Here is a 57,671-nt window from a genome sequence, read left to right as displayed (position 1 = left end):
GTTCCAGTCCCCGGCGGAAACGCCTTGACCAGCGACTCGGCGCAGGCTGGATCGGGTCCTACCAGGTCAACATGACCGTCAAGCTGACGGATGGCTTCGGCGGTGGCGGCACCTACGGCTGCGACCTGCACTTGGGCAAACAAATCTTCCAGGTCATAGTGAGCGTCCAGGAACGTGGCTGTTGCCACGCTGGAGAGTACAACCCAGTCGTATTCCCCGTCCTGCAGTCGCTGCATCGGCTCATACCAGTCCTCACTGGCAGTGGGTACTTTCTCGGTCACGGGCGCGCACACCACCGGCAGACCCGCCTTTTCCAGTCCCCGTGCCAACACGTCTCCCGGGACCCTGGGCACCAACAGTTTAGGTTTCATCAAATGTTATTCCCCCCACAATTCCTTTTCATTGTCTACCGTCTGATTGGCACCACTCTGGGTTGGTACAGATTTGGTGGCTTTGAGGTCGGCGATTGTTGCGGCTCCGGCCGCCAACAGTTCCCCAGCTAAATCCACCCCCAGCTGTTGGGCAGCGGCCAGCGCGAAATCACGCTGTGCGGTTTCGGCCCCCAGCAGTACGGTGGTTTCTCCGTTGACTTCCAGGACTTCGCCCTGATTTCCGATCACTCGGGCGGTCAGTTCTAGGCGTCCCGAGGGTGCTTCGACTCGTTTGTCCCAGGTCACCACTCCGCGCACGCCCAAGGGCGCGGCGCAGCCCGCTTCCAGGTAGCGTAGCAGGGCGCGTTCCGCACTAACCTCTAAATGGGTGGGTTCGTCGTCCACAAACTTGAGGATTTGGGCGAAGTTTCGACCCTCTTCACTGTCCAGCAGTTCGGGACGGGTTTCCAGGGCTAGCGCGCCCTGTCCACCGGCCGGTATTACCGTGCCTTCCAGGCTATCCGTGATAGCCTCGTCCATTCCCAAGCGGCGCAACCCGGCTCGTGCCAGCACCACCCCGTCCAAATCTTCCGCGGCTTTGCCCGGCTGCAGGCCGGCCCGTTCAGCCACGGCAGCTAAACCTTTCACCCGTCCGACTCGGGTCGGGACGTTGCCACGAATGTCTACCAAGGTAATATCCGGGCGTGCGAGGGCAATCTGGCGAGCCCGGCGCGGCGAACCGGTTCCAATACGCGAGCCAGCGGGCAAATCCGCTAAACCCAGACTGTCGCGTGCGACCAGCACGTCACGGGGATCTTCACGAGTTGGGGTGGCCGCCACCACCAGACCGTCTACCGGCACGGTGGGCAGGTCTTTCAATGAATGCACCACCAGGTCGCAGTGGCCCTCCAGCAGCGCTACCCGCAGAGCTGCCGCGAATACGCCGACTCCGCCGAGGCTGGCTAGGGAAGCCCGGTTGATGTCACCCTCCGTAGTGAAAGTCTGGACTTTCACGTGCAGCCCGCGCTGTTGTAGGTCGGATGCCACCGTGCGGGTTTGGGTCAAAGCCAGGGCAGAGGCCCGGGTGCCAATCACGAGCGGACGCTCAGCGCTGCCAATCGTTTGCATAAGTTCTAGCTTAAGCCAAAGCGGGGCTAAGTTGTAACCGAAGCGGCAAACCAACCTCCCGCTTTTCTAGCATTCATGGTAGAATTTTTCTATGCCGATGCTGACTATCAAAGATCCCCAAGTGTATGAAAACGTTCGCGAACTCGCGAAACGTAAAGGCATGACCATGACCGCCGTGGTGCGCGAACTGGCCCAACGGGAACTCGAGACTACGCGCCGACCGACTTATGAGGAAAAACTGCAGGCCATCAGGGAAATTCAAGCCCAAATGGAGGAGGAAGGGATAACTTTCTTGACTGATGACGACCTCTACGATGAGGACGGATTACCGAAGTGATTGTAGATACCTCAGTTTTAATCGCCATTATGGCTAAGGAACCTGGCTACCGGGAATATCTCGAAAAAATCCTCCGTAGCGACGACACGAAAATCAGTGCGGGAACCGCAGTTGAGTTTGAACTCGTGGCGCGCAAGTACGGTGATCCACCACAGGTCCTGCACGCCTTGGGCATTGAAATCACTCCCGTGGATCAAAACCACCTCTATTGGGCTCGCCACGCCATCCAAAATTTCGCCCGCGGCTCGGACTCGCCGGCCAAGCTAAACTTCGGGGACTGTTTTTCCTACGCTGCCTCCCGCGCCCTGAACGAACCGCTACTGTTCAAAGGCACGGACTTCAGCGCTACCGACGTCATCGCGGCGTGAGCGCCCGGCAACGGTCCGCCCCGCCCTTGTGAACCTGCCTATTGAAACTGCAATCCGCGAGCGACCACGGCAGTAATCCCGGTCCCGGCAAACAGGGCGCCTTCCAGGTCCAGGCCCTCCACGCGCTGAGCCGCGGCGGCAATCTGGTTGAGCACGGCGCGTTCCTCGGCGTTGGGGTGGGTCATGGCATCGCCCCAAAAGATGCGGCGCGAATCCAGGACCTGATCCATCGTCAGTTCCACTCCCAGCATCCGCGACGCGTCAGCCAAAGCCCGCTCCACCGTAATCTGGTAGACAAAACCGTCCGGGTCGCCCTCCCGACCGTAGGAAATCCGCAGGATATAGGTGTGAGGAGCGGCTCCCGCCATCGTGCCGGGCCATTTCGCGGAATAGTTCGTGATGGCTTTGGCCTGCAACACGTTCGGGTCCTCATCAGGTCCGCAGGGCGGAGGCCCGACCAACATGCCCGACCCGCGCGGCGGGTTGTCCAGCTGGGGTGCATTGACCGCCAGGGTCACGTTCATGACGTGGGTGCCTTTGTGCAGCTGGAATCCGGTGGTCAAATCACCGATTTCTTCCAGGGCCGCCGCGTCAAACCGCAGGGTAGCGTCCCGGTGGTCGCGTTCGGCGTGGAACTTTTGACGCAGCATCGAGGCCGCGGCCGAGTTCAGCACCTTCAGCGCGCTGTTGCCCGGCAGCGCCACCACAATCCGGTCGGTCGCCAGCCCGAAAGCATTACCGGTTTCTTCCGGAGGTCCGCCCTGGTACTTGGTGTTGGAAATCGTGTGTTTGCACCACACGACCCAACGCGGGTTTTCCGCTCCGATGCCGGCTTCGACGTGCATAACTCGCACGTGGTTGTCGATGCGTCCCCCCGCGTCGGTAATGCGTTTCACCAGCTCGTCTACCAGCTTGAACATGCCGCCCTCGGGCATCATCACCACTATCGAGTTGGGTTTGCGGGTGGCGGCCACCGCCTTGGTCAGTGACCCGGTGCGTGCCAGGGCAGCGCGCAATCCCGGTGCGACCCGGTCGGGATCCAGCCCGTTGGGGTGCGTGGAGTGAATGCCTCCCGCGAACGGGGTCACGAATGCGTCCAGCACGGCTTTCCCCAGCCGGGCTTCGACCAGTTCCCCAAAACTTTTCGCGTCCGCGCCGACTTCCGCGGGCAGTGTCAAATCCTGTCGGGCGCGCTCCAGGGCTTGTGGCCCGGCGATGTGGGTCAGTCCCTCCACGAACACCGGGTCGTCAAGGTCGGCGGGAATCCCCAGGGTTCCAAAGGGAATCCGCACGGCATCGTTGCGGCCGTGGTCCCACACCCAGGAATCGCTGTGGGGAGCGACCGGGTTCAAGCCCAGTTCCCGGCACAGCTCGGTGACTTCAGGAGTGCGGGTGGCGTAGGATTCGGCCCCGATGTCCACGGTGGCTCCCCCGAAAACTCCTGAACAGACCAGGCCACCGGGGCGTCCGCGCTCCTCCAAGATGAGAGGGCGCAGCCCGCGTTTTGTCGCCGCGTATCCGGCGGCCAGCGCGCCGAGCCCGCCGCCGAGGATAATCATGTCAAAGCCGTCGTCAGCCATATTGTTTCCCTTCAGAAGCGTTACTTGGTGGGTTTAGTGGGTTTTTGAGAGTTTTCGGTGGGGGACGTGGCCGGGGCTCGCCAAGTGTGGATTCGAGCGGTCAGTTCGGTCAGCACCCCCGGGTCGGTGTCGGGTCTCACCCCGTGTCCCAGGTTGAAAATGTGGGCAGGAGCGGCCAGCCCAGCCTGCAAGACCTGTTCGGCTTCGCGCCAGATTTGCTCCATGTGGTCAGTGGGTTTCGCATCTGTTGGGGTAGCGTCAGTTTGCGCCGGTTGCTCCGCGGTAACCAGCAGGTCCGGGTCGAGGTTGCCCTGCAGGACTTTCCCGGGCAGGCGCCGAGCGGCGGCGTCCAAGCCCAAGTCGGAGCCGATGGAAACGACCTCGGAGATTTCGCCCATCGCTTCAATGAGGTGAGCGGTGCCGACCCCGAAGTGAACGTGCGTGGCTCCCGGCGCGCCTTGGAAGGCAAGCGTCGAGTAGGGCAGGGCGAAGCGGCGGTATTCCTTTGCTGTCAGGGCTCCTGCCCAGGAATCGAACAGTTGCACCGCTTCGGCGCCGCCGTTAATTTGGGCTTTCATGAACTGACCGGACAGTTTCGCGCACCAGGTCGCCAGCTTGGTCCAAGCGGCGGGTTGCGCCTCAATAAAAGCACGGGTTTCCAGGCATTCTCGCCGCCGCGGCCCACCGGCTTCCAACAGGTAGGAGGCCAGCGTGAAGGGCGCTCCGGCGAATCCCAGCAGGACTTTTTCATAGGGCAGTTCGCGGCGGACATGGGCGGCGGCTTGCTCGATGACCGACCAGTCCGAAACTTCCAATTCGGTCAGTTTTTCTACCTCGGCGGCGCTGGTCAGAGGCTGTTTCAGCACCGGTCCGCGGCCGGGCACAATATCGATGTCTGCGCCGGCCAGGTACAGCGGCACCACGATATCGGAAAAGAACACTGCCGCGTCGACGTGGTGGCGGCGTACCGGCTGGAGGGTGATCTCGGCGGCGATCTCCGGGGTGGTGCAGGCGGCGAGCATGGATTTTCCCTCGCGCAGGGCACGATATTCCGGCAGGGACCGCCCGGCTTGGCGCATGAACCACACGGGTGTGGTAGCCGGTCTGATTCCGTTCAGCGCGGCACGCATACGTGAACCAGAGAATAGTGGGTCAAGACCCATAGAAACTGCAGCCAAAATACAATCCTAACTTAGGATACCCTTAGTAACTGTTTTGCGGGGGTAATTCTATTTAAGGTATAAAAAGGTTGATGCCTTTTCAACTCTACACCGTCAATCACCTGACCCACAGCTTGGCTGAAGTGGCTCAGGCGGCATCTCAAGCTGCGGAAAAGGAATCGGAATGGTTCGAGACCCCGGGAGTGCATTCCCTGGTGCTGGTTTCAACCTGTAACCGCGTGGAAATCTATGCTTCTGCCGATCCGAGAGTACGCCTGGTTCCCACCCAAGACCTGCCCTCCGAAACGCAACAGCTCGAGGCTCCCCACCCGCCTCATGTCCCGAACGGCACTCTGGCCTGGAATTTTATTGAGGGTCGTGCGGTCGCCGAGCACCTGTATCGGGTTGCCGCGGGATTGGATTCCATGGTGGTGGGTGAGGCCGAGGTCGCGGGTCAGGTGCGCCGTTCCTTTACGCGCGCCCAAGACTTGGGGGAAGTTCACGGGTTGATGGTGCGCATGTTTGAAGGAGCGCTATCCACCGCCCGGAAGGTCGCCAGCAAGACTGAACTGACCGGACTAGGGCGTTCCGTGGTTTCCGTGGCGCTGGACGTGGCGGAAGAAAGCGGTCGTTTACCCCAATGGCGACAGGCTCAAGTTCTCCTGGTTGGCACCGGTGCTTATGCCGGAAGTACGGTCGCCCAACTACGCGCCCGCGGGGTGCGCGACATCGCCAATATTTCGACTTCCGAGCGGGTCACGGCCTTTGCCAAGAATCACGGAACCCGCGTCGTTTCCGCCGCTGATTTAGTGCCGGCGCTGCAGCAGGCGGATTTGGTCGTCACCGCGCGGGGAATCGGCGCCCCGGTACTGCGCCGCGAACAGGTGCACGCCAGCCTGGCCGACCCCGACAGTTCCTTGACCATTTTGGACCTGGCACTGCATCGTGACGTGGAGGAAAGCGTGCGAGATCTGCCGGGAGTCGCGTTGTGGGATTTGGAGGATATTCGCCACCGGGTTCCGGCTTTGGCAGTGTCTCAAGTGCGTCGGGCGCATGAAATTATTGAAGACGGCTTGAGCGAGTACGATGCGGCAGTGGCCGCACGCCACATGGATCCGGCTATCGTGCAGTTGCGCGCTATTTTTCAACAAGCAGCTGCTGCTGAGATTGACCGACTTCCTGCCGGCGACATGATTCCTCGGGAAGTCGCGGAGGCCGCGATTCATCACGTCATTGCCAAGCTGGCGCATACTCCCACTGTTTCCGCCCACATGGCGGCCGAGGCGGGTTTGAGTACCGAGTGGGTTGATGCCCTAGCAACTGTATGGGGACTAACTCCCGATGTTCTCGAAGCCGCTCTGAACGCTGAAGTCAGGTAAATCACATGCACAGTTTGTCTCCCTACGATGCGTTACTGCTGGTCAGCTATGGCGGTCCGAACGGCCCGGAGGACGTGTTGCCGTTTTTGCGCAATGCTACCGGCGGGGCAGGTATTCCCGATTCTCGCCTGGAACAAGTCGGCGGACACTACCGCCTGTTTGGCGGTGTTTCCCCGATTAATGCCCGCAATGATGAGCTCTTGGCCGGCCTCCACCAACGCCTCGGCGACGACCTCATCTATACGGTAGGCAACCGCAACTGGCACCCGTACTTCAGCGAAAGTCTGATTGACTTGGTTGACCGGGGAGCACGCCGGATCTTGACGCTGTTCACTACCGCCTACACGTGTTATTCGGGATGCCGGCAATACCGGGAAAACCTGGCCCAGGCGCTGGCTGACCTGCGCGCTGCCCGCCCCGAGGTGGCCGGTGAAGTCACGCTGGACCGGGTGCGACCTTTTGCAAACACCCCTGGATTTGTCACCGCTAACGCTCGCGCTATCGCGGCGGCTGCCCGGGACCTAAACGTGGCTCCCGCTTCTGACCACTCCGCCGCAACGTCACCTTCACCGGTTCACCTGGTTTACGTAACGCATTCGATTCCCCTGGAGATGGCACGACATTCCGGGTCTTGCCGCTGTGCTCACAGCGCGACCGAGGCTTCCCCGGCAGTGCGGAAACCGGCGCTGTTTGACGACCGTTTTGATACTCCCGTCAGCCGGCCCAGCGTCGCCTTACGCAAGCGGTTGACTGACTTCTCCCCTGAAGCCCTCAATGCTTTGCCGACGGTGACCCGTGAGCAAGACGCTCTGGGGCAGGGGTGGACCTACCTGGCCCAGCACCTCGCGATTGCGCAAGCCATCAACCGCAGACTTGCTGCAAAAGGACTGGAAATGCCGTGGTCGCTGGCGTTTTGTTCCCGTTCTGGTTCCCCGCATCAGGCGTGGTTGGAACCCGATATTAATGACCACTTGCGCGATTTGGCGGCCTCCGGGGTGCGCCGGGTCATCGTGGCTCCCTTCGGTTTTATTTCGGACCATATGGAAGTCGTCTATGACCTCGACACCGAGGCTGCCACTACCGCCCAGGAACTGGGCTTGGAATATCGGCGGGCTGCCACCGCGGAATCTGACCCTGAGTTCCTGGATGAACTGGCTGACCTGGTTTACGAACGGGCCGCCTTCGCGCGCGGAGAACACCCCCAGCAGTCCGTGGAGCCCGACACCTACCCGCCCTTGGCGGAAACCTGCGGACCGAACTGCTGCCAGTATCCGCGCCCTATCCACTCTCATCCTCATCACACTGTTAACCCAACCCCAATCAAAGGAGAAACCATGGGACATCCCGAATCCGTTCAAACAGCTCCGGAAATTACCGGCGACCCGCGCGATTACGCGGTCGATTATCACGAAGTCAACGCCAGAGAGAATTACTCCCTGCACATGGTGTTCCGCCGGACCCGGCCTCTGCCCACTGACCCGCAGCGTCTGGAACGCATTACCCACCGTTTGGAAGAAGCGGTGAACGGCGTAGTGGTGCGCGGCTGGTATGACGTGTCGGGATTCCGCCCCGATGCTGACCTGATGATTTGGGCACTGGCCGATAATACTGAAGCACTGCAAGAAGCCTTCCGCAAGGTGGGAGCCATCGGGACGTGCCACGGCCGGCCCGCTCTGTTCGAGCCGGTCTGGTCGGCGATGAGCCGCCACCTGCCCGCTGAGTTCAACGAATCGCACCTGCCCGCCTGCTGGGGCGGTTTCGCCCCGCGCAAGTACGCCGCAGTTTATCCTTTCGTGCGCTCTTGGGACTGGTACTACCTGCCCAAGGCGCGGCGCAACGCCATCCTCAAGGAACACGGTATGAACGGCCACGATTACAATGACGTGGCGGTTTCAACCCTGGCAGCGTTTGCTCTGGGAGATTGGGAATGGACCATCACCCTAGAGGCTGACCGCCTGGATCGGGTCATGGGAGTGCTGCGCAAGCAGCGTGAGGTTGAAGCTCGCCTGTTCGTGCGCGTCGATACCCCGTTCTTTACCGGGGTGCGCGTGGAGCCTCGCGAATGGGTGGATTTGCAGCCGAAGCGTGACGATGCGAGCTGCCAGTGCGGCCAGTCTGAGGAACCGTCCTGCGGTTGTGGACAATAGTCCTCACTAGATTAAGCATCCTTAGATACGGACCCCTGCGGTACTGTTTAGCACAGTCCGCAGGGGTTTTTCTGTTGTATACTAACGTGCCCGAGCCGTCTCGGTGTGCAAATGAACACACAAATTCGCAGTAGTCGACAGGAATCATACGTTACCAATCTGTTCAATCAGCGAAATATGCATCTGCGCAGGGACGCTGTCCGCAGCACCCAAATTTACGTTCATGTTCTGTACGTTGAAGAATATAATCCTTCGTTTGTATTCAGAAGGTGGCTATATTGAATACAAAAATAGCGCATTTTTAGACTTTTTTACGGGTCTGTAAATAAAACTCTCTGAACTGCGGCTTTATCTCCATTTTTGAATAGAAAAAAACGTGCTTGAACGTTTTTTTGTTTTTTAAAGTTTTTCTCCCTAAATTACCAGTAACGGTTTTTGTTTCTGATAGAAACTGGGAGTCATGCAAACGGCCTTGATTCCGAGAACCTATTGTTTAGGAAAATCATGAAGAAACTATCTCAGATCAAAGTGGGGTTCGTTTCCCTACTCACCATCGCGGGATTATCTTTCAGTGCCTCAGTGCCCACCCTGGCAGCAGCTGATCCGAACACTGAACCAAATCCCAGTCTCAACGCGGACTTGACTGTTAGTGACGCTCCGCTGAACCCAAGTTTTACCCACGACCGCAGCCGCACCCGCAGCACTGACAGATCCTTCAGAGCTCCCAGCAGTCGTGAAAATGGTCAGCGCCAAGACCCGGTAAAAATCAACACCAACTACAACTTGCTAGGCAGTGCGCGCACTCCGCTGCGTTCCAGCGGCCCCGCCGAGCTGCCGGCTCGTTTTGATCTGCGCGAACTGAACCGCTCTACCCCGGTGCGCGACCAGGGACCCAACGGATCGTGCTGGTCCTTCGCGGCGAACTCCTCCGAAGAATCGATTGCACTATCCAAAGGGCTCGACTCAAACCCGGACTATTCGGAAGCCAATATGCGCAACACCCACGGCTTTGACTGGGGTCCCAATGATGGCGGTACCGAACAAGTCGCGGCGGCTTACCTGGCGCGCTGGAGCGGTCCGGTTGCCGAGCAGGACGACCCCTACAACCCTTACAACTTCCGTTCCCCGTCTAATCTGAGCCGGCAATTCGATATTGACGAGGTCTTTTACCTGCCGACAATGCGCTCGGGAGCGGACACGGAAACTTTGAAGCGTGCGGTGATGGAATACGGAGCGCTGTATACCACAGTCTATGGCGGCACGAACTACCTGAACTTCCGCACCATGGGTCATTATGACCGCGGCTACGGTACACCCAACCATGCGGTGAGCATCCTGGGCTGGGACGATAACTATTCCGCCTCTAACTTCTATTACCGTCCGCCGGGCAACGGGGCCTGGATTGTTAAGAACTCCTGGGGACAATACTGGGGCAACGACAACGGTTACTTCTATGTTTCCTACTATGACGGGATCATGGGCAAAACCAATAACGCTGCTTTCGTCCTGAAACCCAAGACCGACAACGGCACCATCTGGTACTACGATCCGCTGGGCATGACCGGTACCATCGGGCAAGGCCCGACCGGCTGGTTTGCCAACGTCTTTGGTCCAACCAAGGAAAACGTGGATGTCAAGGAAGCCGGTTTCTTCGTGCCTTCTAACGGTGCCAGTTACGAAGTCTACGTAGACCCGAACTTTACCCCCGCGAAAGGTTTTGACACCTCTCACCAGGTAGCTTCGGGCCGCTTAACCTTTGCGGGCTACCACACGGTAGACCTCGACCCGCTAACCGTCGCAAAAGGCCGCACTTTCGCCATTATGGTGAAGCTGACTACTCCGGGATACAACTACCCCATCCCGATTGAGCAGCCGCAGTGGGGCTATTCCTCGCGTGCCACCGCTCGCGCCGGTCAGTCCTACATTTCCTACGACGGTAGCTCTTGGGGAGATTTGACCCGGTTCCGCGCCAATTCAAACGTGAGCTTGAAAGCCATCACTGTTCCGGCCGGTAGCACGCCGAAGCCGGGCGATGAGACGCGTGTCGACGGTATCCTGCTCAGCCCCTCGCAGCTGTCGCTGCAGGTCGGTTCCAGCGATACGGTACAAGCCACCATCACCCCTGAAAACGCCACCAACAAGGTGTTGAAGTGGAACTCTAGTGATAGTGCGGTTGCTACGGTTGACGATTCCGGTAAGGTTAGCGCCGTAGCTGCGGGCAATGCCACCATTACCGCGCAGGCGACTGACGGTTCCGGAATTAGCGCCTCGGTACAGGTCACCGTCACGCAACCGGCCCCGGTACAGCGCACCTTGAAACTGGTCGCCACTTTGAGCGCCACCCAGGTGGCCCAGAACAACGGCTTGAACGTGAACCTTGCGGTTAAGGACCAAGCGAACATCCCGGTGGAAAACACCAACGTGAACGCCACAGTCATCAACCCGAAGGGCGTTTCTCGCGGCTTGAGCGGAATCACCGACCGCAATGGGAAGGCCACCCTCAAGGTGCCCGCCTCTCTCAACACGGTAGCCGGAAAATACACCCTCACCGTGGCAGTCGCGAAGGACGGCTACGAGTCGGCTCACCAGTCGTTCACCTACACGGTTTACGACAACAAGCCGAAACCTGACGATGGTGAGGTTGATCCCACCGCTCCCAGCTTAAAGGCGAAAGTTTCCACAGACCGTTCTGTGGTAGCTCGGGGACGGACCATCAACTTCTATGTCAGTACCTGGCAACCGCAACGTTACGCCGCGGGAGCACAGGTAAAGGTGGACATCGTTGACCCCTCTGGTCAGGTCATTCACTCGGATCAGGGTCAGGCGAACTACCAAGGAGCGACGACCTACAGCTACACCACGGCTCGCAACGCCGTTCCGGGTACCTACCTGGCACGTTTCACCACCACCCAGCCTGGTTTCAACCGGGGAGTGGCGACGATGTCATTCGATGTCGTCAACCAAATCAACCCCTACACCCCGATGGTGTACTTCCAGTCGGCTTCGACCCAATATGACTTTGGTCAGCGGGCTCAGATTTCGATTACGACCCGTAACGCCTACGGCTACGCCCTGCCCTACGCCACGGCCTACATCAATGTGACCGGTCCTAATGGTTTTGAGGCTAACCTGGTGAAAGGTACGAACTATTACGGTCAGACTGGGGTTTCTATCCAGCCGAATTCGGATATGAGTGAAGGACGCTACAACGTCGAAGTCACCATCGCCGCGAATGGATACTACCGGGGTGTGGGTCACTATTCGGTAGTCTTTGGTTCCGAATATCCCCAGCCGGATCCGGTTGACCCCAACGATGGAAAACAAAAGATCTACAAGATGATTGAAACTGATGAAGCCGCGACTTTGCTCGGGGAGCGCCTGGGCAAGGATGACTTCATGCTGTTGGATATGCGTACCAAGGCTGAATACCTCGAATCGCACATCGATGGGGCGGTGAACCGCGACTACTATGCCGATGGCCTGTCAGAATGGTTGGATACCCTCGATAAGGACAAAACCTACCTGTTGCTGTGCCGGACTCAGGTTCGCAGCGGGGCCACCGCCAAGCTCATGCAGGAAAAGGGCTTCAAATACATTTACTGGATGAACGGCGGTATGACCAAGTGGCTCAACGAGGGCCGCGATGCCGTGTTCCCCGAATATGTGAAGGCTCTCGATATCGTGGCCTCCACCGATGCTCCGGCTTACCGGGCGGGGGACACCGCCAAGATCAATGTGCTGGTCAATGACTTGGACGGCAACTACATCCGCAAGGCTAATGCCAAAGTCATCGTCACGAATGCTGCGGGTCAGGCTATTGCCTCCCAGGATTTGACAATGAGTAACCGCGGTGACGCTACCATGGACGTGAAACTGCCGGCTAACACCCCCAACGGGGTGTACCGCGTAGCGATAACGGCCACGAAAGCCAACTTTGTTGACGGCAACGGTCTGGCTCTGTTCCGGGTCACCCCAGACGGCAAGGTTCAGCCCAATTCCGGGTTGTCTTGGTTGACCTTTGACCAGCGTGAGAAACGCGGAGATTTCAAGGGCTTGCATCACACCGACGTGGCTTACGAATCCTTGACCCACCACTATGGCAAGAACTTCTTGCAATACCGGGTGAAGGACGCCTCCGGCCAGGTGAAGTCGCTAGAGTCATTGGTGGACCCGAACAAGACCACCGTGCTGATGTTCGGCTACCCGGGCTGCGGCGCTTGTGTAAACACCTGGAAGGAAATGGTGAAACTTGACCATACCCAGTACAACTTCATCGAAGTTGTGACTTCCGTGGCGGATAATATGCAAGAAACCGTGAACATGGTTGACAAGGTCATCACCGAAAACGGTCTGGAAGCCATGCGTCCCCATATCTACTATGACGCGGTGGACACCATTTGGGCCGCCCGGGCAGACTTCCTGACCACGCCGAACACACTGCTGTTGGACGCCAACGGCCGCCTGGTCAACATTGGCGGAGCCCAAACCGCGGAGACGCTTCCGGCCTTCGTGGAGCGTACGTTTAGCGATAAGGCCGACCCGGTTGACCCGGATGACAACAAGCCGACTCCGGATCCGACCGTGGATCCTGATGATCCCGGCGATGACCCGGTCGACCCCGGCGATAACGGTGAACTCACCACGCTCAGCTATGCTCAGCGGGCCGCCAACGGCGAGTTTGCGCACCTGTCGGGCAGCGACTTGGCTTCCAAGATTCGCCCCGCCTACGGCAAGAATCTGAGCGGTTACGCGCTCCAGTCTCTGGACGGCAAATCGCTCAAGGTGGGCGACTTGTTGGACGGGAAGCGTCCGACCGTGGTGGCTTTAGGACGTCCGGATTGCTCGGCCTGCCAGGCCAGTTGGCGCCAGCTGCACGACATCAACAAGTCAGGGTTCAACTTTGCCGAAGTTATGTTGTCCGGGAATTCTTCCACCGTGCGCTATACGTTGAGCCGTTTGGGCCTGTCCGACATGGAAAGCGATTTCCACCTCAACGGCTACCCGTTGTTCAACGTAGTGGGACCCAACTACGTGCCGGTGTTGTTCTTCCTTGACAAGGACGGCAACCTGTCCAACGTGGCCTACTTTGACTCCAACTCGCAGGTGTTAAAGATTGTCAAGAGTGTGAAGGGGACTTTGTCCAAGTAACCTCTGAGATTCTCAAATAGCGACAGCCCCCGGCGGTATTCCGTCGGGGGCTTTGCTTTCTCGCTTAGGGTTGCGGTTATGGGTGCGGTGATGGGTTTTGGTGGCGGCTCGCTGTGGCCCTGGACGTGTCGCCTGGGATTTCGGTTCCGGGGTGTGGTTTGGATTTCAAGTGGTGTTTCTGCGCCGGTTCAAAGCGCGGTGCAGCTGGCGTTCCTGGGGCAGCTTGGCAGATAGCAAAGCATGAAATTCGGGGCCGTGGTTGGGGTGAAAATAGTGCGTAAACTCGTGAGCCACCACGTAGTCGAGGTACTTCGGATCTTTCGCGCTCAGTTCCAGGTTGAACGTCAGCGCCCGCGTGCGCGGGTTGCATGATCCCCAACGTGACTTCATGCGGCGAATCCGCACCGGTCCGGGCTCGATCTCAAAAGCCGCCGCCCACTTGGCCAAAACCGGAGCCAACCGGATTTCCAGGGATGTTTTGCGCAATTTGTCCAAAGCTCTTTGGCGTTTTTCCAGGGGGGCTCCCACCGGCAGGTGCAGTACAATCGCTCCGGCGCTCACTTCCGCGGTGGCACGGGCGCTAGGGCGAGGGTCCTCCACGATCTTCAGGGGGACGTCTTGACCCCACCACGCGACCGTTTCGCCATCCACCAGTCGGGGTTGCGCTGCTTGTCGCCTAGCGAAGCGCTCCCGCTGCCGAGCAATCCAGGCAGCCTGTTCGTGCAGGAAGTCCCGAGCCATCGACATCGATGCCCGCCAGGGAATAGAGAGATGGAATTCGCCGCGTTCATTAATACGTAGCCGCAGGTTGCGCACATTTTTTCGCGTCAGGTACACCGGGGTGTCGTCCAACCAGTACACGCCCTCATCGCGTGTCCGGCGGGCTTTTTTGTTGCTTCCGGCCATAACAGACATCGCCCTATGCTACCCGACCTGTTTCAAATCTGCGATTAAATCGGCCTTCGTGGTCATATAGACCAGCAACCCCGATTTAATCGCAGATTTCATACACTACCCCCTGTGCCTGATGAACTCGCGAGCCAGCCGGGCAGTTCCTCGCGTCCCACCAAGCTCTGGTGAAATAAGTTTCGGTGCCAAGCATGCTTGACACCGAAACTCAGGGAGATGAAAGGGAGGTTTCCCTAAAAGACTCAGTACTGTCCGAAGTTCTGGACCGTGTACACCCACTGGCGGCCGGTGGCCGTACCAATACCGGTGCGGTTGAAACGCGCATCCATCAGGTTGCGGTAGTGACCGGGAGAGGCCACCCAAGCCTTCGTGGAGCCCGCGGCGTAAGCGGCCGGGTCAACATTGTAGTAGCCCACCATGTTCTCGCCAGCGAACTTCCAGCCCGCCGGGAACAAATCCGCGTACTTCAACGCGCCGTTGGAGTGCACAAACACATCGGTGCGAGCGACTTGCTGCGCCCAAGCGCGGGCCGCGTCATCCATCACCGGGTCGCGCGTCAAGGACGGGACACCCGCACTGTTACGTGTCGCGTTGATGGCGTTGAACACCGCTTCTTCACGGGCCTGGTCAGCCGGAGAGGGCTGCATCGAGTACTTGGTGTAAACCTGGGATACCCCGGCAACCGGAGCGGAAGAGGGAGCCTTAGCTTGAGTGGGCTGGGAGAAACCAGCGGCCACATTCAACACGCTGTCCGACACCACGCTGGCATCTCCGATAGCGGTTACCGTCGGGTTGCCGAAGGCCGTGACGAGGTTACGAGTGTTGCCCTGGGCATTGGCGGGAACCAACAGCACCGGGCCATCGCTCAGCGAGCCGGAAATCAGAGGGTAAACCAAGTCAGAGCCGGAAGCCAAGTAAACGTGGCTGGCGCTGGGGAACACCGTCTGGTTGATAGCCTGAGCGGTCAAGTAACGATCCGCTCCGGCAATGCGAGCGGTCGTCGCCCCGCCTGCCACCTGGCTGAGCCGGGAACTGGGAACCACACCTTCGCCGCCTAAAGCTACGACCTGGGAGGCGCCCAGAGCTTTCACGGTGCTGGCAGCGGTGGCAATGTCGGCGCCGTTACCGCTGACGGTGACAATCGGGCCGTCACGCAGCACGCCCGCGGCGGCCGCATCCGGGGAACCCAAACCGTTGGAACCAATCGCGTCAGCGACGTAAACCTTGGCGTTGCCGTTGGGGTAGGCATACTTGGCGATAGCAGCCGCGGTAGCCACACGGTTCGGTCCAGCCAGACGGGTCACATTGGCGACCCCGGTGTAGGTGCTGAGCTGGCCGGCCACATCGGCACTAATCGCACCTTCGCCGCCAAGGACTACAACCTTGGAGGGGTGCAAACGCTTAATTTCATTAAAGACATCAGCCGGGACATTACCCGAGGACGGAACCAGCAAAATCGGGCCGTTCGGGAGCACTGAGGCCGCCAGCGCGTCAACCGGATTATCGTTGCGCGCCACGTAAACTTCCGAGGCTCCGCCGGGGAAAGCCGTCCGAGAAATAGCAATCGCGGTCGCGGTGGGGCCGCCGCCACCGATACGATTCGGCTGCGCGGGAGCTGCTGCGGAGGGAGCCAAAGGTTCGGCTACAGAGGAGTTTCCGGCTTCGGCGTTCGTGGTCTGTTGGGGCTGGCCCAAGACGGGAGAACGGCTCAAATCTGGACTGCCGGCCAGCATGGCCACAGCCACCATAGCCACCAGCGCGGTGCCGCCAACCAGGAAGCGCCCAAAACGAACGCGCCCGTGTACCATCGGACGCATCGCCGTGCCGATTTGCGAACCTTCGTTCGTCTTTACATCCATGTTCGGGGTCTTCGGTTTCATAATCCTTATTCACCTGTCCCTGTTTGTTTTCAGCATCTCCAAGACGCCATTTCTTCCCTATAATAGTAACGTTTTAACCCCCTCAAACGGAAGGGTGTTTCCCCTGATTATTCATGGAAAATGCCTGAAAAACCGCAATTTGTTTCCTGTAGAATTTCCTTTCTCAACGAGTTAACCTGCAATTCTTCTATGAATTATTTACGGGTAATTTCAAACCTCTGAGAATCGGCAAACACGATTTTTTCATTAAGATTCATGTCATTGTTACGACATTTCAGGAAATAATCACCTTGCGAATAGTGTGCATTCAGGAAATCGTCTGCCATTTGGGCATAAACCGAGTCCCGATTGTGCGCCTCGGGAATGTTATACAGACTGCCTCGGTTGCCCCACACCGTGACGTGGTTCGCTGAGCCCGGGTTCAGCCCTGCTTCCAACTTGGGCACCAGGTCGTTGCTGTTTTCAAACGAAATCATGTGGATGTTTTCGGGTACCCGGCCCATCGCTCCCGCCACCGGCGAACCGGCCGTAATCACCGAACGCACGTTGTAGCGGCTGGTGAAGGACGGATCCGCCGCCAGGTTCGCCGCCACAATCCCGGCTTGGGAGTGTCCCACCAGTTCCACCGGTGTGGCGCTGTCCACATTCATGTGTTCCAGCGCCGCCGCGACCGCCCGCGCCGGACCCGTTTTCATTCCCGCCACCGCTTCCGTGTTCGTCAACATATCCTGAGGCATCCCCGAACCGGCATCCCAGCTCTCGGTGCCGCGCAGGATGACCCGTACTCCCTTCTGACCCGCGGCATTGCGCCAGCGTTGAATCTCAAATGCCCCATTGTCCCCGTATGGGTCAATCGTGTTGGAGTAACGGAACACGTCACCAGGGTTTTTCGGCAACGTTCGGGTAGCCCCAGCCTGACTGCCCTCCATCGTCCGCCCCCGACCCGCGCCTCCGCCCTGTTTACGAGGGTCGTAGTCCTGGGTCGCCAATACTTTGTGCTCCAAGCGTTGCGCCCGGTTTACCCCGATGAGCTCGCCGGTAGGAGTTTTGGAAAAATTCGCCCGGCGGGCATCACGAGTCTCCTGCTGGCTGGCGGCAAACTTGGCATATAGGGTCTGGTCGTAGGTTCGCAGCCACAGTGCGGGCAGCTGTTTGCCGAAAGGAACGGTTTTCCGCGGGACGGCACCGGTTTTTTCCAATAGGCCCCGGTAGGTAAAGAACTGTATCGGTCCAAAGAGCAATACCCCGGCCACGGTTAAGGGGTCATCCCACTCGTAGGCATGAATCAACTCTTGTGGAGTGACTTTGTCAAACCAGCCGTCAAAAGCGGCGTTTAGTTCCGGGGAATCTTCGAAGCCGGGGGTGTGCAGAATGGCGTTCCAACCGTTGCCGCTGACCTGCAGCGAGTTCGAGGCCCCGTAGTACTGGGCTCCGAGCTTTGCCTGCATCCATGATAGGAACAATGCGGCCAGCTCCGTATCGCTCATCTGTTTCGTGTGATACACCCGGCCATCGACGGTGAAACTAGCGGGGAAGTATTGTCGTAAAGCCAGATGTTGAGCCACCAGGCGCATCATAATAGTTTCAAAATCAAAGGCTGCGAATAGGTTCCTGAGGTCGTCCTCGGTCAGTTTATACAGACCCGTGGCCCGTTCGAGCTGATGGGATAACGCCCCGATTTTCTGGCTCAGTGCCACGGTACCGCAGCTGCCGTGGCATGCCACCGCCGCGGCATCCTCGAACCGGACCCAGGCCGACTCCAGGGCCGCCAGCTGCGGACCGTATTCGGCGGCGCCTTCCGGGGTTTCACACAAACTCACCAGGCGAGCGTGAACCACATAGTACCGGTGCGCCAGGCGGGACTGCTCAGCCGGTATCCAGTGACTCAACACGTCCAGGGCTTGGGCGCTGTGCTGCAGGCTCGCACCCATCCGCTCCATTTCTTCGGTGTCCACGCACAAGCCAGGTCCCCCGCCCACCAAAAAATCTTGGGGGTGTCCCACCACCGGGCTGCGGTCGTCCCCGAGAGACACATCATCGAGCCAACTCACAGCAGTGCCTCCAAGCTGGCTTTCGCGTCCTCCAACTCGTTTATATAGTCGCCCAAAATTTCTAAGTCCCGTAGCCGGTCTCGCCACTGATCGTTATAGGCTTGTGCCGCCAGTCCCAGCCACGTCCGGTTTTCACCCTTGCAAAAATACGCTAACGCCTGGGCGTGCTGTCGGCTGAACAATCCCCAGTAACACATCTGCGCCATAATGTTTCCCCTTTTCCCCGTCACCCGTGAGGCTCCGTCACACCCAACGTAACCGGAGAAACTGCCCCACCGTACTTGTGACCGTTTTAAAAGTGGATAACCCGGCCTGGCCGAGCTTGTGGAAAACCCACAACACCCGGACTTTTGCGTGAAAAACCGCCTAAAAACCCACCGGCTCGGCCAAGTTTTTACAAACCCTTGACCGAGCCGGCACCCTAACCGGGTCTAAATATTTTCGGGAACCATCGAAATCGCCCCGCACGGGCATTCTTCGGCGCAGATGCCGCAGCCCTTGCAGTAGTCGTATTTGAACACGTACTCGGTGGGTCGAATCTTGGTGATGGCGTTGTCCGGGCAGACCCCGAAGCAGTTGTCGCATCCGAAACAGTTTCCGCAGCTCATGCAGCGGCGAGCCTCGAAAACGGCCGATTCTTCGTCCAAGCCCTGCACGACTTCGTCAAAGGTCGAGGCGCGGCGCGGCCCCTCAATCTTGTCGCGAATCCGGCGAGGAGCATCCGCATAATACCAGGTGTTCATGCGTTTGATGGAAGCGTCGGGGGCTTTGTCCCCCGCCCGGTATTCCTCGCCATGAAGGTAGGCGTCGATACAGCGGGCGGCTTTCTTGCCGTGGCCAATGGCGATGGTGACAGTACGCTCGGAGGGCACCATGTCGCCCCCGGCGAACACGCCTTTCATCCCGGTCATCATGCGGGAATCGACCTTTACCACGCCTTTTTCAATCTCGATACCGGGGGCGTTCTCGACGATACCCAAATCGGTTTCCTGGCCCAGTGCCATAATGACGGAATCGGCACCCAACTCCTCATATTCGCCGGTGCCGACCGGGAAGCCGTCCTCGTTCAACACCATTTTCTCAATCCTGATGGCCCCACCGTCCACGTGCTTAATGGTGGACAGCCACTTCATCATGACGCCTTCTTCCTCGGCCTCCATGATTTCCGAATCGTGGGCGGGGGCGCGGTCGCGGGTCCGGCGATACACGATGATGGCTTCCTCGGCGCCCAAGCGTTTCGCGGTACGAGCCGCATCCACGGCCGTGTTCCCGCCACCGTAAATGACGACGCGGCGTCCCAGCATCGGTTTCTCGTCGCTTTCCATGTCGGCCAACATATCCACCGCGTCCATGACTTTCGCGGAATCCCCGGCGGGAATGTCGGCGTGACGCCCCATCTGGGCTCCGATAGCCAGGAACACGGCGTCAAAATCGCCGGCGACATCGGCCACGTTCTCTACCTTCGAGTTGAACTCGAAAGTGACCCCCATGTCGGCGATACGTTTCACTTCCTGATCCAGGATGCCGCGCGGCAGCCGGTAGGAGGGAATCCCGAACCGCATCATGCCTCCCGCCATCGGACCGGCGTCGCGTACCGTGACGGTGTGGCCCATCCGGCGCAGATGGTAGGCGGCGGAAAGCCCGGAAGGTCCTGCCCCCACGACCAGCACTTTCTTGCCACTTTCCGGGGCGAGCAGACCGACCGTCCACCCCTCCAGCAGGGCTTTGTCCCCCACGAAACGTTCAATCGCGTTGATACCCACCGCTTCGTCCACCATGCCGCGGTTACAGGCGGTCTGACAAGGGTGGTAGCACACGCGTCCCATCACCGCCGGCAGCGGGTTGTCGGCCATCATCTGTTCCCAGGCCTGGCGATACCTGCCTTCTTCGGCGTAAAACAGCCATCGTTGGCAGTTCTCCCCGGCCGGGCAGGCCTTGTTACACGGCGGCAGGTTGCTCACGTAGACGGGCCGTTCGGTGCGCCACGAGCCGGTTTCGTTCTCTAGGGAAGAACCGACTTCGAGGGTAATCGCAAAAGGAATGGTCTCCTCTTTCTTCAGTTCAGCTTTGGCTTGTGTCATCTTCGTTTTCCTCTAACTTCTTTATAGCTTTCCGGGCGTCCGTTAGTCCGCCTCGGGTTCGCTGCTCACGTCCATTACCTGCCGGCCGGGCAGTGCCGCGGCAAAACGGCCCGCCGGGTCATCGGGGGCGCTCAAGATACGTTCCCGCACGTCCTCGTCCAGCGAATCCATCTCAATCAAGCCGTAACGTTTAATATTGCGGTCCGCAATGGCTTGAATCCGCGCCAACACTTCGCTCGAATCCGGCCCTTTGAACACGTGAGCGAAACGACGCTGCGGCTTCAGATAAGCCTCGACCGGGGCGGGACGGCGAATCTTGGTAACGGACGTAATCTCCCCGTTTTCCGCTTCATACACCGGGAACAGCCCGGTCTGAATCGCCAAGCGAGCCAAGGTGACCGTCAGGTTCGAGTTCGAGCCCCATCCCAACGGGCAGGGCACCAAAACGTGCAGGTAGCGCGCCCCGCGGTAGGTCATGGCCTTTTGCACCTTGTACTCCAGGTCACGCAAATCCGCTACGGTCGCGGTGGCGACGTAAGGAATCTCGTGAGCCATCGCAATCCGCGGCATGTCTTTGCCCTGGGTGAATACGTTGCCGGGATGTTCGCCGACCGGCTGGGTCGTCGCGGTACGCGCCGCCGCTGGGGTCGCACCAGAACGCTGCACCCCAGTGTTCATATAGGCTTCGTTGTCGTAACAGACGAACAGGACATCGTCGTTGCGTTCAAACATCCCGGACAGGCAGGCCATACCAATATCGACGGTACCGCCATCCCCGCCTTGGGCGACGACGCGAATATCGTCCTTGCCCATCGCTTTCAAACCCGCGGCCGCTCCGGCCGCCACGGCGGCAGCGTTACCGAACAGGGAGTGCATCCAGGGAATCGTCCACGCCGTTTCCGGGTACGGGGTGGAAAACACCTCCAAGCACCCGGTCGCGTTGATAGCCACCATTTTGCCGTTGGCCGCGGCCGTGGCGGTATCGATAGCGTAACGGGCCCCCAGCGCTTCGCCGCAGCCCTGGCAGGCGCGATGTCCCGAGGTCAGGGAGTTTTTCCGGTTCGGGTCGGATTGCAGGGAGCGCCACTGCAGGTCCGCCAAACGGTTACCCACGGCGAACGAGCCGACTTGATAGAACTTGACCTGTTCGCGGGCCGGAATTTCGGTCTGTGCAGATTGAGTGATTTCAGTCATTTTTTCTCCTCTGTTCCGGCTTATTCAGCCTGGTCGGGCACTACCGACACGGCGTCTTGCTTGATGGAAGGGGAAGCCACGCGCGGGTTGCCGACCTTGTCCGCCTTGGGTTTCGGCCCGGATTCGGCAATCTTTGCGTTGGTGCGCAGCACCCGTTCGCGTTGCACGTTGGTGGCAAAAGCGCCGGAGCGCCGGGTGGCGGCCTCCCGCTCCAGTTCCCCTCGCACCAGTTCCATATCCAGGTCCATGAAGGTCAGGGGCTCGAGGGTGTCCGCCGCGGCCTGATCCAGCATGGCGTGCAGTGAATTCTTGGTGATGTTGCGTCCGCCCAGTCCGGCGATGACTTCGTAGCAGGTAAACGGCAGGCCGCGCATGGCCGCACGCAACTCGGAGGAAACAATCCCGCCAATCCCCAGCTGGAAGGCTTTTTCGAGGCAGACTACGCGCTTTGCGCCCTGCAGGACCTCGCGGATAGCGGCGAAGGGGAAGGGCCGGAAGGACACGAGGGACATGATGCCGATCTTTTCGCCGTTCTCGCGGCGTTGGTCCACCACGTCTTTTAGCGTGCCGACCACGGAGCCCAGCGCCACGATGATGGTTTCGGCGTCCTCGCAACGGTACGTGTGCAGCAGGCCGCCGGAATCGCGCCCGAAAATACTCTTAAACTCGGACTGGACCTGAGGGATGAGGTCGAGAGCTTGGAGCATCTTGTGGTGGGCGATGTAGCGCACCTCTGTGAAGGCTTCGGGGCCGACCATCGCGCCGATAGACAGCGGGTCATCGGGGTCCAGTACCTGGCGTGGTTCGTAGGGCGGCAGGAACTGTTTGACCTGCTCCGGTTCGGGCAGGTCGACCTGTTCGACCGCGTGGGTGAGGATAAAGCCGTCCATGCACACCATCACCGGTACGCTGAGTTCTTCCGCAATTCGGAACGCCTGTACGTGCAGATCTGCGGCCTCTTGGTTATTTTCGGCGAACAGTTGTAGCCACCCGGAGTCGCGCTGACTCATCGAGTCGCTGTGGTCGTTCCAAATGTTGATGGGCGCGCCGATGGCCCGGTTCGCGACGGTCATCACGATGGGAAAGCCCAGGCCGGCAGCGTTGTACACGGCCTCGACCATATAGAGCAAACCTTGCGAAGCGGTGGCGGTGTAGGAACGCGCCCCCACTGCCGAGGAGCCGATACAGGCACTCATGGCCGCGAATTCGCTCTCGACGTTGACGTATTCGCAATGTTCCAGCTGCCCGGATTTGACCAGGGCGGACAGGGCCTCGACGATGTGAGTTTGGGGACTGATGGGGTAGGCGGCGACCACGTTGGGCTGGCAAGCCGCGACAGCCCGGGCAATCGCCTGGGAGCCTTCGATTTGTTTAAGCATTGTTTCTTCTTCCTTTTAGTGTGAAGTCCGGGGCGCACCACACCGTCCCGGTACCGTTGGCGTCTCTCAGGCCATATTGTGTTTCACATATTCGTAGGCCGCGGCGGCGGCCTCCACGTTGGAGTCGCCGACTTTGCCTTTGAACTTGCCGCGGATGGCGTCCTCCACCGATTCCAGTTTGATAATCCCGGTCAGAGCCGCCAACCCGCCCAGCAAAACTGCGTTCGGCAGGGGACGTCCCAGCTTTTCCAGGGCGATTTCAGAGGCGGGCATCGCCATAAAGTGACCCCGCGGCAGCCTCGCCTCCAACTCGGATACGCCCAGTTCAGCGGCAGTCTTTTGGGAGTTAACCAGCGCATACCCGTTGTCTTTCAGTCCCGAAAACGGATCCATAATGGCCAGCAAGGTCGGGTCTTGGACGATGACAATATCGGGATCCAAGATGGGTTCCCGGGAGCGAATTTCTTTATCTTCAATCCGGCAATAGCTCACGACGGGAGCGCCGGTCCGTTCCGACCCGAAAGACGGGAAGGCTTGGGCGTGGTGGCCGTCAGCAAAAGCCGCGTAAGCCATTAAATCGGAAGCGGTGACCACACCCTGACCACCGCGCCCATGTACTCGAATTTCAACCATGTTTCGACCCTATGTTGTTCACCAGGTTTTGTCCTCCAAACTGGAGAATTCCAAGAATTCTCAATAAACATTTTTTGGCAACTATTGAACTGTGTTTGAATTTAAAGACAGTCCTGGCTTTCTTAAAACTTGAAGCACCCCCGATTCTCCCTTATTTCACACCAATTAACGCTAAGGTAATCAAAAGGACGAGCCAATGGGGGCAAGCAATGACACAGCAAGAAGACACTCGTATTCGCGTCGGTGTGGTCGGATTCGGCAACTACGGCAAGGCAGCTGCCAAAGCAGTCGGCAAGTGCCGCGACATGGAACTGGTGGCGATTTTTTCCAAGCGCGACCCGCAAAAACTCCAAAATTCCTATGCCAAGGTTTACCCCACTGACAAGGTGGCAGAGTTTGCCGACCGTATCGATGTCGTCATTATCTGTGACACCCTGGGGACGAAACTGCAGCAAGAAACCCCGCAACTGGCCCAATACTTCCACACGGTCGACTCCCACCCCTTGCGCGGCACACCGCCCACCGCCGAGGAAGTCGAAGCGAAACGCCAGCTCCGCCTGGAGGAACTGGAACGGATGGCGAAAGACATCGCCCAGCGCCAGGCGGCTCGTGACGCCGCGGCGGGCGTGGAGCAAACGGCTGATGCGTCTGCGGCGACGCCAGACACGTCGCCGGACACAAACGCGGCTCCCGGCACGTCAGAGGAGGAAAACCCCGATGAGGGCATTCATGAAGTCTCGGGCATGATGCTGCCCGCATTCATCAAAGAACCCGTTTTTCAACCCGTCTACCAGGCTTTCCCCGACTATTTCGCGGCGGTGGACCAGGTGGGGCAATCCACCAAACACGTGTCTTTGTGCGCGGTGGGGTGGGAACCCGGACTGATGTCAATGTTCCGGATTATCTCTGACTCCCTGTTCCCGAAAACGAAAACCTACACATTTTGGGGGCGCGGTATTTCTATGCAGTGGTCCAACGCAATCCGCACCTTCGAGGGTGTGTTGGACGCGGTGGCTTACCAGGTGCCCAAAGAGGATCCCCTCACGGCGGTATTGAACGGGGAACCTATCTATGATGATTCTCGCAAAGCCCTGCACTATATGGAGTGCTATGTGGTGGCTGACCCGGCCTACGACAAGGAACAGCTGCGTGAGGAAATCATGGAAATGCCGGGCTGGTTCGCTGACTACGACACCCAGGTCACGTTCCTGAGCCCCGACGAAATGCGCGAGTTCCACTCGCGACTGACCCACGCGGGGCTGGTTCTGTCGCGCGCCTCGACTTCCCAAGGAGTCAACGAACAGATTAAGTTGGAAATCGACATGGACGACAACCCCGAGTTCACGGCCTACGTCATGGTGGCAGCGGCCCGGGCGGCTTACCGTGCCGGGCAAGCTGGCTGGTCCGGGGCACACACGATGATGGAAATTCCCCCCATCTGGATGCACCCCGACCCGCCAGAAAAGCTCCGTTTCCAGACTTCCGGGTCGTAGCCTAGTCTGGGGGCTTTTCTGAAGTCTCCGGTCAGATAGACTGCCTTTGTGACGGATTTTGCGCAGCGGTTGCTGGGTCGACCGGCCCTGACCGGTCGGGTCGTCGGCTTGGATATGGCTCGCGGCCTGGCCATTTTGGGCATGTTCACGGCTCATATGTGGGTTTCGGTGCAAGGTCCCGTCTCTGGCGTGATGGCCTTGTCTCACGGACGTTCCGCTCCACTGTTTGCGCTGCTCGCGGGGGTTTCACTGGGCATTATGCAAGACCGTTTGGCGCGGCGTTTTGCTGGCTCCCCCGCACTGTCGCGTCGCTATTACAGTGAAAAGATTCTGGTGCGTGCCGCTGTCTTAATCCTCATCGCTGCCCTGCTCAGTCTCATCAACACCCGTATCCTGCTGATTCTCGATAACTACGGGGTGTGGATGGTTTGTGTGCTGCTTCTTTCGGGCCTGTCCGTTCCGGGTCTGCTGTGGGTCATCGGACTGTTGCTGGTGGTGGGTATTCCGCTGTGGCACTATCTCAATTTGCTGTTTTTACCGTCCGAAATCGGCGTCGTCCTGGGGCTCAATGATTACCAGATGCCCACGTTCCTCATCTATGTGCTCACCGGGCTGATTCTGTGGCGTTTGGGTTGGGCGGGGGTGAGCCCGCAGTCGCGTCGACTGCAGAAGTACGGTGCGGGCCTCGGGCTCGGTGTGGCTTTCGTGATTTTCGGAGTCGGGACCGCCGTTGACTCCCTGCGTCTGGGACGGATTTCCGGGGTCATTCTCAATCAAGACACCCTGTCTATCGCCAACCCCACCCCGGCCCAGTTTTGGTATCAAACCCTGGTCTATATCGCTCCGCATACTGATTCCGTAGCGGAGACGGTGGCAAATACGGCTTGGTGCGTGGGACTGACTTCCCTGACATTGCTGGCAGGACCGACTTTCAACCGGTTTTTATCTCCGGTGGCGGCATTGGGCTCGATGGCGCTGACCACCTATACCCTCCACGTCATCTGGCACGCGATTACGTTCCGTCTGTTCGGGTATCCCGGGCTCATCCCCTCCCTCATCATTATGATTGCGGTTTTCCTACTGGCCGCGAGCCTGTGGCGGTTACGGTTCGGCAAAGGTCCGCTGGAGGCTTTCCTGGCGCGCCTCAGCGATCCTCCCGCTGTTAACCACACTGCTGAGAATTCTGACGGGTCTGCCCCGACCAATCTGGCTTAGGCTCGAGTATGTTCAAGACATAGCGATGACCCATAATCCCTAAGCATTTTTCAATCAAATTTGAAACATAGCACAATTTCAGCGCTAAAGTGGATTTGGTTGATTCATTTACAAAGAAAGGGAGCTGCATATGAAATCCAAAAAAATCTCACTGGTTTCTAACCTTAGACTTTCTCAAAAAATTTGGAGTTTAGTCATCATTTCGACCGTCATCATGGCATTTTTGGCGGTTATCAGCTTGATTGTGGGGGTACGCATCGAATCTGACACCACCAGGGAAGCGAAACTGTCCGAGTTTCAGGTTCCACTGACCCAACTGAACACCGAGTTAATGCGCAACCGTATGAATATTTCTGATATCTGTTCAGTTCCCAATGAGGTGGCCCCGGAAATTATTCAAGTCATGCATGATACGGATGCGAAAGTGCTGGAACTTTACTCTGAGATTCTCAATATGGGAGGCGCAAAGGCACTACCCCCTATCGTAGGTTTTGACCAGAAATACCAAGACTGGATTTCGTTCCGTGACAAGGAAATCACACCCCTAGTCCAAAACAAAGAATTGGCGCAATACTTTACCTTGGCCACCGCTAAGGGGCCCGGTTCCAACCAGGAACAGATTGCCAACTATACTGCGATGGTAGACAATTCGCAGCAAATGATGCTTAAGGAAATGACCCAGGCACGCAGCGATGTCATTAAATCGCGTACCATTTTGCGCACCTCTATCCTGGGAGCCGGAATTCTGGGCATCATCATTATGTCGCTGCTGGGGTGGTCAACCGTACAGTCGATTTCACGTCCCCTGCGCGAGATCCAGAACTCACTAAACGCTATGAGCCAAGGAGATTTGACTCAAAGTCCACAGGTAACCTCCCATGATGAGATTGGCAAGATGGCACAGTCCCTTACTGCCGCACTAGCGTCGTTGCGAGGTCTGATTTCTCATACCGTCGAAACAGTGCACCAAGTGGAGGGCACTGTCAAGGTCGTGAAAGAGACCAGTGACCAGGCGGTAGCGGCTGCGGCCAGTTCGCAGGATGATTCTCAACGTGTTGCCGCCCAAGCTGACGAAGTATCCAGCAGTATTCAAACCGTGGCGGCCGGCTCGGAAGAAATGAACGCGTCTATCCGCGAAATTTCTTCCAACGCGAACGAAGCTGCCCGTTTTGCGGCCGATGCTGCTCAAGCCGCCCAGGAAACCAATGAGGTAGTGTCTCGGCTGGGCGATTCCTCCCAAGAAATTGGGGAGGTCATTAAGTCTATTACCTCCATCGCCGAGCAAACTAACTTGTTAGCTTTGAACGCGACCATTGAGGCCGCGCGTGCCGGGGATGCCGGAAAAGGATTCGCGGTAGTTGCAGGGGAAGTGAAGGACCTGGCTTCTGAGACTGCGAAAGCTACCGAGGACATCGGAACCAAGATTGAAAAAATCAAGTCTGACACTGATGATGCGGTCCAAGCCATCGGCAAGATTGGAGAAATTATTTCTTCCATCAACGACTTCCAGACGACTATCGCGGCGGCGGTAGAGGAACAAACCGCCACTACGAACGAGATGTCTCGTTCAGTGTCGGAGGCCGCGGAGGGCTCATCTACAATCGCAGCTTCCATTTCTTCGATAGCGCAAGCAGCATCCGGGGCGGCGCAAACCTTGGGCTCTATCAATCAAAGCACCCAAGAGTTGAGCGAGCACTCGGAATACTTAAAGACCCAGATTGGACACTTTAAGTTCTAAAACCGCAAATATGTTTTTGGGCTAGCCTTGCGGCTAGCCCAAAAACATATTTAGGTGTGACTGCTTATGGCAGAGCCAAACCGAAGATGGGGATAGCCAGGGCGAACACGGTGATGGTAATCAACACCAAGCCCACCAGGGCGATGATGAAACCACCCTTGATCATGTCCGCAATCTTGAGGTACCCAGAACCGTAAGCGATAGCGTTCGGCGGGGTCGCGACGGGGAGCATGAACGCACAGGTCGCAGCCAGAGCGGCCGGAATCGTCAGAATCATCACATTCGGGCCTTCCAGGCCGATACCCGTAGCCACGCCGCCGATAATCGGCAGGAACGCGGCCGCGGTAGCGGTGTTCGAGGTCAACTCGGTCAGCGCCAGCACCAGGGCGGCCACAGCCAGGACGATAATCACAATGGGCGCTCCCGCCAGTCCCTTCACCATCTCACCGATGTAGTTGGACAGGCCGGTGTGCTGGAACTGCTTGGACAACGACAGACCGCCGCCGAACAGCAACAGGATGTCCCACGGAATCGTCTTGGCTTCATTCCAGGTCACCAGACGTTCTCCGTTGGTCTTGCCAGGGATGATGAACAGCAGCACCGCTACACTCATCGCCACGATAGCGTCGAGCTTCTTCGGGCCTTCAATGCCGGTGGCCTTCAAAATCAGCGGCACGAAAATCCAGCAGAACACGGCCAAGAGGAACAGCAACATAACCAGCAGTTCGCCGCCGCGCAGTTTCCCGAGCTTGGCGTATTCCTCGTTGATGAGTTCCTTGCCGCCGGGGATTTCCTCGATTTCCGGCTTGAACATGACGAAGGTCAAAATCCACCAGGCGAACAGCGTAAAGACAATAACCATCGGCAGACCCATCAGGAACCACTTGCCGAAGTTGATGTCGTAGTGCAGGGTATCGCTCATGTACGCCTTCAAAAGGGTGTTCGGCGGAGTCCCGATGGGGGTCGCCAGCGAGCCGATAGAGGCCGAGTAGGCGATGGCCAACATCAAACCGACAGCGAAGTTGGACCGCTTGATACCGTGCTTTTCCGCCGTGGTCGAGGCCACGTCGTCGCCTTCGTTCAACAGACCGGACATGACACCACCGTGGATAGCTCCGCCGTAGGCGGCTTCCACATCCAGGCCTTTACTAACGGCGGCGTTTTTGTCCTGAGCGGATTCAAACAGCTGAATCACGGACAGGCCGATGGGCAGCATCATCACAGCGGTTGCGGTGTTGGACACCCACATCGAGATGAACCCGGTAGCAATCATGAAGCCCAGCACCAGGCGGCGGGGTTTGACCCCGACGATGCGGACGATACCCAGCGCCACGCGCCGGTCAAAGTGCCAACGCTGCATGGCGATAGCCAGGATGAACCCGCCCATGAACAGGTAAATCGTGTCCGAAGCATAGGATCCGGCGGTACCCGCGTAGTCATTGACTCCCAGCAGCGGGAATAACACCAGCGGAACCATTGCCGTAGCTGCCAGCGAGATAGCTTCGGTCATCCACCAGATAGCCATCATGACCGCGATACCGGCGACCAGGTACACCGCGCCCACATTCATTTCTTCTTCTTCGATGACGTCGGCGCCAACGGACTGCGTAATGATGTCCACCGCGTCACGAGGAATTAAAAAGTAAACGATGGCACCCAGGATGACGCCACCGAAAAGCCCAATCAAACGGACCTTTGAGATTTTCTTTTCGCCCTCAGATTGCTCCACATCGTGTTTGTCGACCGGAGGGACTTCCTTCACACTCATACTTTCGCGTGCCTTTCGTGTTTAATCGGCTCAGCCTTGAGCTGACTTTGCACATTCTACATGAGTTTTAGAGGGGCAAATACCAGGTCGAGGGCTTTTCTTGGGATTTTTTTGGTAAACGTCCAGGTTATCCTCTAGTCAATCCGTGAGATTTTCTCTTTTCATTCCATAGTTGTTCACGAGTTCGTCCTCCCGGGTTTCCCGGTTTTTCCCTACATTCTACGGGGTGTGGATAACCTGTGGATAAAATTGCGGCTGAGTGAGGCAATTGTTCCTTTTGTTTACTTGCCAAAGCGATACTAAGTGTGCTAAGAGAAGCCATTAATGTGCTAAATACCCAGTTCAAACCCTATTTGAATGATGTGACCTTATTTTTGTGGTGAAAGGTTTGGAAAATTCTCGACAGGGATTATTAATCCACAGCGACTGTGGATAAGCTGTGGGTTTCGAAACCGCAACATCACACAAAACTGTGCCAGGCACGCTGAGGTAGTACAAAACTTAAAAAACCAATTCACCGCCTTACCCACCATCTATCCACAGGTTTGTGCCGAGTTATCCACCTATTTTCCACCAAAATGGTTTGCTAAGTTAGAGCCGAAAGCGTAGGTTTGAGCCCGGATGTTTATACTTTTCACCCCTGCTTCTGGGGGTGAAGTGTCAGCCAGAGGAGGCCGCATGGAAGAACCAGACAACTCTGCACTCGACCGGATTCCCCCTCACAACATCCTGGCTGAACAGTGTGTGCTCGGCGCCATGATTCTGTCCAAGAACGCCATCGCCGACACCTATAAGCTGCTATTGCCCAGCGATTTCTATGACTCGCGTCACGAGATTATTTTTAACACTATCCTGGACCTCTACGCGGCGGGAGCGGCCTCCGATCCGGTAACGGTGCCGGCCGAACTAGAGAAACGGGGTCAACTCTCCCGTGTCGGCGGATTGGATTACATTCACACTGTAGTTCACTCGGTGCCCACCGCCGCTAACGCCGCCTACTATGCTCAAATTGTGCGCGACCAGGCGACTTTGCGCGGCCTGGTCGAAGCGGGCACCCGTATCACCCAACTTGGTTACGCCATCGACACCACGGACGCGGACGAACTTATTAATACCGCCCACGCCGAACTGGACCGAGTCAGCGAGAAACGTACTTCTGAGGACTATCGTTCACTATCCGAGTTGCTGACCCCGGTCTTGGACGAAATCCAACAGACTGACGACGACCCGCACACGGTGCACACCGGGTTCCTCGATTTTGACCGGGTAACCAACGGCCTGCACGCCGGTCAGCTCATCATTGTGGCGGCACGTCCGGCGATGGGGAAGTCGACTTTTGCCCTGGACATTTTGCGTCACGTGACTCTGAAAGAGAAACGTACCGCGGCGATTTTTTCTCTAGAGATGTCAGCCGCGGACATCATTAAGAGGATGCTGTCGGCAGAGGCCAGCGTGCCCCTGTCCCTCCTGTTCGCGGGGATGCCCAACGACGGCCCACAGAACCAAGCTAACTGGGACAATATCGCTTCGGCGTATAACCGGATGAAGTCCGCGCCTTTCTTTATTGATGACTCCCCGAACTTGACCATGCCCGATATCCGAGCCAAATGCCGGCGTCTGAAGCATTCCCATGACTTGTCCCTCATTGTCGTGGACTACATTCAGTTGATGAGTTCACACAAACGTATCGAGTCACGTCAACAGGAAGTTTCCGAGATTTCGCGGTCCTTGAAACTGTTGGCCAAAGAGCTGGAAGTGCCAGTTATCGGGGTCGCCCAGCTGAACCGTGGGCCGGAGTCCCGTACCGATAAGAAACCGATGATGAGCGATCTGCGGGAATCGGGTTCGTTGGAGCAGGACGCTGACCTGGTGCTGCTGTTGCACCGCCCCGAGTATTACAACACGGATGACCGTCCCGGCGAAGCTGACCTGAACATCGCCAAGCATCGTAATGGACGCACCGAAATTATCAACCTGCAGTTCCAAGGCAAGTTTTCGCGTTTTGTTTCGGGGATTCAGCATAATCAAGAAGAACCCCCGCCTCCGGATTATTAAAAACGTCCGGTGCCGGAAACCCGCAGGTTCCCGGCACCGTTTGTTTAGGTTCTACTTTTCGGCCCGCACCGTGACTTCCAGCGGTGAGGTGAGTTCTTCGAACAGGCGCACCGTCAGCTGGTAGGTACCGACTGACTTGATGGGCTTCTCGATGACAATCTTGCGCTTGTCGATTTCGGCACCCTTTTGCTCCTTGACCGCCTCGGCAATCTGCGCGGTGGTGATAGCTCCGAACAGACGCCCGTTCGCACCGGCCTTGGCATCAATCAACACCGGGTCTCCCTCGGCGAGTTTGGCTTGCACCGCCTGAGCGATTTCCATAGAGGCAATCTGCTTCTTGGCCAGGGCAGCCTTCATCCGGTCGATTTCTACCTGGGATCCCTTGGTCCACGGCATTGCCAGACGGCGGGGCAACAGGTAGTTGCGTGCGTAACCGGGGCGTACTTCCACCACGTCGCCGGCGTTACCGAGCTTGGCGACTTCGTGGGTCAAAACAACTTTCGTATTCTGAGTCATTGCTTACTTCCTCCCTCAAATTTAGCGGCCGGAACCGGAGTAGGGCAGCAAAGCCATTTCGCGGGCGTTCTTAACCGCTTTCGCAATCTGACGCTGTTCTTGCACGGTCACACCGGTGACGCGCCGGGCGCGAATCTTGCCGCGGTCCGAAATGAACTTGCGCAGCAAAGCGGTGTCTTTGTAGTCAATGTTGCCAACCTTTTGAGCCTTTAGAGGGTTGGTCTTTTTCTTAATGGGTTTGGTGTTATTGCGCATCTGCTTACCCATATTGATCTCCTTATATATAACGTGTTGAAAAACTTATCTGTGTTGTGCCGGAATGCCACGGAAAAAAGGCGGCAAACCGGTTTAGAACGGTGGATTATCGCCGAAAGTGGAATCGGCTGGAGCCCCCGGGGCGCCGAAGCCGGGCGCGGGCGAACCCCACGCGTCTCCATCGGATCCTCCGGCGGGAGCCCCGTAAGTGGGCTGCGGCCGAGCTGGGCCGGGAGAGTTGTAGCCGCCGCCATTCGCGTCGGCGCCAAAGCCGCCATCACCGCGCTGAGTCCGGTTCACCGAGGCGGTGGCAAACCGCAAAGACGGACCAATCTCATCTACGGTCATCTCTACTGAGGTGCGCCGAGAGCCGTCTTGGGCTTCCCAAGAACGCTGCTGCAAGCGGCCTTGCGCGATGACGCGCGACCCCTTGTGCAGGGATTCCGCAACGTTTTCCGCTAGTTCCCGCCATGCGGTACACCGCAAGAACAGGGCTTCGCCGTCTTTCCAGCTGTTGGAGGCCCGGTCAAACGAACGCGGAGTTGACGCAATCGTGAAAGAAGCCAACGCCGTGCCGGACTGACCCCAGCGAAGTTCCGGGTCCGCCGTCAAGTTGCCTATTACCGTGATAATCGTGTCGCCTGCCATTGTTTCTCCTTCGTCTTAATCAATTCGGGGCTTGGTGCCAAAATCCGTTCGCTGTGCGCCACCGTCACCGGCTTTACTCAACATATCAGGGACCCTGGAGACCAAAATTTGCCTCCGTTTGATTGGAAAAATTAGGCATCCTTGCGCATCAGTTTGGTGCGCAAAATCGACTCGTTTAGGCCCAGCTGACGGTCCAATTCCTTGGCGATTTCCGGGGTGGTTTCCATGTCGACAACCACGTAAATCCCGTCCGTCTTTTTCAGGATGGGGTAGGCGAGCTTGCGCTTGCCCCACACATCAAGTTTCTCAACTTTGCCCCCCAGGTCTTCTACCTGGCCAAACAGGGCGCTCATCGAGGGTTCGACAGTGCGTTCATCGACCTCGGGGTCGACAATCACCATCATTTCGTATTTCCGCATGTAACTCTCCTTTGGTCTTAACGGCCCCGGTCCCTCCGGAGCAGGAGTCGCCGTCCTGGCGCGGCGCCAAAACAGCCTTACGATTCTAACGTTTTCCGCTGACTTTAGCCAATTCACCGGTTGGTGATGCTGTAGCCCGGGAACTTACGCCCGGGGAATCGAGAAACACGTCCCCACACGCCCCGCTATATGCTACTGTAAAACCTACTCTAACATTTTAGAGTTACCCTTTCGCTGCCCTTTAAACCGCACGCTACCAGCACATATACCAATCCCCAACCCGCCTGCGCGCCAGCTACTGTAACGTACTGTAACAATGTTAGAGTAGCTACCCCGTCGGGGACCCGCCAGGTGTCCGCATCAGGTGACCGGCCCCACCGGGCTTGTGAAATCAATACCGGTTAGGTAACGGGCGCGCCCGATTCGGTCGTGCCGCCTTCCCCACCCGGTACCGGATAAGGGGCAACGGGTGAGTTACCGGGGTTCGGAACGTATCCGGAAGTACCCGGAATGGTGGGACTGGGTTCGGTTCCGTCCGGACTATTTTCACTGCCTCCCGGTGGATAACTCGGCTCATTCGAGGGTAGGTTCCCCGGACTGCGCGGCATCGCGGGAGCAGGAGACGGGGACTGACTGGGGGACAAGGACTCATCGGGACTGGGACGCAGGGAAGGTTCAGTCTCGGTGGGGCTAGGTTCCTCCGACCGCGTAACTTCCACTTTCTTAAGTTTCTGAGCCTTCGCGAACTGCTCGACTTCCAGGCCCTTCACGGCTCCCGACATATATTGCCTCCACAGCCACGCCGGCCATGTGGAACCGGTAACTTCCCGGATACCCCCAAACGGTGAGATAGATTCTTCCTCCCCATTGGGTCCCGACTGGTACAGACCGACGATGGTCACGACCTGGGGTATAAATCCGGCGAAAACCGCGGATTTGTTGTCGGTAGACGAACCGGTCTTGCCGGCGGATGGCCTGCCGATTTGGGCTTTAGTCGCGGTGCCTCCCGCCTGGAAAGATCCCGTCAAGGCTTGGGTGGCGGTCAGCGCGATATTGCGATCAATGACCTGATCCGCTGAGAAAGACGGCATATAGACAATGTCCCCGGAAGTGTCCATGACCTGGCGAATCATGTGGACAGTCTCGCGTTTGCCCTGGTTGGCAATAGTTCCGTAAGCCTCGGCGATATTTGCCGCTGTCGGAGAAGCCGAACCCAGCACGTTCGTAAGGGAATTATCCAAGCCCGGTGTGTCCTCGGGATAGCCCAAACGAATCGCCACTTCCTTGGTCAAGGACGGTCCGACTTTCGCGTTCAAAGCGACATAAGCCGTGTTGATAGATTTCGCCGTAGCTTGCGCCAGACTGACGGTTCCGTATGAGCCTCCACCGAAGTTCCTGATGGGCACGCCTTGAATGGTCTGCGGGGAGTTCCCCGGGTAAGTGTCACTCAAGGACCCGCCCTGTTCTAGGGAAGCAATCATGCCGAAAGGCTTAAACGTAGACCCGGCCTGGAAGTGTTCCTGGGTGGCGGCGTTAATCTGGACTTTCAGATAGTCCTGCCCCGGATATTCCGCGATAATTTCCCCGGTTGTTGGATCGGTGGAAATCATCGCGACGTGCAGGTTCGGAGCATGACCCGCTGGCAGCTTCGCCACCGTATCCATCATCAGACGTACTTTGTCTTTGTCCAGAGTCGTGATAATCTTCAGACCCATCGTGTCGATTTGTTCCTCGGTCAAGCCAGCCAAATCTTTCAGCTCTTGACGCGCCTGGAACATGAAATAACCGTTTACTCCCCCGAAATCCTGCACGCTTTGGGTGGGGGGAATCGTGGCCGGGAACTGCGCCGCTGCCTGCTGTTCCGGGGTGATATAGCCATCGGCAGCCATATTCTTAATGACGCGTTTCCACCGTTTTTCCGCAATTTCCTGGTTCACGGCCGGATCGTAAGCGGAGGGCGCCGGGATAATGCCGGACAGTAGAGCCGCCTCGGAATAATCGATGTCCTTAGCGTTCTTGCCGAAATAAGCCTTCGCGGCAGCCTGAATCCCATAGGAACCGCGGCCGAAATAAATCGTGTTCAAATAGTTGCCCAGGATTTCGTCTTTTTCCTGCTGGCGGTTGATTTTCAGCGCCATAATGGCTTCTTTGGCCTTCGCCCAGTACCGTTGCACCATGTTTCCCTGGTTCGTGTTTTCCGCCATGTAGTAGCGTTCCACGTACTGTTGACTCAAGGTGGAGGCGCCCTGTGTCGCCCCGCCGCGCGCGTTGTTGAGGAAAGCCCGGGCGATGCCGCGCAAATCGACCCCGGAGTTGGTCCAGAAGGTGCGGTCCTCCGAAGCCACGACCGCGTTGCCAATCTGTTTGGGCAGGTCTTTCGTTTCGATAATTTCTCGGTTTACCTCAGCAAACTTGCCGATTTCGGTGGCTCCATCGGAATAGTACACGGAGGTGACTTGGGCGCGAGCAAACTCGGCCGGTTTAGGTATTTCGGTGGTGGCGTAAACGACTAGGAAAGTTGCCAATGCTGCGACCACCATCAGGATAATGAGGAACAGCAGGGTCAGGAAAAAGTTACGCACATAGTGGCGTTTGCGCCGTTTGGGGCGCACCTGTCGCACGGATTGCCCGGTTACGGTGCGTGGTCGTGCTGCCTTCGCCATGTTACCTGTCCTCGCCACAGTTTTCCCGACTCACCTCTAGCGGTGAAGCGGTGTTACCGCGCTTTGTCCTGTTCGTTCGTACCATTGTGCCATTTTTCCCACCAGTCACGCAGAACGGTAGTGGCGTTATCGTGTCCGACCGGCCCGTGTTCCATCCGATAGGCCAGCATATACCGATAGGCTTTGCCGACTTCCGGGCCGGCAGGAATCCCCAGGATTTCCATGATTTCGTCCCCGTTGAGTTCGGGGCGCACCGCGTCGAGTTCCTCCTGGGCTTTCAATTCCTTAATCCGGGCTTCCAGGTCGTCGTAGGCGGCCGCGAGGCGGTGGGCTTTTTTCACGTTGCGGGTCGTGCAGTCGGCACGAGTCAGGCGATGCAGGCGTTCCAGCAAGGGACCGGCATCGGTGACGTAGCGGCGCACGGCGGAATCGGTCCATACTTGTTCCCCGTAGCCGTGAAACCGCTGGTGCAGAGCGACCAGGCGGGACACGTCACGAATCGTCGCCTTGTCATATTTCAAGGCTTTCAGGCGGGTGCGGGTGATTCGGGCGCCGACCACGTCGTGCTGGTGGAAGGTAACGACCCCGCCGGCTTCGAAACGCCGGGTCGCGGGCTTGCCAATATCGTGCAAAATCGCTGCCAAGCGCAGCACCAAGTCCGGGGCGGGAACCGGTCCGTCCGGCCCGGTTTCCTGGGCAATCGCCTGATCGAGCACCGTCAAGGAATGCTCCCACACGTCCTTGTGACGTTTATGTTCATCCTGCATGTCGAGCAAATCCATCAGTTCAGGCAGGACCTGGTCGGCCAGCTGAGTATAAACCATCATCTCCAGCCCGCGGCGCGGCGCTTTGGCGGTCATCAGGCGGGACAGTTCGGCCTGGACGCGTTCGGGCGAAACAATGGACAGCCGTTCACGCATCGTTTCCATCGCCTGCATCGTTTCGTAATCCACGTCAAACTCGAGCTGGGCGGCGAACCGGGCCGCACGCATAATCCGCAGGGGGTCATCAGAAAATGATTCTTCCGGGTCGATGGGGGTGCGCAAAACTCCGGCGGCCAAATCGTTGAGTCCCCCGGTAGGGTCCACCAGCTCCAGGGTAGGCAGGCGCAGCGCGATGGAATTAACCGTAAAATCGCGGCGGAACAGGTCTCCCTCCAGGGTGTCGCCGAACTTGACGGTGGGTTTGCGCGAATCACGCTGGTAGTCGTCGCTGCGATAGGTCGTGATTTCGAATACATCGTCGCCTTTGCGGGCTCCCAAGGTGCCGTAGTTGCGTCCCACGTCCCACACCGCGTCCGCCCACGAGCGCAGTACCGCCTCGGTTTCGTCGGGACGCGCTGAAGTGGTCAGGTCTAGGTCGTGGGGGGTAATCCCCAGTAGGGCATCGCGGACCGGCCCTCCGACCAGCGCAATCTCAAAACCGGCGGCGGCGAACACCTCCCCGAGGGGTACCACTTTCGCTTTCAGCGCCTGGCGCACCGCGTCCTGCCGGCTCGCTTTCGTGCCGGGTTTTTCCCCTGCCGCGGCCGTTGCCGAGGGAGTTTGTGCCGGGGACGTGATGTTCGCGGTTGTCTCAGTCATGGCCCTCCTCTCTGGGTACGTTTCCTTCACATTGTTCCGCTCATTACCGGGACTTTTTACCGTATTTTCAACCGGTTAGAAAAACCTCTGCACTATTTTATATAAAATCGACGTATGTCAGCCGCACCGGAATCGAACCAGCCCGTCCCCGAGGGCTTTTACCGGTCCCGCTCAGGGCGGCTGCTACCGATTGTGGAGGAGGTCAGCGCGGGGGGGCTGGCGGTGAAACTTGTCGAGGGAAAGGTGTGCGCCGCGTTGATTTTGCGTCAGGGTCGCGCCGGCCGTATGGAATGGCTGCTGCCCAAGGGGCACGTGGAACCGGACGAGACGATTCCCCAAGCCGCCGCTCGTGAAGTCCAGGAAGAGACGGGTATCGAATGCCATCCGGTGCGTTACCTTTCTTCGATGGATTACTGGTTTTCCGGTACTGACCGGCGGGTTCACAAGGTCGTGCACCACTTTTTGCTGGAGGCCACCGGCGGGCAGCTTACGGTGGAGAATGATCCTGACCGCGAGGCTTGCACCGCGCAGTGGGTGCCGCTGTCCCTGCTGGACAAACGCCTGGCTTTTCCGGCCGAACGGCGCATCGGGGCCTTGGCTCGAAAAATGTTGGAGGTGCGCAGTTGAAGATGCGCCCGTCGGTTTCGTTCATTTCCCGCGTCTTTATCGGTTTAGCGGCGTTGTCTGTCGTGTCGTTGGCTGGAGGCACGCCCGACCTTGCGCAAGCCCAAACGGAAAAACCGTCCCCCACCCCTTCTGCCAGCCCCTGTACGTCTGCGACCAGCTCACACTCCGCTCCCGCCTTTTGCGGATCGGGCTTTAACCACCAGGGCGTTCACCTGGAAATCACCGCGATGACCCCCATCGTGACCCCGGACACCACCGAATTAACTCTGAGCGCCGTTCTGGAGGTTAACGCGGATTATCACCACGCGTCCCAGGGCACGCTCAGTCTCGCAGTCTCGACCCAAACTCCTATCACGCGCGATGAACTGAACGAGTGGATGGATGCTCGGGATAATGACACGCGTTTGCGGCGAAAACTCCAAACCGTTGCGACCCAGACAATCACCCGCCTCACCGCGGGTAAACCCCAGCAGGTGACGTTGCGCGTGCCGGTCAGCGACCTGCCGCTGGCAGGTTCGGATCGGTGGGGGCCGCGGCCTTTAAACTTGACTTTTACCCCGGACCAGGACGCGCCTCGGACAGACGAAGCGCAGTCCGCAGCCGAAATGGAGCCACTGGATGCCCAGGATCATTCGTTTTTGCTGTGGGATTCCGGGGCGGCATTTGAACCCAGCGAACTGCTGGCTTTCGTGCCTCTCACCACCACGCGCGCCGATGTTTTGGCCGCGGACCGCGCGCTGCCAAACTTGGGCAGTCGCCCGAACCAGCGACTCGTGGACGTGTGCGCCCTGGCAGACGCCACCCCGCTGACTCTCGTCTATGACCCGTTTTTGATTGCGACTGAGTTGAACGGTTTGGATGCAGCCTCCCGCCTGTTGAATTTGACCGACACGACACCCTCACCCGGTACTGAGCCGCGTCCCGCCGTGGCACCGCTACGAGAACTGCTCGCGGCGGGCAACTGCGGGCAGCAGCCTCCCGCGTATCTACCGCCGGGAGATTTTGGGGCGGCGAACACCAGCTGGCTGGCGCCGGCCGCCCAGGATTTACTGCGCACCACCGCGGTTGACCTGGGTACCAAAGTCACCCAAAGAATCCCAGATTATCAAGGAAATCTGGTGTTGTGGCCGGACTTTTCAGTGTCGTACTCACCCACCGGCGATGTCGCGCAAGAGGTGGCGACTTGGGGGAATCGCCCGCTGCTGCTGTCCCCGGACTCACAATTTAAGGAGTCGGCAAAGCCGCCCGCATATGACGCGGATAGCCGTAAAACCATCAAGTTTTCCGAGCCCGGAGACGTCACCGCGGCCGGTTGGACCCTGGACGCGGATTTGTCCCGGCTGTTGAACGGTAAACCAGCACTGGATGCGGCACAGATTCCCTCAGACTATCGGCTTTCTACCGTGGGGGCTCGGCAGTGGGCGCTAGCGTCCACGGCGGTGCTGACCCGGCAGCGGCCCTTTGCCCCGCGCCTATTTGCGGCCGGTGCCGACCGCGATTACAGTGCTACGCCGGCGCAAAAGGCCGTGATGCAAGGGCTCGGTCAGGCTCGCTGGCTGAGTTTCCCGGCCTGGAACACGGTACTGCCCCAGCCTGACGACAACGCCGCTCCTCACCCCAGAACTGTCACGGTGCCGGCGCCGCCACTGGCTGGACAAAACGATTCTCATGCGTTTTCTACCGGTTCTAAAACGCTAGTTCCCGGACAAAAGCCATTGACATGGTTTACCAATCCTACGTTTGCGGCGGCGGATTATCTCCGCGCGGGCAGCGCCCTGAGTGCTGCCGTGTCCGACCCGGGCCGGTTTAACTCCATGTTTTCGGCTCTCCAGGTCGCCAGTGCCTGTGCGACCTGCAGCACCAGCTCTCCCGATGGCGCCATCTGGGCCGGTAAATCCTCGGCGCGCCATGAGTCCTCGGCCACTTCCAAACCAGCCCAATCCGACGACGTGGTGCCCAATACTATTGACCCGGACATTTCCGCGACCATTTTCGGCCTGATCAATTCGCAACCCGCCTCGGTCATCAACCTCATAGATAAGACCGCCCAACTGCCGATTTCCGTCTCCAACGGCTGGGACCAAGCCGTGAGCGTACGCCTGAAACTGACCCCAACGGATACCCGCCTGCAGTTCGATCCGGTCGAAACCCTCACGATTGCGCCCCATTCCATCGGCCAGTTCCGCATTCCCGTAAAAGCGGTCGGTTCCGGTGACGTGCAGGTCACTGTGCAGCTGACCAACCCGGAGGGGCAAAGCATCGGCACCCCGGAAACTATCCGGGTCCGGGTCAGAGCCGAATGGGAGTCCACCGGAACCTATATTGTGGCTGGCTTGCTGGCTGCCGTGTTGGTTTTCGGGATAGTCCGGCGTATTGTGAAAGGCCCAAAGAACCGTAAGCTCAAAACGGGAGACCAGGCGTGAGTGAAAACCCGATGAATGAACCGGTGTCGGATTCCAACCCGAACCCGAAAGACCCCCCGCAGCTACGCAAAGTAGCTGATGGGGTGGCGAACACGAAAACGGGGAAATCCAGCGCAATTATGGCGGCGGGAACCTTGGTGTCCCGGGTGCTGGGCTTTGTGCGGCAATGGCTGCTGGTGGTGGCTATCGGCGGGTTTGGTATCGCCGACTCATTCAACACTGCGAATATCCTGCCCAACACACTGTATAACCTGCTGGCAGGCGGGATTTTGAACGCGATTCTGGTGCCGACCATCGTGCGTGCGCTGGCGAATAACGACGGTAAAGAGGGGGTTGATCGGGTAAATGCCCTGCTCACCCTGGCTTCTATCGCTCTGTTGGGTTTGACTGTGCTGTCGGTTGCCCTGGCCTGGCCGCTGGTGATGCTGTTCGCGGGGGGAATGCAGCCGAAGCTGTTTAACCTGACCGTCATTTTTGCCCTGTGGTGTCTGCCGCAAATTTTCTTTTATGGAACCTACGCGCTACTGGGACAAGTGTTGAACTCCCTGTCCAGCTTCGGTCCTTACATGTGGTCTCCGGTGGTCAATAACCTGGTGGGGATTGCCGGATTGGGAGTATTCATCAACTTTTACGGCACCGCCCCGTCCCACGACTTTGATGTCTCCAGGTGGGATGCGCCTCGGATTGCCCTTTTGGCCGGTTCCATGACATTGGGTATCGCCCTGCAAGCAATTATTCTGGTGTTTCCCCTGATGCATCTCGGTTTTCGATTGCGCGCCAACTTTCACTGGCATGGTTTGGGTTTTCGTCACACCGGACGGGTCGCGGCCTGGGCTTTCGCGGGCCTGTTAGCCAATACGTGCATGAACCTAATCGTGGCGCGTATCGCCTCGGCGGCTAACGGTGCCGGTCAGCTGGACGGTAATTTCTATCCCGGTTTCGCTATCTACCAGTACGCCAACACGTTGTATATGCTGCCCCAATCCTTGGTAACGATTTCCGTAACCACCGCGGTCTTTACATCCATGGCCCTGCACGCCACCAGGGATGACATCCCGGCTTTGGCCGGGGACTATTTGCATGCCGCCCGGTTATCGAGCCTGTTTAACTTCCTCTTGGCAGGCATGTTGATTGTGGGAGCCCTGCCCCTGGCCAATGTCACCGCCACCGCCCTGCCGCCCCAGCAAGCCCAGGCTTTGGCGGTCATTCTCACAATTTTGAGCTTGGGCATTCCGGCACAAGTCATTTTTTCCACCACCTCGCGGGCTCTGTATTCCCTGGAAGACACCCGCGCCCAGTTTTTCCTGATGTTGTTCTTTCCGTTCGTGACCGCCATCCTCGGGTTGATCGCGTATTTCCTGCTCAGCCCATTTTTCTGGGTTCCGGTCACGACCGCGGCCGAGCCGGTGTCTCTCACCGCTTCGGCTGTGTTGGGTTTGGTGTTGCTGCATCGCCGCGGTTTTTCTCAATCCGTTTTTCAAGAGATTTTTGGGCACTATCTGCGATTGCTGGTGGCTACGGTAGTGGCGGGGATTCCGGCCTGGGTGCTGCTGACTTTTGTAATCCCGACTCCCGGTGCGGACTGGACTTACGGTGCCACTTTTGTCTCCGGGGCGTGGCGTTGCCTGGTGGTAGCGCTGGTCATGGCTCCCCTGTACTTCGGTATGCTGTGGATTTTCCGGGTACGCGAAGTGCGAGGCTTCCTCGCGAAGTTGCGCCGCTAGTTACGCAAAGTCCCCGATGTTTTGCCGCGAATTTCAAACACGGGCTAAAATACATAAATCAGCTGAGATTAAGGGGGCGGCGTGGATAACACCAAGTCAAACGGCACACCGGTGTTTCGTTCTGTCTCTACTGGTGTTCCTCCTCAGCCCACTCCACTATTCAACGATCCGTCCCAATCGGCTGATTCCGAGGAAAATGTCATTGACGTGCCCGATGAAGACACCTTGACCGGTGAGGATGTCATTGACGAAACCACCGGCAAGGCTTGGGGAGCTGACCGCAAACGCCTGCGCAAAGATTGGGTCAGCTTGAAAGCCGAAACCACCGAAGTTTTGAACACCAGCATCAGCGACGCCCGCCAAGCTGCCACCGACTACACTCCCAAACATGAGGAAGTTCCCGCGGCCGAATCGGCTCTGACGCTAAAGATTACAGTGCTGGCGGTTGCGGTGGTCACGATTTTGGCGCTGCTGGTCTGGTTCTGGCCGCATTCCGCGTCAGTACCGACCGATAATTCCCTGGACTTATCTCCCGTTCCCGATTTGCAGGTGCTTCCTGAAGCCGAGCCGACCCCGCTACCCATCGCCGGTGTCGCTTCCGTTTCGGGTTTGCCCGATGGCTATGACCATCCGGAACTGGCTGGCTTAGCTGTTGACGGTAAGCCCGAGACGTCTTGGCGTAGTGCCGCTCTGCGTTCGGCCGTGTTGGCTGGGGGACGCGGTTACGGACTGGTGATAAACCTCGGAGAGTCTCCGGTGCGGGTTAAGAAAGTCGTGGTGAGCTCTGCCTCTACCGGAGGCAATCTGGAGCTGCGTCAGGGCAATGCCGAGAATTTCCGCGAGGCTACCGTTTTGGGGTCTCAACCCTTGTCCTCCACAGTCACCTATCATCTGGCTCAGCCGGTGGAAACGAACAGCTTGGTTTTGTGGTGTACCGAGATGCCTACCGCTGCCGGCGGCGAGTTTCGTTTGAATATTTCCGAGATACAGGTCCTCGGTTAGAGTCAGACATTTGGCTTTGCCCAAGTCAGCCGCTTTTCGGCACATTTTTCGCTAGGCTCTCAGCGAATTCTATCTCCTTGGTAAGGATTCACAGCTACAATAAATTTAAAATACAGTTTTCTACCAAAGGGAGTCTTTTTGTACGACGTCATTATTATCGGTTCGGGTCCGGCCGGCTACACCGCCGGTATTTACGCCGGACGTTCAGCCTTGAAAACGCTGCTGGTGGCAGGGTCGATGAATATCGGCGGGATGCTGATGAACACGACCCTGGTGGAAAACTATCCCGGGTTTAAAGACGGGATTCAAGGCCCGGACTTGATGCAGGAAATGCTGGATCAAACCGAACGTTTTGGGGTTGAAGTCATCTATGAGGATGCCCTGAAGCTGGACTTGCGCGGCGACATTAAGACTGTCGTGACGGATGAGGGTACTCACCAGGGCCGCACGGTCATTATCGCGACCGGGTCGGGTTACCGCACTTTGGATGTTCCGGGTGAGGAAAAGCACGCCGGTCATGGGGTGTCTTACTGCGCCACCTGTGACGGGTTCTTTTTCCGTGACCAACCCATTATGGTCGTTGGCGGCGGGGACTCCGCGATGGAGGAGGCCGTGTTCCTGACCCACTACGGCTCCTCGGTCACGGTGGTGCACCGTCGGGATGAGTTGCGGGCCAGCGCAGCTATGCAGGCCAAGGCGTTTAAGGAAGATAAGATTTCCTTCGAGTTCAACACGGTTGTTGAGTCCATTAACGGCACGGACAAGGTCGAATCTGTCACTCTTAAAAATGTGCAAACCGGGGAAACTAAGACTGTACCGGTAGGCGGCATCTTTATTGCTGTTGGTCACCTGCCGCGCACCGAGTTGGTGAGCGATCAGTTACAGTTGGATGCCCAAGGCAATATTTGGGTCGATTCTCCCTCCACACGAACTTCCATGCCGGGCGTGTTTGCCGCCGGTGACGTCACGGACGCGATTTATCGCCAAGCGGTGACTTCTGCGGCTTCCGGTTGCCGCGCCGCCATTGACGCGGACCGCTACATTAACGACCAAGACGCTCAGATTAACCTTTGAGCCCAACACAGATTTTCCGGCCGGTTGCTCTACCGGGTGGGAAATGAAACACAACAGAAAGGAAATGACTATGTCCGAAGCAATTGAAGTCAACGAAAGCAACTTTACTGCCGAGGTTTTGGAATCTGACGTGCCGGTGCTGGTGGATTTCTGGGCCGTCTGGTGCGGTCCGTGCCGTCAGATGGCGCCGATTGTGGACCAGATTGCCGCTGAGTTTGGCGATCGTCTGAAAGTCGCCAAGTGTGACGTTGATAACAACCCGTCTATCCAGGCTCAGTACGGCGTTTCCGCCATTCCGACCTTCAACATTTTCAAGGGCGGCAAGGTCGTTCATCAGATTATCGGGGGCCGGCCCCGCTCTCAGTTCAAATCAGAGATTGAAGCCGCCCTCGCCTGAGGTTTTTCAGACGAACCGTCTGATAAGCCTCTGTTGTGACGTTTTTTCGTCACTGTAACTTGAATTCGCCTCCGCGTTTGCGTTTCAGCCATTACAATAGAGGGACACACACTACTCCGCGGTCCTTCGCTGGGATCTCCGGCTTTACTCCTTTCTCCCGGGCCCAGCGCGGGACCGCTTTCGTGTCCCGGTGTGTCGTCCCGAAATTTTGGCTCAGTTTCACCCCAGCGTAAACTTGCAGGAAATATCTCAAAGGAACGTGTTTATGACTTCTGCTTCTGTAATGAGCCAAACCGACTGGTCGGATCGATTCTCGGTGCGCGCCAGCAACCTGAAAATCAGCGAGACCCGAGCCCTGTTTGCCGTAGCTTCCCGCCCGGAGGTGGTCTCTCTGGCCGGTGGTATGCCAAACCTGAAAGACTTGCCCCTGCACCAGATTGCGCGTTCCTTCCAGCAGATGTTTGAAAAGGACGGGGCCACCGCTATGCAGTACGGTGGCGGTCAAGGTTTGGAAGTGTTGCGCGAGCAAATCACCGACATTATGAGTTTGGAAGGCATCCACGCCTCTGCCGCCAACGTCACTATCACCGCCGGTTCTCAACACGCATTAGACCTGGTCACCCAGCTTTTTGTGGATCCCGGCGACCCGATTTTGGTGGAAGCCCCCTCCTATGTCGGCGCCTTGTCAGTGTTCCACTCCTACCAGTGTGACGTCCATCACGTTTTAATGGATCAGGATGGGCTCATTCCCGAGGCTTTGGAAGAAGCCGCGACTGAGCTGGAAAAGTCCGGTCGCCCGGCTAAGTTCCTCTATACCGTCCCGAATTTCCACAACCCCGGCGGCATGACTCTGACTGAACAGCGCCGTCCGCAAATCGTGGAAATTTGCCAACGCCACCACCTGCTGATTTTGGAGGACAACCCCTACGGCTTGCTCGGTTTTGACGGTCATCTCTATCCAGCCCTGCAGCCCCTTAACCCCGATGGCATCATCTACCTGGGTTCTTTCTCCAAGATGTTCGCCCCCGGTTTTCGTATCGGCTGGGCGCTAGCTCCCGACCAAATTACGCAAAAGCTGGTGGTCGCTAACGAAACCGCGATTCTGACTCCTTCGATGGCTGCCGAAATGTCTATCTCGAAATACCTGCACGACTTTGACTGGTACGGTCAAGTCGACAAGTTCCGCGTCATGTACCGCGGTCGGGCGCGCGCCACCCTGGAAGCCCTTAAGAAATACCTCCCTGACTGCACGTGGACGCATCCGGTTGGTGGTTTCTACACCTGGGTGCATTTCCCCGCGGGCCTCAACACGAACGCCATGCTGCCCCGCGCCGTGCAAAACCTGGTCGCCTACGTTTCGGGCACGGCTTTCTACGCGGACGGACGTGGCTCCGATTACCTGCGCATTGCCTACTGCTACCCTCCAGAGGAACAAATCCGCGAAGGTATCCGGCGTCTGGCCCTGACCGTGGAACAGGAAAAAGCCCTGATTGCTAACGGTGAAGCCGTGTCTGCGGTTTCTACCGCCAAATCCGCCTAGCTGTTCTTCACGAGTTCTCTCGGGGAGCCGTAATTCTCGCGCCTCGATTAGTTTTCACAAGACCGGTCGCCTGATTACTCGATTAGTTTCCCCTACTTTGTTTCACCAGGACACTCGGGGACTGCCTTCGTTTCCGCGGCCCGGAGCAGAGTAATGTTTCACGTGAAACAATTGCGTCCCTGCCGCCGTGGCCGGTGTCAACCCTGCGGCTGGCGCACAGCCTGCCTGAACTCTGTGCCGCTCGGTGTGGCATCCACTGCCTTAGCGGCTGCCAATAATTTTGGCAATCCGCGCCAAATCATCGCCATCGGCAAACTCAATGGTGACCTTGCCTTTGGTTTTCCCGATTTGCAGGTTTACCCGCGTTTGCAAGATGTCTTCCAAATGAGCTTTCATTTCCATCATGTCTGGGCTGAGCGGGGTGGTCTGGCGCTTTTTCGGCTCGGTGGTCTTGGCCGAGTCATTATCGCCCACCGCTACGATTTCCTCGGTGGCGCGTACCGACAAGCCCTCGGCCACAATGCGCTGTGCCAGTTGCGTCATCGCGGCGGCATCATCCAACGCCAGCAGGGCGCGGGCGTGGCCTGCGGACAGCACCCCGGCTGCCACCTGCACCTGTACCTCCGCGGGCAGCTTCAGCAGTCGCAGTGTATTGGCAATCTGGGGACGGGAACGCGACAGTCGCTTCGCCAGGGTTTCTTGGGTGACCCCGAGTTCCTCAATCATCTGTTGGTAAGCGGCGGCTTCTTCCAGCGGGTTGAGGTTCACGCGTTGGATATTTTCCAGCAGGGCGTTGACCCGCATCTCATCATCAGCAGTCTCCCGAATGATGGCCGGAATCGTGGTACGCCCCGCTAGCTTGGCCGCACGCAGACGCCGCTCCCCCATGACCAGCTCGTATTGAGGTTTCTTGCCGGTGCCAATCTGCCGCACGGTGACGGGCTGCAAGATACCGACGCTGCGAATTGAATTCGCCAGTTCCTCCAAAGCGTCCTCATCGAACACCTCGCGGGGCTGGGCTCGGTTGGCGCTAATCGCCGCGATAGGAAGTTCCTGCACGGTCATGCCGGGAACCGGCACCAGGGAGGTGTCCGGCGCGTTTGCCGATTTGCGCTGCATCGCATCGGGACTCAACAACTCGTGGACCTTGTCGTTGCTCTTGGTCGGGTTCGTCCCTGGCTTGGGCGGAACCAGCACGTCCACACCCCGCGGCTGCGACTGCGCACCGGGAATCAAAGCGCCCAGACCACTACCTAAAGCCCGTTTTTTCGCCATGTGTCAGTTTTCCTTCGCCGCTAATTTCCCCAACAGTTCTAACGCCGCCATCTGATAAGCCAGCGAACCTGGCGAATTCTTTTCGTAAGTGATGACGGTCTGACCCCAGGAGGGAGCTTCGGAGATAGCAACTTGACGCGGAATGTTGGTAGGTAAAGTCTGTTCGGGATAGTGGGAGCGCACATCTGCTTCGACTTGGGCAGCCAGATTCGTGCGCTTATCGAACATAGTGATGAGGAAGGCCAACACTTCCAAGTGAGGATTCAAGGCATCGCGAATCTTGCCCACGGTATCAGTCAGCAGGGAAATTCCCTCCAGGGCGTAGTACTCCGCCTGCACCGGAATTAAGACCCAATGCGCGGCACAAAATGCGTTGACGGTCAACAGCCCCAGCGAAGGGGGACAGTCAATGAAAACCAAACAACCGGACTTATCCGCCAAGTAAGACTTGACGGCTTCGCGCAGATAAAAACTGCGGTCCACCTGATCAGCCAGTTCCATTTCCACTCCTGCCAAATCCACGGTGGCGGGTACGACCAAGAGGGATTCCTGTTGCGGGCAAGGCTGAGCGACTTCCGCCAGGGTAGAGTGCCCGGTGTAAACGTCATAGAGTGAGGGGTTGCCAACGTGGTGGTCGATGCCCAGGGCAGTCGAAGCGTTGCCTTGCGGGTCAGTGTCAATGACCAGCACCTGCACGCCGCGCTGCGCCAAGCTCATCGCCATATTGACCAGGGTGGTCGTCTTGCCGACTCCACCCTTTTGGTTAGCAACCGCCACAATGTGATTGTGGTGCAACTGGGGAGTATCCTCGGAGGCGATTGCCTGGCGCATCTCCATTGATTTGCGCAGTTCACGAGCGATGGGGGTCTCGTTCTCGGAGGTCGGCACCCGCGGACGCAAGGTCCGGTGAATGGAATCCGGACGCTCGATTTGATGGGGGACTACGACCTTAGGCCGTTCGTTTTCTGCCACCATAAAACTCCCTTCTTTCCTTCCAGTCTACTTCATGGGTGACCACGAAAAAATTCAAGATTGCCGAAAACTTATCCACATCTTGTCCACAAGGTATTCCGCGTGGTTGCGCCGGTTGACAATTGTTTTCACAGGTCAACCACGCGGTCCAGCCGGCTGTGTTCGGAGAAAATTGAACAAACCGATGACACGAAAATGCCTCACATTCGTCCTCCCATTGGCCCCAAAACAGAGCAGGCTAACGCCGGAGCAAAATGTTTCACGTGAAACAATTGCTTATTTCTTAGTCAGCCGCACCACGCGGGTTGGTTCTCCGGTCAAAGGTGTGGAAACGGTGAGCACCTCGGGCAGAGATACCTTTTGTTTGGCAAACACGTAGTTGGCTTTCGCTTTATCTATCTCCGCTTCGACCGAAGCGCCTTTTAAGAACAGCATCGTGCCGTGCTTTTTCACCAGCGGCGCCGTCCAGCCCAGCAGGGTCGAAAGGTTGCCGACCGCCCGCGCCGTCAGATAGGAAAACGCCTGTTTCCCCCGAAGGTCCTCAGCACGAGCGTTACGAATCCGCACGTTGTCCAGACCGAGTTCCTCCACGCAAAACTGTAGCCACTCACAGCGGCGAGCCATGGACTCAATCAAAGTCATACTCAAATCCGGCCTACCGATAGCCAACACCAAACCGGGCAGCCCAGCTCCCGAACCGACATCGGCGACCTGCACGCCCTCAGGCAAAAACTCGCTGAGTACCCAGCAGTTCAAAAGGTGGCGACTCCAAATGCGACCGGCCTCATGTGGTCCCAGCAAACCCTGCTCCAAGCCTTCGTGGCTGAGAAGGTCCGCAAAGTAGCGCATCTGGTCGGCGCTGGTATCAAAGACATCGGCCAGGCCCTCCGGCTCCGGTTCAAGCTGAATCTCACCCGGAGTTTCGTCGGCCAGCTCATCATCAGCTGAATCTGTCACGGTCAGTCTCTCTGCGAGCCTCTAACTGTTAGGCTTCGTCAGACGAGACGGCCGAGTCGTCATCAAGAGCGTCATCGTCCGGGGTCTGCGCGTCATCGGCCAAATCGTCGCCAGCGTCGTCCGCGTTGTCATCAAATTCGTCAAAAGGCTCGTCCTCGTAGTCCTCATCATCGCCTTCGTCAAGCGACAGGACTACATAGCGGTTGGGGGCCATGCCCTCGGATTCGGAATACAAACCCATTTCCGCTGCCTTGTCGTGGCACACCTTGCGTTCAAACGGATTCATGGGATTGAGCTGGACCGGCTCGCCGGTTTCCTGGACCTGCGCACCCAAGCGCTCCACGAGTTCGCGCAACTCGAGGCGGCGATTGGAACGGTAACCGGCAATATCGAGCATCAACCGGGAACGTTCCCCGGTTTGAGACTGTACTGCCAAGCGAGTCAGTTCCTGAAGGGCTTCTAACACTTCGCCGTGCCGGCCAATGAGCCGCTTCAAACGACGATCCGGTTCGGCGTCCCCGGTAACGATTGCTACCAAGGCTCGTCCGTTCTCGACATCAATCTCAATGTCGCCATCCAAATCGACAATGTCCAGCAGTTCCTCTAAATAATCAGCTGCCAAATCACCTTCGTTTTCCAGTCGCTCCATTTTGGAGGCGCGATTGGCAACGACTTCGGTGCCTTCCTCAATAATGTCCAACTCGTCCATTGATTCACTCATGTTTATGCTCCTCGATTCCCAGGCGACGCCGTGCGTCGTGCTGCCCTGAAAATATCGTGTCTACCTGTTCCCTTGCTTCTTTTTTGACTTCTTTTGCTTCGCTTTACGTTCGGCTGCACGTCTTTCAGCTTGTTTGGTGGCTCGTTGGCTGGCAGTCAGGCCATCTTTGCCGACTTCGTCCGGATCAGGTTCCGCCTCGGCTTCGGCCTCTGCCTTGTCTTGATCAAACTGGGCCCGGTATTCCTCCCAACCCTTCTGACCCGGCTGCATCCGCTGCTGCCGGCCACCTTTACCTTGAGCATCAACCGAACCGAAGTTCATTTCGTCCAACCCCAGTTCCATCCGACGCTTCTCTAACTTACGAATATGGGCCAACCGGGCTTCCCGCATCGCAACCTGAACGCCCTTCTGATTGAGTCCCACCTCGTTCAACTCAATCTTTTTCAATTCGGCATCGAGTTGTTTTTCCTGCTCGGCACGGTATTTGTCGAACTTCTGTTCATGAGCGTCTGCGCGCCACCGAGCGGCTGCCGAACCGCGAGTTGGGTAGGCCCGAATCATGAAGTACTGCTGCACCAAACTCCACGTGTTGGAGGTCACCCAGTAAATGAGCAATCCCACCTGCACGACCGGGCCAGTGAACAGGTACACCAGAGGCATGAAGTACATCATGGACTTCGTGGACTTCACCATCGGGTTATCCGAGTGGAGCTGTTCGTCACTCATATTCTTCATCGACAGGAACGCCGTCTGCACAAACATGGTCACGACCAGGTAAGCCACCATAATGCCGATAACAACCTTGGTCTGCACGGTAGATGTCGGACCGAACATAGTCTGACCCAACGATTCGCCAAAGAACGTGGAATCCCACAGCGCTTTGGCTTGCTCCTGACCCATCCCCCCGATGGAATCGTGTTCAGGCATGGTCCCTTGCGCAATCGCCGACATGTAGTAAAGCAAGCGATACAGTGCGAACAGTACCGGCATCTGGACCAAAAGGGGCAGGCACGAGGCCGACATGGATGCGCCGTACTTCTTTTGCACGGCTTTCATTTCCTCCTGCTGACGCATCATGGACTGCTGGTCGCGTTTGCCCTTATATTTCTTGGTGATGGCGGTCAATTCGGGCTGCGCCAGGCTCATGGCGCGCGAGGCTTTAATCTGTTTGATGAACAGTGGCACGATAATGAGGCGCACCACGATAGTCATCCCGATGATGGCCAGTACCCAGCCAATGCCGGCACCGGGCTTGACCCCGAACAGTTCCAGCAACTCGTGGACACCGCGCAAAATCCAACCCACAACCCACATAAAGGGGTACAAAATCTGATCATAGAGGGACAATTTGGCTTCCCCAGCAGCCGGGACCAGGCTCAGCAGCATGACACCATTCCTTCTTTCATTTCCATAGTTTCCCCTCTCACCCCGGCGCTCCACAGTGAGTTTTGACCGGGCAGTAGGTCATAAGTTTGGGCGCTGACACTGCCAGGTTCAGTCCAGGGATTCGTCCAGGAACCTTTGACCGGAGGGTAGTCCACGCCACCGTCAGAGTAGGGGTTGCACCGTAGCAAGCGCCACAGGGTCAACGCTGAGCCTTTCCACAGTCCGTGTACTTGCAGTGCCAGGTCCGCATAGTGCGAACAGCTGGGATAGTACTTACAAACCGGTCCGAACGCTTTTGACAAAGTGTGTTGATAGATGTGAATCAGCAAGCGTGCCAAGTTTGCTGGCAGATTCCAACCCCACCGCAACAATGTCTTGCCTGTTAACACCGCATCTATCCTAACTTTTACCGGCCATTACCGCGCGGGAAACTTGACGAACCGGGCTGCGGCGAAACGTGCGTAACCTGGTGGCGTTTGCGGGCCATCTTTTGCAACACCGTCCCGACTTGCTTGTCCAGCTGCGAATAATCCGCCTCAGCGATGCCGGCTTTGGCATAAAACACATTTAGAGAACCCGCCGGAAACTCCACCAGGCGATCGCGCACCAGTTGACGCAAACGACGCTTAATGAGATTACGTCCGGTAGCGTGCTTTACAAACCGCTTGGCCACAACGAAACCGATGCGAGCCGGTTCATCTCCCGTTCCGACATATTGATGGAACACCAGGTTAGGGCCGTGAGCGTGGCACCCCTCGCGCATCGCTAGGCGAAAGTCCTGGGCGCGAGTCAGCCGGTTTGCTTTGGCCAGCATCAGCTTGGGCTTAGACCGCCAGACGCTTCCGGCCGCGACGACGACGAGCGCTGATAACCGCCCGTCCCCCACGGGTGGCCATACGATTACGGAAGCCGTGCTTGTGGGCGCGGCGACGATTATGGGGCTGATAAGTCCGCTTAGTCACTTTTTTCTCCTGAAAAATAATCCCGGGTAATCCCGAGCCGCAGTTAAGTCATAAGACGAAGTTCCAATTTAGCCCAGGTAACAGGTTCGTTGCAAATTAGCGAAAAAGTCCGACTAAGCGGATTGGCCCGGAAAAAATTGGAAAACATAGATGTAACTGCACTTCATTACGGAGTTACACTGTTGTAACTTTGTCCACAGGTTGTGGATAACTTTGTGGATTCCACCAAAAAGTGGCAAGATTTATTCAGTTTTATCTGGATAAAAGCAACTGCCGAGGAGATACTTACCGTGGACAATGCGGCCTGGGAAAGCGGAGTTAACGCTGACCTTGGACCAACCGATTTTTGGGCCCAAGCACTACAAAATCTCAGTGCTTCAGGCAAAATCGGGGACTTTGATTTAGCGCTCATTCGCCAATCCAAAGGTTTGGGAGAATCCGGGGATGCGGCAGTTTTGGCGGTATCTAGCAACGATGTCAAGACCATGATTGAGTCAAAGTACTACGAGTTGTTTAAAACAACTTTTGGTGAGGTCTTGAATCGCCCTATTAACAACCTGATTGTGACGGTGGACGAAAACCTGGGCAACGTGGCGCCCGCACCTCAAACTTATGAACCCGTCCAACCCCTGCCCGTCCAGCCGAGCGCCCCCGCCGCACCCGTGTGGGAACCTGGGGAAAGTCACCAAGTCCTGCACATCGACTCGAACACGGGACTAAACCCAACCTACACTTTTGACTCTTTCGTAATCGGCTCTTCGAACTCGTTTACCGCCGCGGCCGCGGAATCGGTCGTAGCTTCACCTGCAAAAGCCTACAATCCCCTGTTTATCTATGGCGGTCCCGGATTGGGCAAAACCCACCTGTTGCACGCCATCGGTAACTACGCCCTGGAGCTGTACCCCGAATCGAAGGTGAAATACATTTCCTCCGAGGAGTTCACCAACGAGTTCATCAACGCCATCGCCTCCCAGACTTTCGCCGATTTCCAGGCTCGCTACCGGGAAGTCGACTTCCTGCTCATCGACGACATTCAGTTCCTAGCCGGTAAAGAACAAACCCTCGAGGAGTTCTTCCACACTTTTAATACGCTGCACACCGCACAAAAACAGGTCGTCATCACGTCTGACGTGGCTCCCAAGGAGCTGAAAGGGTTTGAAGAACGGGTCCGTTCCCGCTTGGAGTGGGGTTTGATGGCGGATATTCAGCCCCCCAGCCTAGAGACGCGCATCGCGATTTTGCGTCGAAAAGCCCAAGCCGGAAACCTGCAGATGCCCGACGATGTGGCGGAGTTCATCGCGTCGAACGTCGATTCCGACATTCGCGCTTTGGAAGGTGCGTTGATTCGGGTTACGGCGTATTGGTCGCTAAACCACGTGCCTGCCACCATAGAAACCGCGAAACTGGCGATTCGCGACTTGATGACCGGCAAGGGCGCCAAAGAAATCACTCCCGAGATGATTATTAACTGCACCGCCCAATATTTTGCGTTGAAGTCCGAGGACTTGCTTTCCGCGAATCGGTCGCGCACCGTGGTGGGGCCGCGCCAAATCGCTATGTACCTGTGCCGTGAACTGACCGATTTGTCACTTCCCCAGGTCGGAGCTGCTTTCGGGGGTCGCGATCACACGACCGTCATGCACGCCAATAAAAAGGTCGCAGCCTCCATGAAGGAAGACACCCAAACGTTCAAGTCTGTTTCCGACATTTCCGACGCGGTGCGCCGCGCCACCCGCGAATCCTAGTTCCACTGCCTTTCCAACAGTTTCTCGCCTCACGTTTCTCTCACCCCGGCCGCATTTTTTTTGTTCACAAGGGCGGTGCGGACAGTATCTCTCGAGTTCACGAGGTGCTTGGGGACGTCTCGAAGAAATATGGAGTGTAGTTACGGTGTACCGGTTTAAGGTCGCGGGGAATCTGTCGAGCCTTGTGTCACTTTCACTAAACAAACGCCGGGAACCGGGAGGGGAGCGAGGGGAGGAACCCGTACGACGCTGGGGAGGGGGCCCTATCGCGGCGAGAGCGAAGCGGAGACGCGATGGGGGAGGGTGCTCCCTCGATGTCGCTAGGGTCCTCCCCCGCGACCCTGACCCAAAAACCGCAAAACCCCACTTCATACCTCTTCCGCACCTAAAATCCAGGCCAAACTCGCAAATGTGGACAAAGCTGGGGAAGAGAGCAGGATTTTTCGGGGATTGCCTGTGGAAGAAATTGTGGACAGCATTTCATCCACAGGCCCCCCAAGTTTGTCCCGAAAGTTATCAACTGAACTACAGATTTGTGATTCCGAACTCCCACCTAGCAAAATCGGGTTTTACACAGAATTCACACCGGTTATGAAGATAATTATTTTTAAATTATTTTGCGCCTCTCTGCCTTCATCAAAGAATCGTCGGGGCTCATGAACCTCGCGCCCGTGGTTGAAAATTCGGCAAACTACGGGAGTACTCAACTATGCGGTTTTGGGTTAGAGTTTGTATAACAACATTTAGCATTCGGGAGGAATTTCATGGAACTCGTGTTGAGACGCGATACTTTGGCAGAAGCTGTGGCATGGAGTTCCCGGTCCATTTCACCTCGTCCGGCGGTGGCGGTGCTCTCCGGAGTACGCATCGAAGCACGAGAGGACGGGGTCGAGTTTTCCTCCTATGATTACGAAGTTTCTTCCCGCGTGACGGTCGCAGCCGAAGATGTCACTGAGCCCGGTGTGGCGGTAGTGGACGGCAAACTGCTCAGCGAAACGGCACGAGCCTTGCCGACTCGAACTGACCTGGTGACCTTCGCTACAGAGGACAACTACCTGCACATCACCTGCGGTTCTTTCAAACAAAACCTCATCATGATGCATTCTGAGGAATACCCGCCACTGCCGCAGTTGCCCGAAAGTGTTGGGAAGGTCGATGCCGCTGCTTTTGCTCATTCCATTTCACAAGTCGCGGTGGCCGCCTCTCGTGATGAAACGTTGCCGCTGTTGACGGGCATTTCCTTGGAGGTGCGCCCGGACAAGCTCTATCTCTTGGCGACAGACCGTTACCGGATGGCGTTAAAGGAAATGCCGTGGGCCGGTGGTCAGGGCGGTAATCAAGACCTGGTGGTGAAAGCCAAGAACTTGAGCGATGCGGCAAAGAACATTGCTACCGCAGGCGATGTCGAAATCGCGGTGGGTTCAGCCAACAGTCCCGCTTCCCTCATTGGTTTGGCCGCGAACGGTCGGGTGTTTACATCCCAGATTAACGATGGAAACTATCCTGACGTGCGCCGTCTGTTCCCTGAACCGATTAATGTTACGGCCGTGGTCCAGGTCGATCAGTTCATTGAAACGGCCAAGCGCGTGGCTATCGTGTCCTCGAACCTTTCTAATCAACAGATTTCCCTGCGCTTTACCTCCGGTCAGCTAGAGTTCCTGGCGGGCAACGGCGGAGAGAACAGTGCTAGCGACACGATTCCCGCCCTGCTGAACGGCCCGGACATCGCGGTGTCTTTCAACTCGCGAATGCTGCTGGAAGGCCTGGGCGCCATCGATGAGCCCTATGCGCGCTTGTCGTTCAAGGATGAGGCAAAACCCGTGGTCATTACCGGTCAAAAGGAAGAAACGGGCGAGGATAACCTGACGTTCCGCTACCTGATTATGCCCATCCGCACCAGCATTTAAAAGTTTTCGATACGGTCAAGTGAGGTTTCTGGGGGTCGCGTGTTTGTTTCCGACCTGGCTCTGGACTGGTTTCGTTCCTACCGTCAGGTAATTGTGCACTTTCCGGCGGGAACCAACGTGTTTGTCGGCGCCAATGGGCAGGGCAAAACGAACCTGATAGAGGCCATAAACTACCTGGCCGTGCTGGCTTCGCACCGGATTGGCACGGATGCGGGTTTGATTTTTCGCGAAGCCGGGGACACGGCCAGCTCACCCGCGTTGCCGCGCGCGGGAGTAATCCGGGCCCGGATCCATCCTGGTAGCGACATTGCGGACCCGGAGGCTAACGGGGAACTGTTAGAGATGGAACTGTTGGCTGGCCGGGCCAATCGCGCCATGATAAACCGGCACAATGTGCGCCCGCGCGCCCTGCTGGGACACCTGTCTACCGTGCTGTTTGCTCCCGAAGATTTGCAACTGGTCCAAGGCGATCCCGCTACGCGCCGCACTTTCTTGGACCGCATCGCTATCCAGCTGCGTCCGACCTTGGCCGGGGCATTGAGCGAATACACGAAAGTCGCCCGTCAACGCGGAGCTTACTTAAAAGACTTAGCGAAACGTCGGGCGCCGATAGATGAAATCCAGCTGTCTATCTGGGACGATGCCCTGGTGCCGGCGGCGGTGGAAATCATGAGCGAACGGGCGCGGGTGGTAAACCAGTTGGGCGAGTATCTGCCCCAGGTGTACGCCCGGATTGCCGGACATAGCGCCCCGGTGGGCCTAACATATGCGGATAGTGTCACGAAAACCCTTGACCTGCCCCCAGATGAGCAACAAAACCTGTGGTCAGACCCGGATTCATTGACGGCCGCGTTTCGCCAA

The 57,671-nt window shown here is 57.6% G+C and carries 46 protein-coding genes and 1 pseudogene (2 of these 47 cut by a window edge); 20 read left to right on the top strand and 27 right to left on the bottom strand.

Annotation, left to right across the window (positions count from 1 at the left end; genetic code table 11):
* Window positions 1–371, bottom strand: partial view of a uroporphyrinogen-III synthase gene (locus AC5LBQ_RS00990; protein WP_307741993.1) — the 5' portion only. Its footprint begins 388 nt before the window's first position; 371 of the gene's 759 nt are visible here — the first part of the coding sequence; its start codon is at window positions 369–371; its stop codon lies off the left edge, out of view.
* Window positions 372–377: 6 nt separating this feature from the next.
* Window positions 378–1,499, bottom strand: a complete 1,122-nt coding sequence (hemC, locus tag AC5LBQ_RS00985; protein WP_491680607.1) for a hydroxymethylbilane synthase — start codon at window positions 1,497–1,499, stop codon at window positions 378–380.
* A 91-nt stretch (window positions 1,500–1,590) separates the two neighbouring features.
* Between hemC and AC5LBQ_RS00980 the strand changes: the two genes are divergently transcribed.
* Window positions 1,591–1,836: a type II toxin-antitoxin system VapB family antitoxin gene (locus AC5LBQ_RS00980; RefSeq protein ID WP_493264348.1), complete on the top strand. Its 246-nt coding sequence runs from the start codon at window positions 1,591–1,593 to the stop codon at window positions 1,834–1,836.
* Between the two features lie 29 nt (window positions 1,837–1,865).
* Window positions 1,866–2,204, top strand: a complete 339-nt coding sequence (locus tag AC5LBQ_RS00975) for a hypothetical protein (RefSeq protein ID WP_493264347.1) — start codon at window positions 1,866–1,868, stop codon at window positions 2,202–2,204.
* Between the two features lie 38 nt (window positions 2,205–2,242).
* Here AC5LBQ_RS00975 and AC5LBQ_RS00970 read toward each other — a convergent pair whose 3' ends face one another.
* Together AC5LBQ_RS00970 and AC5LBQ_RS00965 are read right to left on the bottom strand one after the other, a co-directional pair.
* Window positions 2,243–3,784, bottom strand: a complete 1,542-nt coding sequence (locus AC5LBQ_RS00970) for a protoporphyrinogen/coproporphyrinogen oxidase (protein WP_493264346.1) — start codon at window positions 3,782–3,784, stop codon at window positions 2,243–2,245.
* Window positions 3,785–3,804: 20 nt separating this feature from the next.
* Complete coding sequence (locus AC5LBQ_RS00965) at window positions 3,805–4,962, bottom strand: uroporphyrinogen decarboxylase family protein (protein ID WP_493264345.1); 1,158 nt, start codon at window positions 4,960–4,962, stop codon at window positions 3,805–3,807.
* A 74-nt stretch (window positions 4,963–5,036) separates the two neighbouring features.
* On the opposite strand from AC5LBQ_RS00965, the gene AC5LBQ_RS00960 reads away from it, so the two are divergent.
* From AC5LBQ_RS00960 to AC5LBQ_RS00945, 4 genes and pseudogenes are all read left to right on the top strand, one after another.
* Complete coding sequence (locus AC5LBQ_RS00960; RefSeq protein WP_491680611.1) at window positions 5,037–6,323, top strand: glutamyl-tRNA reductase; 1,287 nt, start codon at window positions 5,037–5,039, stop codon at window positions 6,321–6,323.
* 5 nt (window positions 6,324–6,328) lie between these two features.
* A pseudogene (locus AC5LBQ_RS00955) lies at window positions 6,329–7,624 on the top strand (ferrochelatase); the annotation flags it as partial.
* A gap of 33 nt (window positions 7,625–7,657) precedes the next feature.
* Window positions 7,658–8,470, top strand: coding sequence for a hydrogen peroxide-dependent heme synthase (gene hemQ, locus AC5LBQ_RS00950; protein WP_493264351.1), 813 nt, complete (start codon window positions 7,658–7,660; stop codon window positions 8,468–8,470).
* A gap of 504 nt (window positions 8,471–8,974) precedes the next feature.
* Complete coding sequence (locus AC5LBQ_RS00945; RefSeq protein WP_493264344.1) at window positions 8,975–13,618, top strand: lectin like domain-containing protein; 4,644 nt, start codon at window positions 8,975–8,977, stop codon at window positions 13,616–13,618.
* Between the two features lie 165 nt (window positions 13,619–13,783).
* Here the strand turns inward: AC5LBQ_RS00945 and AC5LBQ_RS00940 are convergent, their stop codons facing one another.
* The 8 genes from AC5LBQ_RS00940 to AC5LBQ_RS00905 form a co-directional block, all read right to left on the bottom strand.
* Window positions 13,784–14,533: a M48 family metallopeptidase gene (locus AC5LBQ_RS00940; RefSeq protein ID WP_493264343.1), complete on the bottom strand. Its 750-nt coding sequence runs from the start codon at window positions 14,531–14,533 to the stop codon at window positions 13,784–13,786.
* Window positions 14,534–14,769: 236 nt separating this feature from the next.
* Complete coding sequence (locus AC5LBQ_RS00935; RefSeq protein WP_493264342.1) at window positions 14,770–16,407, bottom strand: cell wall-binding repeat-containing protein; 1,638 nt, start codon at window positions 16,405–16,407, stop codon at window positions 14,770–14,772.
* A gap of 194 nt (window positions 16,408–16,601) precedes the next feature.
* Complete coding sequence (locus AC5LBQ_RS00930; protein ID WP_493264341.1) at window positions 16,602–18,458, bottom strand: lipase family protein; 1,857 nt, start codon at window positions 18,456–18,458, stop codon at window positions 16,602–16,604.
* A complete protein-coding gene (locus AC5LBQ_RS00925; RefSeq protein WP_295027305.1) occupies window positions 18,455–18,664 on the bottom strand; it encodes a hypothetical protein in 210 nt (69 codons plus the stop codon). Before AC5LBQ_RS00925 ends, AC5LBQ_RS00930 begins: the two co-directional genes overlap by 4 nt.
* Before the next feature lie 225 nt (window positions 18,665–18,889).
* Window positions 18,890–20,539 carry an NAD(P)-binding protein gene (locus tag AC5LBQ_RS00920; RefSeq protein WP_282922478.1) on the bottom strand — a complete coding sequence of 550 codons (1,650 nt, stop codon included), beginning with the start codon at window positions 20,537–20,539 and terminating at the stop codon, window positions 18,890–18,892.
* 42 nt (window positions 20,540–20,581) lie between these two features.
* Window positions 20,582–21,733: a thiamine pyrophosphate-dependent enzyme gene (locus AC5LBQ_RS00915; RefSeq protein ID WP_307742009.1), complete on the bottom strand. Its 1,152-nt coding sequence runs from the start codon at window positions 21,731–21,733 to the stop codon at window positions 20,582–20,584.
* A gap of 20 nt (window positions 21,734–21,753) precedes the next feature.
* A complete protein-coding gene (locus AC5LBQ_RS00910; RefSeq protein WP_297589764.1) occupies window positions 21,754–23,112 on the bottom strand; it encodes a transketolase C-terminal domain-containing protein in 1,359 nt (452 codons plus the stop codon).
* A 66-nt stretch (window positions 23,113–23,178) separates the two neighbouring features.
* Window positions 23,179–23,745 (bottom strand): 2-oxoacid:acceptor oxidoreductase family protein, encoded by a 567-nt coding sequence (locus tag AC5LBQ_RS00905; protein ID WP_307742010.1) that lies wholly within the window; start codon window positions 23,743–23,745, stop codon window positions 23,179–23,181.
* A 209-nt stretch (window positions 23,746–23,954) separates the two neighbouring features.
* On the opposite strand from AC5LBQ_RS00905, the gene AC5LBQ_RS00900 reads away from it, so the two are divergent.
* From AC5LBQ_RS00900 to AC5LBQ_RS00890, 3 genes are all read left to right on the top strand, one after another.
* Complete coding sequence (locus AC5LBQ_RS00900; RefSeq protein ID WP_493264340.1) at window positions 23,955–25,238, top strand: diaminopimelate dehydrogenase; 1,284 nt, start codon at window positions 23,955–23,957, stop codon at window positions 25,236–25,238.
* 48 nt (window positions 25,239–25,286) lie between these two features.
* Window positions 25,287–26,453 carry a DUF418 domain-containing protein gene (locus AC5LBQ_RS00895; protein ID WP_493264339.1) on the top strand — a complete coding sequence of 389 codons (1,167 nt, stop codon included), beginning with the start codon at window positions 25,287–25,289 and terminating at the stop codon, window positions 26,451–26,453.
* 130 nt (window positions 26,454–26,583) lie between these two features.
* Window positions 26,584–28,191, top strand: coding sequence for a methyl-accepting chemotaxis protein (locus AC5LBQ_RS00890; protein ID WP_493264338.1), 1,608 nt, complete (start codon window positions 26,584–26,586; stop codon window positions 28,189–28,191).
* 64 nt (window positions 28,192–28,255) lie between these two features.
* On the opposite strand, the gene AC5LBQ_RS00885 is transcribed toward AC5LBQ_RS00890, so the two are convergent.
* Window positions 28,256–29,959: an SLC13 family permease gene (locus AC5LBQ_RS00885; protein ID WP_493264337.1), complete on the bottom strand. Its 1,704-nt coding sequence runs from the start codon at window positions 29,957–29,959 to the stop codon at window positions 28,256–28,258.
* A 678-nt stretch (window positions 29,960–30,637) separates the two neighbouring features.
* On the opposite strand from AC5LBQ_RS00885, the gene dnaB reads away from it, so the two are divergent.
* Window positions 30,638–32,014 carry a replicative DNA helicase gene (gene dnaB, locus AC5LBQ_RS00880; RefSeq protein ID WP_307742017.1) on the top strand — a complete coding sequence of 459 codons (1,377 nt, stop codon included), beginning with the start codon at window positions 30,638–30,640 and terminating at the stop codon, window positions 32,012–32,014.
* 51 nt (window positions 32,015–32,065) lie between these two features.
* Here dnaB and rplI read toward each other — a convergent pair whose 3' ends face one another.
* The 6 genes from rplI to AC5LBQ_RS00850 all read right to left on the bottom strand — a co-directional run bounded on the left by rplI (window position 32,066) and on the right by AC5LBQ_RS00850 (window position 38,098).
* Window positions 32,066–32,530 carry a 50S ribosomal protein L9 gene (gene rplI / locus AC5LBQ_RS00875; RefSeq protein ID WP_493264336.1) on the bottom strand — a complete coding sequence of 155 codons (465 nt, stop codon included), beginning with the start codon at window positions 32,528–32,530 and terminating at the stop codon, window positions 32,066–32,068.
* Between the two features lie 21 nt (window positions 32,531–32,551).
* Window positions 32,552–32,797, bottom strand: a complete 246-nt coding sequence (rpsR, locus tag AC5LBQ_RS00870; protein WP_282922467.1) for a 30S ribosomal protein S18 — start codon at window positions 32,795–32,797, stop codon at window positions 32,552–32,554.
* Window positions 32,798–32,878: 81 nt separating this feature from the next.
* Window positions 32,879–33,433, bottom strand: coding sequence for a single-stranded DNA-binding protein (locus AC5LBQ_RS00865; RefSeq protein WP_298636272.1), 555 nt, complete (start codon window positions 33,431–33,433; stop codon window positions 32,879–32,881).
* A 131-nt stretch (window positions 33,434–33,564) separates the two neighbouring features.
* A complete protein-coding gene (rpsF, locus tag AC5LBQ_RS00860; protein WP_295027292.1) occupies window positions 33,565–33,852 on the bottom strand; it encodes a 30S ribosomal protein S6 in 288 nt (95 codons plus the stop codon).
* A gap of 401 nt (window positions 33,853–34,253) precedes the next feature.
* A complete protein-coding gene (locus AC5LBQ_RS00855; protein ID WP_493264335.1) occupies window positions 34,254–36,515 on the bottom strand; it encodes a transglycosylase domain-containing protein in 2,262 nt (753 codons plus the stop codon).
* 53 nt (window positions 36,516–36,568) lie between these two features.
* Window positions 36,569–38,098, bottom strand: a complete 1,530-nt coding sequence (locus tag AC5LBQ_RS00850) for a CCA tRNA nucleotidyltransferase (protein WP_493264334.1) — start codon at window positions 38,096–38,098, stop codon at window positions 36,569–36,571.
* Window positions 38,099–38,212: 114 nt separating this feature from the next.
* Between AC5LBQ_RS00850 and AC5LBQ_RS00845 the strand changes: the two genes are divergently transcribed.
* The 7 genes from AC5LBQ_RS00845 to AC5LBQ_RS00815 all read left to right on the top strand — a co-directional run bounded on the left by AC5LBQ_RS00845 (window position 38,213) and on the right by AC5LBQ_RS00815 (window position 46,885).
* Window positions 38,213–38,725, top strand: coding sequence for an NUDIX hydrolase (locus AC5LBQ_RS00845; RefSeq protein WP_493264333.1), 513 nt, complete (start codon window positions 38,213–38,215; stop codon window positions 38,723–38,725).
* Window positions 38,726–38,727: 2 nt separating this feature from the next.
* Window positions 38,728–41,148, top strand: coding sequence for a DUF6049 family protein (locus tag AC5LBQ_RS00840; protein ID WP_493264350.1), 2,421 nt, complete (start codon window positions 38,728–38,730; stop codon window positions 41,146–41,148).
* Window positions 41,145–42,872, top strand: a complete 1,728-nt coding sequence (gene murJ / locus AC5LBQ_RS00835) for a murein biosynthesis integral membrane protein MurJ (protein ID WP_297346160.1) — start codon at window positions 41,145–41,147, stop codon at window positions 42,870–42,872. The genes AC5LBQ_RS00840 and murJ overlap by 4 nt, the downstream gene beginning before the upstream one ends.
* A gap of 81 nt (window positions 42,873–42,953) precedes the next feature.
* Window positions 42,954–43,874, top strand: a complete 921-nt coding sequence (locus AC5LBQ_RS00830) for a hypothetical protein (RefSeq protein ID WP_493264332.1) — start codon at window positions 42,954–42,956, stop codon at window positions 43,872–43,874.
* A gap of 138 nt (window positions 43,875–44,012) precedes the next feature.
* Window positions 44,013–44,948: a thioredoxin-disulfide reductase gene (gene trxB / locus AC5LBQ_RS00825; RefSeq protein ID WP_282922458.1), complete on the top strand. Its 936-nt coding sequence runs from the start codon at window positions 44,013–44,015 to the stop codon at window positions 44,946–44,948.
* Between the two features lie 70 nt (window positions 44,949–45,018).
* On the top strand, window positions 45,019–45,345 hold the full coding sequence (gene trxA / locus AC5LBQ_RS00820) for a thioredoxin (RefSeq protein WP_295027285.1): 327 nt from the start codon (window positions 45,019–45,021) through the stop codon (window positions 45,343–45,345).
* 265 nt (window positions 45,346–45,610) lie between these two features.
* The gene (locus AC5LBQ_RS00815) at window positions 45,611–46,885 is read left to right on the top strand and encodes an aminotransferase-like domain-containing protein (RefSeq protein ID WP_493264331.1); all 1,275 of its coding nucleotides are present in this window, start codon (window positions 45,611–45,613) and stop codon (window positions 46,883–46,885) included.
* Window positions 46,886–47,146: 261 nt separating this feature from the next.
* Here AC5LBQ_RS00815 and AC5LBQ_RS00810 read toward each other — a convergent pair whose 3' ends face one another.
* The 8 genes from AC5LBQ_RS00810 to rpmH form a co-directional block, all read right to left on the bottom strand.
* Window positions 47,147–48,160 carry a ParB/RepB/Spo0J family partition protein gene (locus AC5LBQ_RS00810; protein ID WP_297589709.1) on the bottom strand — a complete coding sequence of 338 codons (1,014 nt, stop codon included), beginning with the start codon at window positions 48,158–48,160 and terminating at the stop codon, window positions 47,147–47,149.
* 3 nt (window positions 48,161–48,163) lie between these two features.
* The gene (locus tag AC5LBQ_RS00805; RefSeq protein ID WP_297346005.1) at window positions 48,164–49,135 is read right to left on the bottom strand and encodes a ParA family protein; all 972 of its coding nucleotides are present in this window, start codon (window positions 49,133–49,135) and stop codon (window positions 48,164–48,166) included.
* A gap of 273 nt (window positions 49,136–49,408) precedes the next feature.
* On the bottom strand, window positions 49,409–50,089 hold the full coding sequence (gene rsmG / locus AC5LBQ_RS00800) for a 16S rRNA (guanine(527)-N(7))-methyltransferase RsmG (RefSeq protein WP_493264330.1): 681 nt from the start codon (window positions 50,087–50,089) through the stop codon (window positions 49,409–49,411).
* A gap of 28 nt (window positions 50,090–50,117) precedes the next feature.
* Window positions 50,118–50,810, bottom strand: coding sequence for a Jag family protein (locus AC5LBQ_RS00795; RefSeq protein WP_491680992.1), 693 nt, complete (start codon window positions 50,808–50,810; stop codon window positions 50,118–50,120).
* A gap of 60 nt (window positions 50,811–50,870) precedes the next feature.
* Complete coding sequence (gene yidC / locus AC5LBQ_RS00790; RefSeq protein ID WP_307742025.1) at window positions 50,871–52,196, bottom strand: membrane protein insertase YidC; 1,326 nt, start codon at window positions 52,194–52,196, stop codon at window positions 50,871–50,873.
* Window positions 52,187–52,585, bottom strand: coding sequence for a membrane protein insertion efficiency factor YidD (gene yidD, locus AC5LBQ_RS00785; RefSeq protein WP_295027278.1), 399 nt, complete (start codon window positions 52,583–52,585; stop codon window positions 52,187–52,189). Before yidD ends, yidC begins: the two co-directional genes overlap by 10 nt.
* 17 nt (window positions 52,586–52,602) lie before the next feature.
* The gene (gene rnpA, locus AC5LBQ_RS00780; RefSeq protein WP_307742026.1) at window positions 52,603–53,010 is read right to left on the bottom strand and encodes a ribonuclease P protein component; all 408 of its coding nucleotides are present in this window, start codon (window positions 53,008–53,010) and stop codon (window positions 52,603–52,605) included.
* A gap of 10 nt (window positions 53,011–53,020) precedes the next feature.
* Window positions 53,021–53,158, bottom strand: coding sequence for a 50S ribosomal protein L34 (rpmH, locus tag AC5LBQ_RS00775; protein ID WP_004007802.1), 138 nt, complete (start codon window positions 53,156–53,158; stop codon window positions 53,021–53,023).
* Window positions 53,159–53,448: 290 nt separating this feature from the next.
* Between rpmH and dnaA the strand changes: the two genes are divergently transcribed.
* The 3 genes from dnaA to recF all read left to right on the top strand — a co-directional run.
* Complete coding sequence (dnaA, locus tag AC5LBQ_RS00770; RefSeq protein ID WP_374043460.1) at window positions 53,449–54,903, top strand: chromosomal replication initiator protein DnaA; 1,455 nt, start codon at window positions 53,449–53,451, stop codon at window positions 54,901–54,903.
* Between the two features lie 764 nt (window positions 54,904–55,667).
* Window positions 55,668–56,810: a DNA polymerase III subunit beta gene (dnaN, locus tag AC5LBQ_RS00765; protein ID WP_295028134.1), complete on the top strand. Its 1,143-nt coding sequence runs from the start codon at window positions 55,668–55,670 to the stop codon at window positions 56,808–56,810.
* A 39-nt stretch (window positions 56,811–56,849) separates the two neighbouring features.
* Window positions 56,850–57,671 carry the 5' portion of a DNA replication/repair protein RecF gene (recF, locus tag AC5LBQ_RS00760; protein ID WP_493264329.1) on the top strand. It continues 420 nt past the right edge of the window, so 822 of the gene's 1,242 nt are visible here — the first part of the coding sequence; its start codon is at window positions 56,850–56,852; its stop codon lies beyond the right edge, outside the window.

This window comes from Mobiluncus sp., assembly GCF_985070215.1.
This window is presented reverse-complemented; position numbering and strand designations above follow the sequence as displayed.

Coding starts and splice junctions, on each gene's coding strand:
- hemC (WP_491680607.1), bottom strand. CDS start 1,499: ATGCAAACGATTGGCAGCGCTGAGCGTCCGCTCGTGATTGGCACCCGG.
- AC5LBQ_RS00980 (WP_493264348.1), top strand. CDS start 1,591: ATGCCGATGCTGACTATCAAAGATCCCCAAGTGTATGAAAACGTTCGC.
- AC5LBQ_RS00975 (WP_493264347.1), top strand. CDS start 1,866: ATGGCTAAGGAACCTGGCTACCGGGAATATCTCGAAAAAATCCTCCGT.
- AC5LBQ_RS00970 (WP_493264346.1), bottom strand. CDS start 3,784: ATGGCTGACGACGGCTTTGACATGATTATCCTCGGCGGCGGGCTCGGC.
- AC5LBQ_RS00960 (WP_491680611.1), top strand. CDS start 5,037: ATGCCTTTTCAACTCTACACCGTCAATCACCTGACCCACAGCTTGGCT.
- hemQ (WP_493264351.1), top strand. CDS start 7,658: ATGGGACATCCCGAATCCGTTCAAACAGCTCCGGAAATTACCGGCGAC.
- AC5LBQ_RS00945 (WP_493264344.1), top strand. CDS start 8,975: ATGAAGAAACTATCTCAGATCAAAGTGGGGTTCGTTTCCCTACTCACC.
- AC5LBQ_RS00940 (WP_493264343.1), bottom strand. CDS start 14,533: ATGTCTGTTATGGCCGGAAGCAACAAAAAAGCCCGCCGGACACGCGAT.
- AC5LBQ_RS00935 (WP_493264342.1), bottom strand. CDS start 16,407: ATGAAACCGAAGACCCCGAACATGGATGTAAAGACGAACGAAGGTTCG.
- AC5LBQ_RS00925 (WP_295027305.1), bottom strand. CDS start 18,664: ATGGCGCAGATGTGTTACTGGGGATTGTTCAGCCGACAGCACGCCCAG.
- AC5LBQ_RS00920 (WP_282922478.1), bottom strand. CDS start 20,539: ATGACACAAGCCAAAGCTGAACTGAAGAAAGAGGAGACCATTCCTTTT.
- AC5LBQ_RS00915 (WP_307742009.1), bottom strand. CDS start 21,733: ATGACTGAAATCACTCAATCTGCACAGACCGAAATTCCGGCCCGCGAA.
- AC5LBQ_RS00910 (WP_297589764.1), bottom strand. CDS start 23,112: ATGCTTAAACAAATCGAAGGCTCCCAGGCGATTGCCCGGGCTGTCGCG.
- AC5LBQ_RS00905 (WP_307742010.1), bottom strand. CDS start 23,745: ATGGTTGAAATTCGAGTACATGGGCGCGGTGGTCAGGGTGTGGTCACC.
- AC5LBQ_RS00900 (WP_493264340.1), top strand. CDS start 23,955: ATGACACAGCAAGAAGACACTCGTATTCGCGTCGGTGTGGTCGGATTC.
- AC5LBQ_RS00890 (WP_493264338.1), top strand. CDS start 26,584: ATGAAATCCAAAAAAATCTCACTGGTTTCTAACCTTAGACTTTCTCAA.
- AC5LBQ_RS00885 (WP_493264337.1), bottom strand. CDS start 29,959: ATGAGTGTGAAGGAAGTCCCTCCGGTCGACAAACACGATGTGGAGCAA.
- dnaB (WP_307742017.1), top strand. CDS start 30,638: ATGGAAGAACCAGACAACTCTGCACTCGACCGGATTCCCCCTCACAAC.
- rplI (WP_493264336.1), bottom strand. CDS start 32,530: ATGACTCAGAATACGAAAGTTGTTTTGACCCACGAAGTCGCCAAGCTC.
- rpsR (WP_282922467.1), bottom strand. CDS start 32,797: ATGGGTAAGCAGATGCGCAATAACACCAAACCCATTAAGAAAAAGACC.
- AC5LBQ_RS00865 (WP_298636272.1), bottom strand. CDS start 33,433: ATGGCAGGCGACACGATTATCACGGTAATAGGCAACTTGACGGCGGAC.
- rpsF (WP_295027292.1), bottom strand. CDS start 33,852: ATGCGGAAATACGAAATGATGGTGATTGTCGACCCCGAGGTCGATGAA.
- AC5LBQ_RS00855 (WP_493264335.1), bottom strand. CDS start 36,515: ATGGCGAAGGCAGCACGACCACGCACCGTAACCGGGCAATCCGTGCGA.
- AC5LBQ_RS00850 (WP_493264334.1), bottom strand. CDS start 38,098: ATGACTGAGACAACCGCGAACATCACGTCCCCGGCACAAACTCCCTCG.
- AC5LBQ_RS00845 (WP_493264333.1), top strand. CDS start 38,213: ATGTCAGCCGCACCGGAATCGAACCAGCCCGTCCCCGAGGGCTTTTAC.
- AC5LBQ_RS00840 (WP_493264350.1), top strand. CDS start 38,728: ATGCGCCCGTCGGTTTCGTTCATTTCCCGCGTCTTTATCGGTTTAGCG.
- trxA (WP_295027285.1), top strand. CDS start 45,019: ATGTCCGAAGCAATTGAAGTCAACGAAAGCAACTTTACTGCCGAGGTT.
- AC5LBQ_RS00815 (WP_493264331.1), top strand. CDS start 45,611: ATGACTTCTGCTTCTGTAATGAGCCAAACCGACTGGTCGGATCGATTC.
- AC5LBQ_RS00810 (WP_297589709.1), bottom strand. CDS start 48,160: ATGGCGAAAAAACGGGCTTTAGGTAGTGGTCTGGGCGCTTTGATTCCC.
- AC5LBQ_RS00805 (WP_297346005.1), bottom strand. CDS start 49,135: ATGGTGGCAGAAAACGAACGGCCTAAGGTCGTAGTCCCCCATCAAATC.
- AC5LBQ_RS00795 (WP_491680992.1), bottom strand. CDS start 50,810: ATGAGTGAATCAATGGACGAGTTGGACATTATTGAGGAAGGCACCGAA.
- yidC (WP_307742025.1), bottom strand. CDS start 52,196: ATGCTGCTGAGCCTGGTCCCGGCTGCTGGGGAAGCCAAATTGTCCCTC.
- rnpA (WP_307742026.1), bottom strand. CDS start 53,010: ATGCTGGCCAAAGCAAACCGGCTGACTCGCGCCCAGGACTTTCGCCTA.
- dnaN (WP_295028134.1), top strand. CDS start 55,668: ATGGAACTCGTGTTGAGACGCGATACTTTGGCAGAAGCTGTGGCATGG.